Source organism: Pseudomonas sp. fls2-241-R2A-110 (assembly GCF_030209165.1).
GTDB lineage: Bacteria > Pseudomonadota > Gammaproteobacteria > Pseudomonadales > Pseudomonadaceae > Aquipseudomonas.
Map to the genome: position 1 here is coordinate 1 of NZ_JARVSN010000036.1, position 52941 is coordinate 52941.

General features: G+C 57.2%; 68 protein-coding genes, 4 tRNA genes and 1 pseudogene (1 of these 73 only partly in view). 17 read left to right on the top strand and 56 right to left on the bottom strand.

All coding sequences use genetic code 11. The features are described 5' to 3' along the window. Positions 1-398: 398 nt before the first annotated feature. The 3 genes from QRN31_RS26405 to QRN31_RS26420 all read left to right on the top strand — a co-directional run bounded on the left by QRN31_RS26405 (position 399) and on the right by QRN31_RS26420 (position 2669). The gene (locus QRN31_RS26405; protein WP_285435537.1) at positions 399-1073 is read left to right on the top strand and encodes a polysaccharide lyase family 7 protein; all 675 of its coding nucleotides are present in this window, start codon (positions 399-401) and stop codon (positions 1071-1073) included. A 910-nt stretch (positions 1074-1983) separates the two neighbouring features. Further along, entirely contained in the window at positions 1984-2193 is a 210-nt protein-coding gene (locus QRN31_RS26415; protein ID WP_285435539.1) for a hypothetical protein, read from the top strand. 86 nt (positions 2194-2279) lie between these two features. Then, positions 2280-2669 (top strand): hypothetical protein, encoded by a 390-nt coding sequence (locus QRN31_RS26420; protein ID WP_285435541.1) that lies wholly within the window; start codon positions 2280-2282, stop codon positions 2667-2669. Between the two features lie 19 nt (positions 2670-2688). Here the strand turns inward: QRN31_RS26420 and QRN31_RS26425 are convergent, their stop codons facing one another. The 38 genes from QRN31_RS26425 to QRN31_RS26610 all read right to left on the bottom strand — a co-directional run bounded on the left by QRN31_RS26425 (position 2689) and on the right by QRN31_RS26610 (position 30530). Continuing rightward, a complete protein-coding gene (locus QRN31_RS26425; protein ID WP_285435543.1) occupies positions 2689-3114 on the bottom strand; it encodes a cell wall hydrolase in 426 nt (141 codons plus the stop codon). 98 nt (positions 3115-3212) lie between these two features. Further along, positions 3213-5477 (bottom strand): SGNH/GDSL hydrolase family protein, encoded by a 2265-nt coding sequence (locus QRN31_RS26430; RefSeq protein WP_285435544.1) that lies wholly within the window; start codon positions 5475-5477, stop codon positions 3213-3215. A 56-nt stretch (positions 5478-5533) separates the two neighbouring features. Further along, a complete protein-coding gene (locus QRN31_RS26435) occupies positions 5534-8521 on the bottom strand; it encodes a host specificity factor TipJ family phage tail protein (protein ID WP_285435545.1) in 2988 nt (995 codons plus the stop codon). Positions 8522-8550: 29 nt separating this feature from the next. After that, positions 8551-8931 carry a nitrite transporter gene (locus QRN31_RS26440; RefSeq protein ID WP_285435546.1) on the bottom strand — a complete coding sequence of 127 codons (381 nt, stop codon included), beginning with the start codon at positions 8929-8931 and terminating at the stop codon, positions 8551-8553. After that, positions 8931-9413 (bottom strand): DUF1833 family protein, encoded by a 483-nt coding sequence (locus QRN31_RS26445; RefSeq protein WP_285435548.1) that lies wholly within the window; start codon positions 9411-9413, stop codon positions 8931-8933. Before QRN31_RS26445 ends, QRN31_RS26440 begins: the two co-directional genes overlap by 1 nt. Further along, a complete protein-coding gene (locus tag QRN31_RS26450; protein WP_285435549.1) occupies positions 9410-9862 on the bottom strand; it encodes a hypothetical protein in 453 nt (150 codons plus the stop codon). Before QRN31_RS26450 ends, QRN31_RS26445 begins: the two co-directional genes overlap by 4 nt. Continuing rightward, entirely contained in the window at positions 9859-12423 is a 2565-nt protein-coding gene (locus QRN31_RS26455; protein WP_285435550.1) for a phage tail tape measure protein, read from the bottom strand. Before QRN31_RS26455 ends, QRN31_RS26450 begins: the two co-directional genes overlap by 4 nt. A gap of 339 nt (positions 12424-12762) precedes the next feature. Next, a complete protein-coding gene (locus QRN31_RS26460) occupies positions 12763-12975 on the bottom strand; it encodes a phage tail assembly protein T (RefSeq protein ID WP_285435552.1) in 213 nt (70 codons plus the stop codon). Next, positions 12972-13397: a phage tail assembly chaperone family protein, TAC gene (locus tag QRN31_RS26465; RefSeq protein ID WP_285435553.1), complete on the bottom strand. Its 426-nt coding sequence runs from the start codon at positions 13395-13397 to the stop codon at positions 12972-12974. The genes QRN31_RS26460 and QRN31_RS26465 overlap by 4 nt, the downstream gene beginning before the upstream one ends. A 9-nt stretch (positions 13398-13406) precedes the next feature. Beyond that, entirely contained in the window at positions 13407-14174 is a 768-nt protein-coding gene (locus QRN31_RS26470) for a phage tail tube protein (protein WP_350310396.1), read from the bottom strand. 24 nt (positions 14175-14198) lie between these two features. Then, the gene (locus tag QRN31_RS26475; RefSeq protein WP_285435556.1) at positions 14199-14567 is read right to left on the bottom strand and encodes a DUF3168 domain-containing protein; all 369 of its coding nucleotides are present in this window, start codon (positions 14565-14567) and stop codon (positions 14199-14201) included. Continuing rightward, entirely contained in the window at positions 14567-15100 is a 534-nt protein-coding gene (locus tag QRN31_RS26480; protein WP_285435557.1) for an HK97-gp10 family putative phage morphogenesis protein, read from the bottom strand. The genes QRN31_RS26475 and QRN31_RS26480 overlap by 1 nt, the downstream gene beginning before the upstream one ends. Beyond that, a complete protein-coding gene (locus tag QRN31_RS26485) occupies positions 15093-15431 on the bottom strand; it encodes a phage head closure protein (protein WP_285435559.1) in 339 nt (112 codons plus the stop codon). Before QRN31_RS26485 ends, QRN31_RS26480 begins: the two co-directional genes overlap by 8 nt. Then, entirely contained in the window at positions 15431-15907 is a 477-nt protein-coding gene (locus QRN31_RS26490) for a head-tail connector protein (RefSeq protein ID WP_285435561.1), read from the bottom strand. The genes QRN31_RS26485 and QRN31_RS26490 overlap by 1 nt, the downstream gene beginning before the upstream one ends. 2 nt (positions 15908-15909) lie before the next feature. After that, positions 15910-16155, bottom strand: coding sequence for a hypothetical protein (locus tag QRN31_RS26495; RefSeq protein ID WP_285435563.1), 246 nt, complete (start codon positions 16153-16155; stop codon positions 15910-15912). Between the two features lie 49 nt (positions 16156-16204). Then, positions 16205-17464, bottom strand: a complete 1260-nt coding sequence (locus QRN31_RS26500) for a phage major capsid protein (RefSeq protein WP_285435565.1) — start codon at positions 17462-17464, stop codon at positions 16205-16207. Positions 17465-17473: 9 nt separating this feature from the next. Further along, entirely contained in the window at positions 17474-18175 is a 702-nt protein-coding gene (locus tag QRN31_RS26505) for an HK97 family phage prohead protease (protein ID WP_285435567.1), read from the bottom strand. Beyond that, positions 18172-19509, bottom strand: a complete 1338-nt coding sequence (locus tag QRN31_RS26510) for a phage portal protein (protein ID WP_285435569.1) — start codon at positions 19507-19509, stop codon at positions 18172-18174. Before QRN31_RS26510 ends, QRN31_RS26505 begins: the two co-directional genes overlap by 4 nt. Next, the gene (locus QRN31_RS26515; RefSeq protein ID WP_285435571.1) at positions 19502-19666 is read right to left on the bottom strand and encodes a hypothetical protein; all 165 of its coding nucleotides are present in this window, start codon (positions 19664-19666) and stop codon (positions 19502-19504) included. The genes QRN31_RS26510 and QRN31_RS26515 overlap by 8 nt, the downstream gene beginning before the upstream one ends. A 7-nt stretch (positions 19667-19673) precedes the next feature. Next, complete coding sequence (locus QRN31_RS26520; RefSeq protein WP_285435573.1) at positions 19674-21401, bottom strand: terminase large subunit; 1728 nt, start codon at positions 21399-21401, stop codon at positions 19674-19676. After that, complete coding sequence (locus QRN31_RS26525; RefSeq protein WP_285435575.1) at positions 21401-21886, bottom strand: phage terminase small subunit P27 family; 486 nt, start codon at positions 21884-21886, stop codon at positions 21401-21403. Before QRN31_RS26525 ends, QRN31_RS26520 begins: the two co-directional genes overlap by 1 nt. A 176-nt stretch (positions 21887-22062) precedes the next feature. Next, positions 22063-22470, bottom strand: coding sequence for an HNH endonuclease (locus QRN31_RS26530; RefSeq protein ID WP_285435577.1), 408 nt, complete (start codon positions 22468-22470; stop codon positions 22063-22065). Continuing rightward, a complete protein-coding gene (locus QRN31_RS26535; protein WP_285435579.1) occupies positions 22461-22649 on the bottom strand; it encodes a hypothetical protein in 189 nt (62 codons plus the stop codon). The genes QRN31_RS26530 and QRN31_RS26535 overlap by 10 nt, the downstream gene beginning before the upstream one ends. Positions 22650-22720: 71 nt before the next feature. Next, positions 22721-22969 carry an Rz1-like lysis system protein LysC gene (gene lysC / locus QRN31_RS26540; RefSeq protein ID WP_285435795.1) on the bottom strand — a complete coding sequence of 83 codons (249 nt, stop codon included), beginning with the start codon at positions 22967-22969 and terminating at the stop codon, positions 22721-22723. Further along, complete coding sequence (locus tag QRN31_RS26545; RefSeq protein WP_285435581.1) at positions 22869-23258, bottom strand: hypothetical protein; 390 nt, start codon at positions 23256-23258, stop codon at positions 22869-22871. The genes lysC and QRN31_RS26545 overlap by 101 nt, the downstream gene beginning before the upstream one ends. Beyond that, positions 23255-23581 (bottom strand): phage holin, lambda family, encoded by a 327-nt coding sequence (locus QRN31_RS26550; RefSeq protein WP_285435583.1) that lies wholly within the window; start codon positions 23579-23581, stop codon positions 23255-23257. The genes QRN31_RS26545 and QRN31_RS26550 overlap by 4 nt, the downstream gene beginning before the upstream one ends. A gap of 182 nt (positions 23582-23763) precedes the next feature. Next, positions 23764-24447 (bottom strand): hypothetical protein, encoded by a 684-nt coding sequence (locus tag QRN31_RS26555; protein WP_285435585.1) that lies wholly within the window; start codon positions 24445-24447, stop codon positions 23764-23766. A gap of 109 nt (positions 24448-24556) precedes the next feature. After that, a complete protein-coding gene (locus tag QRN31_RS26560; RefSeq protein ID WP_285435587.1) occupies positions 24557-24910 on the bottom strand; it encodes an antiterminator Q family protein in 354 nt (117 codons plus the stop codon). 3 nt (positions 24911-24913) lie between these two features. Further along, positions 24914-25228: a hypothetical protein gene (locus tag QRN31_RS26565; RefSeq protein WP_285435589.1), complete on the bottom strand. Its 315-nt coding sequence runs from the start codon at positions 25226-25228 to the stop codon at positions 24914-24916. Beyond that, on the bottom strand, positions 25225-25455 hold the full coding sequence (locus tag QRN31_RS26570) for a hypothetical protein (protein ID WP_285435590.1): 231 nt from the start codon (positions 25453-25455) through the stop codon (positions 25225-25227). The genes QRN31_RS26565 and QRN31_RS26570 overlap by 4 nt, the downstream gene beginning before the upstream one ends. Before the next feature lie 2 nt (positions 25456-25457). Beyond that, entirely contained in the window at positions 25458-26738 is a 1281-nt protein-coding gene (locus QRN31_RS26575; protein ID WP_285435591.1) for a tyrosine-type recombinase/integrase, read from the bottom strand. Continuing rightward, a complete protein-coding gene (locus QRN31_RS26580) occupies positions 26735-27166 on the bottom strand; it encodes a VRR-NUC domain-containing protein (RefSeq protein ID WP_285435593.1) in 432 nt (143 codons plus the stop codon). The genes QRN31_RS26575 and QRN31_RS26580 overlap by 4 nt, the downstream gene beginning before the upstream one ends. A gap of 124 nt (positions 27167-27290) precedes the next feature. After that, positions 27291-27494, bottom strand: coding sequence for a hypothetical protein (locus tag QRN31_RS26585; RefSeq protein WP_285435595.1), 204 nt, complete (start codon positions 27492-27494; stop codon positions 27291-27293). Then, positions 27487-28281, bottom strand: coding sequence for a replication protein P (locus QRN31_RS26590; protein WP_285435596.1), 795 nt, complete (start codon positions 28279-28281; stop codon positions 27487-27489). Before QRN31_RS26590 ends, QRN31_RS26585 begins: the two co-directional genes overlap by 8 nt. Further along, positions 28278-29027 (bottom strand): DnaT-like ssDNA-binding domain-containing protein, encoded by a 750-nt coding sequence (locus tag QRN31_RS26595; protein ID WP_285435597.1) that lies wholly within the window; start codon positions 29025-29027, stop codon positions 28278-28280. The genes QRN31_RS26590 and QRN31_RS26595 overlap by 4 nt, the downstream gene beginning before the upstream one ends. Beyond that, complete coding sequence (locus QRN31_RS26600) at positions 29027-29731, bottom strand: phage antirepressor KilAC domain-containing protein (RefSeq protein ID WP_285435599.1); 705 nt, start codon at positions 29729-29731, stop codon at positions 29027-29029. The genes QRN31_RS26595 and QRN31_RS26600 overlap by 1 nt, the downstream gene beginning before the upstream one ends. A gap of 70 nt (positions 29732-29801) precedes the next feature. Beyond that, entirely contained in the window at positions 29802-30224 is a 423-nt protein-coding gene (locus QRN31_RS26605) for a phage regulatory CII family protein (RefSeq protein ID WP_285435797.1), read from the bottom strand. Positions 30225-30290: 66 nt separating this feature from the next. Beyond that, positions 30291-30530, bottom strand: coding sequence for a helix-turn-helix domain-containing protein (locus QRN31_RS26610; RefSeq protein WP_285435600.1), 240 nt, complete (start codon positions 30528-30530; stop codon positions 30291-30293). A 38-nt stretch (positions 30531-30568) separates the two neighbouring features. Between QRN31_RS26610 and QRN31_RS26615 the strand changes: the two genes are divergently transcribed. Genes QRN31_RS26615 through QRN31_RS26625 form a run of 3 tightly spaced genes read left to right on the top strand, consistent with a single transcriptional unit; the run spans position 30569 to position 32251 of the window. Continuing rightward, positions 30569-31480 carry a LexA family transcriptional regulator gene (locus QRN31_RS26615; RefSeq protein WP_502942524.1) on the top strand — a complete coding sequence of 304 codons (912 nt, stop codon included), beginning with the start codon at positions 30569-30571 and terminating at the stop codon, positions 31478-31480. A 50-nt stretch (positions 31481-31530) separates the two neighbouring features. Next, positions 31531-31851 (top strand): hypothetical protein, encoded by a 321-nt coding sequence (locus QRN31_RS26620; RefSeq protein WP_285435602.1) that lies wholly within the window; start codon positions 31531-31533, stop codon positions 31849-31851. Further along, a complete protein-coding gene (locus tag QRN31_RS26625) occupies positions 31844-32251 on the top strand; it encodes a hypothetical protein (protein WP_285435603.1) in 408 nt (135 codons plus the stop codon). The genes QRN31_RS26620 and QRN31_RS26625 overlap by 8 nt, the downstream gene beginning before the upstream one ends. 53 nt (positions 32252-32304) lie before the next feature. On the opposite strand, the gene QRN31_RS26630 is transcribed toward QRN31_RS26625, so the two are convergent. Continuing rightward, positions 32305-32616: a DUF1654 domain-containing protein gene (locus tag QRN31_RS26630; protein WP_285435605.1), complete on the bottom strand. Its 312-nt coding sequence runs from the start codon at positions 32614-32616 to the stop codon at positions 32305-32307. A gap of 378 nt (positions 32617-32994) precedes the next feature. Between QRN31_RS26630 and QRN31_RS26635 the strand changes: the two genes are divergently transcribed. The 5 genes from QRN31_RS26635 to QRN31_RS26655 all read left to right on the top strand — a co-directional run bounded on the left by QRN31_RS26635 (position 32995) and on the right by QRN31_RS26655 (position 34994). Next, positions 32995-33228, top strand: a complete 234-nt coding sequence (locus QRN31_RS26635) for a hypothetical protein (protein WP_285435607.1) — start codon at positions 32995-32997, stop codon at positions 33226-33228. Between the two features lie 289 nt (positions 33229-33517). After that, on the top strand, positions 33518-33661 hold the full coding sequence (locus tag QRN31_RS26640; RefSeq protein WP_285435608.1) for a hypothetical protein: 144 nt from the start codon (positions 33518-33520) through the stop codon (positions 33659-33661). Positions 33662-34008: 347 nt separating this feature from the next. Then, on the top strand, positions 34009-34290 hold the full coding sequence (locus QRN31_RS26645) for a hypothetical protein (protein WP_285435609.1): 282 nt from the start codon (positions 34009-34011) through the stop codon (positions 34288-34290). Next, positions 34287-34601 (top strand): hypothetical protein, encoded by a 315-nt coding sequence (locus tag QRN31_RS26650; protein ID WP_285435610.1) that lies wholly within the window; start codon positions 34287-34289, stop codon positions 34599-34601. The genes QRN31_RS26645 and QRN31_RS26650 overlap by 4 nt, the downstream gene beginning before the upstream one ends. A gap of 81 nt (positions 34602-34682) precedes the next feature. After that, positions 34683-34994, top strand: coding sequence for a hypothetical protein (locus tag QRN31_RS26655; RefSeq protein WP_285435611.1), 312 nt, complete (start codon positions 34683-34685; stop codon positions 34992-34994). Here QRN31_RS26655 and QRN31_RS26660 read toward each other — a convergent pair whose 3' ends face one another. Then, positions 34995-35207, bottom strand: a complete 213-nt coding sequence (locus QRN31_RS26660) for a hypothetical protein (RefSeq protein ID WP_285435612.1) — start codon at positions 35205-35207, stop codon at positions 34995-34997. 201 nt (positions 35208-35408) lie between these two features. Continuing rightward, positions 35409-36074 (bottom strand): hypothetical protein, encoded by a 666-nt coding sequence (locus QRN31_RS26665; RefSeq protein WP_285435614.1) that lies wholly within the window; start codon positions 36072-36074, stop codon positions 35409-35411. A 70-nt stretch (positions 36075-36144) separates the two neighbouring features. Between QRN31_RS26665 and QRN31_RS26670 the strand changes: the two genes are divergently transcribed. Next, positions 36145-37950 carry a DNA cytosine methyltransferase gene (locus QRN31_RS26670; RefSeq protein ID WP_285435615.1) on the top strand — a complete coding sequence of 602 codons (1806 nt, stop codon included), beginning with the start codon at positions 36145-36147 and terminating at the stop codon, positions 37948-37950. Positions 37951-38063: 113 nt separating this feature from the next. Here QRN31_RS26670 and QRN31_RS26675 read toward each other — a convergent pair whose 3' ends face one another. Further along, a complete protein-coding gene (locus QRN31_RS26675) occupies positions 38064-38567 on the bottom strand; it encodes a hypothetical protein (RefSeq protein WP_285435616.1) in 504 nt (167 codons plus the stop codon). Between the two features lie 103 nt (positions 38568-38670). Between QRN31_RS26675 and QRN31_RS26680 the strand changes: the two genes are divergently transcribed. After that, positions 38671-39444 (top strand): hypothetical protein, encoded by a 774-nt coding sequence (locus tag QRN31_RS26680; protein ID WP_285435618.1) that lies wholly within the window; start codon positions 38671-38673, stop codon positions 39442-39444. Between the two features lie 5 nt (positions 39445-39449). Here the strand turns inward: QRN31_RS26680 and QRN31_RS26685 are convergent, their stop codons facing one another. Together QRN31_RS26685 and QRN31_RS26690 are read right to left on the bottom strand one after the other, a co-directional pair. Beyond that, positions 39450-39674, bottom strand: coding sequence for a hypothetical protein (locus QRN31_RS26685; protein ID WP_285435619.1), 225 nt, complete (start codon positions 39672-39674; stop codon positions 39450-39452). A gap of 109 nt (positions 39675-39783) precedes the next feature. After that, complete coding sequence (locus QRN31_RS26690) at positions 39784-40362, bottom strand: NYN domain-containing protein (RefSeq protein WP_285435620.1); 579 nt, start codon at positions 40360-40362, stop codon at positions 39784-39786. A gap of 222 nt (positions 40363-40584) precedes the next feature. Between QRN31_RS26690 and QRN31_RS26695 the strand changes: the two genes are divergently transcribed. From QRN31_RS26695 to QRN31_RS26705, 3 genes are read left to right on the top strand one after another with little or no spacing between them, the layout of a single operon-like run. After that, positions 40585-40986 (top strand): hypothetical protein, encoded by a 402-nt coding sequence (locus QRN31_RS26695; RefSeq protein ID WP_285435621.1) that lies wholly within the window; start codon positions 40585-40587, stop codon positions 40984-40986. A 43-nt stretch (positions 40987-41029) separates the two neighbouring features. Next, positions 41030-41263: a hypothetical protein gene (locus QRN31_RS26700; protein ID WP_122838227.1), complete on the top strand. Its 234-nt coding sequence runs from the start codon at positions 41030-41032 to the stop codon at positions 41261-41263. Beyond that, the gene (locus QRN31_RS26705) at positions 41263-42402 is read left to right on the top strand and encodes a tyrosine-type recombinase/integrase (protein ID WP_285435624.1); all 1140 of its coding nucleotides are present in this window, start codon (positions 41263-41265) and stop codon (positions 42400-42402) included. Before QRN31_RS26700 ends, QRN31_RS26705 begins: the two co-directional genes overlap by 1 nt. Before the next feature lie 113 nt (positions 42403-42515). On the opposite strand, the gene QRN31_RS26710 is transcribed toward QRN31_RS26705, so the two are convergent. Continuing rightward, a tRNA-Val gene (locus QRN31_RS26710) sits at positions 42516-42592 on the bottom strand. Between the two features lie 183 nt (positions 42593-42775). On the opposite strand from QRN31_RS26710, the gene QRN31_RS26715 reads away from it, so the two are divergent. Continuing rightward, complete coding sequence (locus tag QRN31_RS26715; protein WP_285435625.1) at positions 42776-44059, top strand: NAD(P)/FAD-dependent oxidoreductase; 1284 nt, start codon at positions 42776-42778, stop codon at positions 44057-44059. A 118-nt stretch (positions 44060-44177) separates the two neighbouring features. Here the strand turns inward: QRN31_RS26715 and QRN31_RS26720 are convergent, their stop codons facing one another. The 11 genes and pseudogenes from QRN31_RS26720 to QRN31_RS26770 all read right to left on the bottom strand — a co-directional run. Then, entirely contained in the window at positions 44178-45149 is a 972-nt protein-coding gene (locus QRN31_RS26720; RefSeq protein WP_285435627.1) for an XdhC family protein, read from the bottom strand. A gap of 1 nt (position 45150) precedes the next feature. After that, entirely contained in the window at positions 45151-46386 is a 1236-nt protein-coding gene (locus QRN31_RS26725) for a c-type cytochrome (protein WP_285435628.1), read from the bottom strand. 2 nt (positions 46387-46388) lie between these two features. Next, positions 46389-46928: a (2Fe-2S)-binding protein gene (locus QRN31_RS26730; protein ID WP_090182319.1), complete on the bottom strand. Its 540-nt coding sequence runs from the start codon at positions 46926-46928 to the stop codon at positions 46389-46391. Then, complete coding sequence (locus QRN31_RS26735) at positions 46921-49752, bottom strand: xanthine dehydrogenase family protein molybdopterin-binding subunit (RefSeq protein WP_285435629.1); 2832 nt, start codon at positions 49750-49752, stop codon at positions 46921-46923. The genes QRN31_RS26730 and QRN31_RS26735 overlap by 8 nt, the downstream gene beginning before the upstream one ends. A 320-nt stretch (positions 49753-50072) precedes the next feature. Then, the gene (locus QRN31_RS26740) at positions 50073-50858 is read right to left on the bottom strand and encodes an IucA/IucC family C-terminal-domain containing protein (RefSeq protein ID WP_285435800.1); all 786 of its coding nucleotides are present in this window, start codon (positions 50856-50858) and stop codon (positions 50073-50075) included. After that, positions 50847-50948 (bottom strand): annotated as a pseudogene (locus QRN31_RS26745) (ABC transporter ATP-binding protein); the annotation flags it as partial. The gene QRN31_RS26740 and the pseudogene QRN31_RS26745, both read right to left, overlap by 12 nt. A 411-nt stretch (positions 50949-51359) precedes the next feature. Continuing rightward, positions 51360-51436 (bottom strand) — tRNA-Asp (locus QRN31_RS26750). A 91-nt stretch (positions 51437-51527) separates the two neighbouring features. Beyond that, a tRNA-Asp gene (locus QRN31_RS26755) sits at positions 51528-51604 on the bottom strand. A 56-nt stretch (positions 51605-51660) separates the two neighbouring features. Continuing rightward, positions 51661-51736: transfer RNA gene (locus QRN31_RS26760), tRNA-Val, on the bottom strand. Between the two features lie 136 nt (positions 51737-51872). Next, complete coding sequence (locus tag QRN31_RS26765; RefSeq protein WP_285435801.1) at positions 51873-52640, bottom strand: SDR family oxidoreductase; 768 nt, start codon at positions 52638-52640, stop codon at positions 51873-51875. Positions 52641-52645: 5 nt separating this feature from the next. Then, positions 52646-52941, bottom strand: the final stretch of a protein-coding gene (locus tag QRN31_RS26770; RefSeq protein WP_090182294.1) for an O-succinylhomoserine sulfhydrylase. The gene runs 916 nt beyond the window's last position; the window shows 296 of its 1212 coding nt (coding positions 917-1212); its start codon lies beyond the right edge, outside the window; its stop codon occupies positions 52646-52648.

Consider the following 52941-nt stretch of genomic DNA (forward strand, 5'->3'; position numbering starts at 1 on the left):
AAAAGTCAGCGTGTAATCGCGCTGACTGCGTTTTGCGCCCGTATCCATTGCACCCTCCTGATCAGAAGCCAGAAGGTGTAAACCTTATTCAGGACGAGACAACCTGACCAACGAAGCCCGCCTACTGCGGGCTTTTTTTCGTCTTGAGAAAAACCAACGGGATCAGCTGTTTACCAACAACAGCCGTTTATTTACCTTTTAATTTACCATTATGCATTGACGCATTATCTATAAATGGTAACTTTACCTCAAGCCAACGCAACTCTGGCCCACGCAAGAAGCAGCTCACTGGAAAGCATCACTTCTGCCCATTCAACGAGTGAGCAGTGGGATGTAGGCCTGCATCAAACGAGAGGCTCAACTGAGCAAGGCAATATCAACGGAATGAGGCACAAACCATGACTGTAGACATCACCAACTTCACCATTGCAACCCCGCTCCCGATCTCCGATACCAATCCGATAGCGCTTGAGATCATCGGCTGGCGCGCACTGATCGAATGCCCGGACATCGTCTCGATGCTGCCCGATGGCTCGCTGCAGATGACCGCGCCAACACTCGGCGCATCCAGCAAGAGCACGAAGCGCACCCGGTGCGAATGGAAGGAACCCGGTTACTGGCTGTTCTCCAGCGCAACGGACCACTGGAACCGTCAGGAGATGCGAGTGACCAAGGTCAACTCGCTGCAGAAGGTTGTGATCGCCCAGATTCACGTGAAGGATTCAGAACGACCACCCGTCAAGGTGTTCTGGAACAAAGGCAAAATCGTCATGGGGTTCCGTTCAAGCTACTTGCAGGACGATCCGGTCAACTCGACAGTGTTGGAGAACGTGCCACTCGGCGCACTTTTCAATATCAGCATTCACGCCAATTCGAGCGGCGCCGTTTCAGTTTCGGCGAGCTGTAACGGCGTCAAATCCACTTCTGCAATCTTGCATCTCGATAACACCTGGGACACGAAAACACTCGCCTTCCACGGCGGTGTGTACAACCAGATTGATTACTCCGAAAGCACCGATCCGGAAGATGGCTCGATCTGCGTCATCAGTGACCTGTCCATCACTCACGCCTGACATCGCCATTGCGGGCGATTGCGATTAACCAACACCAGGCGCCTGACTCGGAATCAGGGCCGCAGCAAACCCAGGCCGTCGCCAATGGCGGACCTGGGAATTTCACAGATTAACTTTTGTAGCGAGGCATAGCGGGAAGCTGACCGAAGGGAACCCCGAAAGAGAAATCAGCGCTGACTAGTCGTCTCTATCGTCACGATCGCGCCGGTGATTGCGGTCATACCCCTGATCATTTTCGCGACGCTCATATCTGCGCCCACGCCCTCGATCATCGTCCTCGTCTCCGTCATACCCACGGTCGTATCCACGACCATGATCATAGCCCCGATCACGACCGTACCTTTCTCCGTCATCCCAGTGAGGACCGCAGCCGCTTAATAGAAGAGAGCCAGAGATGGCCAGGAACATTATTACTGCACGCTTCATTTGAACGTCCTAAATGCGAAGGTCGGCGATATGACCGTGAGTCTGGTCAATGATTCAGTGGTGAGGGACGCGAAACAAAAAGCAGATCCAACGCAGAGTCATGCGCTTGCGCTGTCTGGAGGCGGGCGCCGAATTGGCGTTCTGAGTGGGAGTTTTGCAAATCACAGACAACAAAAAAGGGCCCACCTTTCGGTGAGCCCTTCTAGACCGCCCAGCAGAGCGGATTTTGTTTGGTAGGCGCGATTGGACTCGAACCAACGACCCCCACCATGTCAAGGTGACCCCGAAACCATTGCAAGCTGTTGATCCATAACAATAAATAGGTATTTTTTGAGGGGTTAAAAACCACGACATACCCCTATAAGAATCAATAACTTAGCGTTGTATATTCCTACAGTAGTTCCCCTTCCTTGGCGTTCTGCCAGTCCGTAAACCCCTTACAATTTTTCCTGCTACCCTCTCCTCTTTCACGGAGGAAATCACAATGCCCAATTCAGACCTGCTCCCTTCCCTGCTCTTCAAAATCAACGAGAACCAACTCGCCCTCGAGGCTGCCATCATGGAGCTGACAATTTGGGTCGAGCAGCGAGGATCCGCCGAGGTTGCCGATAACGTGCGCAGCGCCCTGGAGACAATCGACCGTAACGAGGAATTCATCAAGATGACACTCGCGGTGCTCATGACGCCGGAGTGACAGGGGTAACAGTTCGTCGCTTCCCCCTCGCCCAACCGCATCGCCTCGATTACTGTATATACAAACAGTATTAATAAGGCGTTACCGTGCCCCCCCTCGAAATCGAAGACACAAGCGACTGGCTTGGCTGCCCAACTGAGCTTGAGACCTGTCGCTCCTTCCTGCGCATTACCGAGAACGAGGTGCAGGAACTGAACCTGCAACTGCGCAAAGCCCGAGAGGATATCTTCGGCTTGGTGCAAATGCATGCGGATATCACCAAGGAATGCGGTGCGCTGCGTGCCGAACTGGCCAAGGCCAAGGCTGACCTCGCAGATTCAAACCGCAGAGCCACCGATATCGAGACGAAAAGCAATTGGGAGCTGATGGCCAACAGCAGGCACATCAGCGAACTGACCCTCAGGATTCGCGAACTAACTGGCGAGAAGCCGTTCGAGAGCCCCTTCCCCCTTCAGCGAGACACCTCCGACACTTGAGCCCCGCTCTCTTTCGGAGTTACGGCACATCCTTGAAGAAAACGTGACCACCAAGCCTCAACGTTTCTTTTGCTTTCGCCGCCCAGCCCGGGGCCTTCTTCATGGCGATGGCGTAGTAGTGCGTGGCGCCGCCGGTGGGATCTGGAACCTTGTCGCCGACGACCTGGTCAGCGGCAATCCGTGCTTGGGCGAGCTCGCGAAACGGGATCGCCCTCGCGCCACTCAAGTAGGCGTAGTTCGGATCGTTCTTGTTCCAGCAGCTGAACTGATAGGGCGCCTGGCAGACACCGGCATAGCCCTCCCCCCACCACGATCTGTCCTTGCCGTCGTTCACGCGGTTGCGAATCGTCCAGGCCACGGCGATCTGCCCTGCCAGGCTTTCACCGCGCGCCTCGCCCCACAGCGTGTGCGCAAGGATGTCGCGGTCTTTATCGGTTACGGACATAACTTTTCTCCAGGCAAAAAAATACCCGCGCTCGGCGGGCTTTTGTTTGTGTTGGTCACACCTGCCCTTCCATGGGCAGGCAAATTGGCGTGCTTGTTTTAGTAGGTGCTTATTGCTTCGACACTGAGGTTGTTTTGATATCCCGATGAGTTGCGCGCCAAGGTGCAGGTCGCGCGCACCGACCAATTTCCCGGCGGCAGCACAAGATTTACGGGCAAGATGACCCCGGTAACCGTAAGGACCACGTCAACCACTACGGTTTTCCCGCCAACGACCTTCTGGCAAGCCTCAGCGTTAGCGATCGCTGAACTATTCGCGGCTACTACGACCACGCACGAAGCGTTGCCCGGCACACCATCAATCCGAACCGCCACAAACTGCCCGGCGGCTGCGTCAAAGGCTGTCGTAGTGTTGATGCCCTTGATCCGTACTGTTTTTACTTTTGTGTTATCCGTGGCTCGCTTAAATACGTGAAGTAGAGCCGAGAACGCCACGCCCCAAATAAGAATTCCGCCCTTTTTGGAGTGGTGGTTGATGGCGTTGCCGCCGTCTGAATTGGGGTTGGTTAGCCAGTCGTCGACGCCATAAATGTCGTCATCCGTCATTTGCGGGGTGCCGACGACATAGCGATTACCGAAGCGCGCTTGCAGGTCGAAAACAGCAGAGTCCGTTCCCGTTGAGCCCGTAATGTTAATGCCGTGACTGCCAGCCGAAAGGCCAAGATAGTTCCACACCGCCGTTTGGTAGATGCTGTTTACATACAGCATATGCTTGGCGCCTTCGCAACGAACCTCAAGGCGAACCGCAGTACCATTTGCCACTGTAAAGCCAAGTGCGCGAGTCAGAATGTTTGTGCCGTTATAGTCGAGGCGTAGGCTGTTTCCCGCAACAATCGAAAGTGTGTAACAAAAGTTTGATCCCTCAGAGCGATAAAATATGCCAGGTACAGCGGTCGCGTAGTTCGAGCAAACGAACGTCGCACCGACGTGGATATCCTCGGACGTCACGTTTCGGGTGATTTTTCCGAAGCCCGACAGCACCGAACCTGGAGTGGTAAAAACGTAAGACGACGACCCTAAGCCCCAATTGGCCGGGTAGTTGCCCCACCCGCTTTCACCACTGTACTTTTTATTGCAGATATCGATCCCTTCACGCATGAGCCAAAGGCGACGGTTTACGTCCAGCAACGTGCAATTGTTTTCGCGCGCCTTGCCGCGTGCTGTGTCCGCGTTGCGTTGCAGCGGAAGTTGCAAAGGAGCACCGACTGGGTGCTTTTTTGATGGCAGCGCAGTCGGCACGATGGCGATGGATGGCGGGTTCGTCCAGAATTTCGTGTAGTCGATTACTGCCTGCATTTGGCTCGCGAACACATAACTATCGCCAAAAGTATCGTTTGCGCCAAGGCCGATGATGAGTAAGTGAGGCGCTGCGTTGCGGGCGTGGTCAATCCACGACAGGCCGACAGTGGAGCCTACCGGCCAAGAATTGTCAGCGAAGCCGCCCGGCGCCCTGTAGAAACCGACGTTTGGATCTACGCCGGGAGGTCCGCCTTTATAGTTCGGGTCTGCAAGGCCGCCCATAGCCACGCCGGCAATGCTGTAATTGACGATGTTGATCGTCAGCCCAGGATTCTGATTGATCAGAGATCGGCGCAAAATGCCAATCGATGAGTCTTCATAGAAAAGCTGCGAGTTACCCTCAAGGATAGAGTCGCCAGTAACAGCGATGGTCACAGACCCCGCCGCAATGCCGGCCAACAGGTAGTCAATGTTCCCGATGTCGTCAAACATGGACATGGCAACATAGTCGCCCTGCTGCTTTGTCAGCAGATTAAGCGATTGCTCAAGGGTTTGACCTCCTCGCCCGATCTTCGTCGTGCCAACGGTGCTTGCTAGTTCTTGGCGAAGGGCCGCGTCACCGATGGCCAGCAGCTTTGGCGCATCCGCCGCCCAGGTCGTGGTGGTGAAAGGAAGACTTGCATCCTTGCCACGGTAGAGCTCGCCCGCATAGCGAACGACCTGCGTCGGCCGGGTAATGCTGATCCCTGCGACGTAATCGACGGCGGTTTCATACCCGCTACTGATAAGAAATTGTTGAAACTCAACTTCTCGCTCAGCTTGATCGGCGGCGAACTCAACCTCTCGCTCAACTTGATCGGCGGCGAACTCAGTGCGTCGCTGCACCTGCGCGGCATCATGCTCTGCCGTCATGCCCGCCCACGTCTTGATTGCCTTACCTAGCCTTCCGAGCCAAGTAAGATTGGAACTGTTTACGAGCTTGTCGAGGATTTGGGCATTGTCACGAAGGTCGCGTGGGTCAGTCGAGCCGTTTGGTTCAACAGGATTCCCGGTGTTATAGGCCATGGTTTTCCCCGAGGCAAAAAAAAGCCCACTCAATGGTGGGCCCGGAAAGGTTTTTGCTAAGCCGCGATCGGCGGCTCGTTGTCATCATCTGCATAGAACACTGGCGAGTATTCGGCAGCAGTAACCGCGCAGGTTCCATCCTGATTCGGGGTTATTTCGGTGATCATTGCGGGGTACCCGACTTGTTCGCTTGGCCCAAACAGGAAGCGTGCAGGCTCAATACTGAGGTCAGTGACTATGTCGAAGTCGATTGCGGTGGATGGCACAAGCACCTGGTGGAACCCCGCCGCCATCGGTTCGAACAGACTGGTTACCGTTCCGTCGTGCCGGCGGATCACCGCACGTGGTGCAGCCATAGACCAATCCATCTCCTCGCTCAGCGTGAGCAGGTACTGGTCGCCAACCGATTCAACCTCCGTGATCAAAGCGCTGCTCGTGGTGTTCGGGATGTCATCGGCCAGTGTGATGCGGTCGATGTCATCGAACACGAGAGCGTCCATCTCTGTGTCCACGCTGTAGCCCCAGCGAGAGAACTGATACTTGCGCAATTGACGCATACCAATGCGCCAGGCCCTGGTTCGGTCAGACACCCCGTCGAGCTGAATTTTGTCCACCTTCAATTCCAGACTTCCATCCAGCCTGCACGGAACTGTTTCCTTGCGGTTCGTGTACTGGTCGATGTACTCCACGTCGACTCCGTCGAAGTCATCCGGGCTTGGCGCTGTGAAGCTGGCGGTCAATTCGCTGGTCATTTCGTGTGGTGTGATCACACCGCGCGCAGGCTGTATGCCTTCACGCTTCACACTGAGAAGACCGCCACCGCTCGACAGATGAGACATGCCGGCCGTGAAGATCCCCTGAAGCGCTTCGCGGACAGGAATGGCCTTTTCATGCGACATGTCATACAGCTCGCCCCGTGGACTCCAGTAATCCCGGTCAGTCGCCGTGATTGCGTCCATATCAATAAGTGATTCATCGATGCCAAGCACTTGGCACACGTGCAGGGCTGCACCTTTTATCGATCGGGCCGGGGCATTGTCATAAATCCGCGTTGGCACGCAGCTAATCTGGCGCTCCGATTGGGCGCTGAGACGATCTCCGCCGCGCATGTCAAAGGCGATTACGGTGATTCCGGCATACGAAGATGGAGCCGGAAGCCTGGACCTGAGTCCATACCACTGAATGGCATCACGCACCTGCCCGCCCTCGACAATCTCAACCCGACGCATCCGAAACTCTGGCCGCAACGGGTAAGGAAACACCACCTTATGGGTGAATCCGATCTGGTCTGCGGTCGTGTCGGTGTAGGTGTTGGTGATTGAGTTCCAGGCCCCTGCAAGTGCAGCATCTCGCCACTGCACTTCGACTGACCTTGTGAGCGTCCGAATTTTCCCGGTCTTGTTGTAGTAGCAAAGCCCCTGACTAAAAAATATGTCGTACTCCGATTCTGTGGCCAACTCATTTTCCGGGCAGCCCATAAATGAACCGATCCAATTAATGGTGCCGCCGCTACCGGTCAACATGAAGTCGAGAAGCGTCCGTTCGGTAAAACCACCCCAAGCAGTATCAACAAGACCGGCGTCCGTAAGACGCTGAAGTGTTGCGGTCAAGCCGCTGATCGACGCAATCTTGAATCGGAGCCCGCGATAGCCAATTGCGATCCTTTGTTGCCCCTGCGGCACTCCAGTAAACGGCGTTCCGTTGTCGAATTTGAGGGTGACGAATGCGGCCTGTTCAGCGGTGCCACCCGAAGACGCAGTGCCCACGGTGTACGTCGGCCCCGACCCGAAAATCTGCACGGGTGCGCTGGACTGGGTAATAGGGCCGCCCTTGTATGGGCTCAACGGTTCAACCAGCCTGACCCGACCCGAGTTGTCCTGAGCCACAAGACCTGAGCCCGTCAGTTGCGCAGTGATCGATGCGATCAAACCACTCATGTTCGTGTAGTTGGTGCTGAGGGAAACCGTTCGCGCAATACCATTGAAGGTGATTGTCCACACAACAGCAGAGCCCGTGAAGTCATAGGTACTTGGCGCTGCACTGGCCAAGACCGCTGACGGAGTACCACCCACGCCCGCGACAGGCGGAACATATGGCGAGTAGCTGGCGATTGTAAGGTCAAGCTCATCATCACTTTTAAGCGTGACTTTCATCCCCACAAATGGGTACAGATCGACGAATTGCCCGGATATCTTGCTGTACCCCGCCGCGCTGGTAACCGTGTATGTATCGGGCGTCACCAGCCTGACTACGGTTCCAGACGCCCACACCTCTGGAAATTTCGGAGCGTTGCCCAACAGCGAAATAGAGCTCCCGCTCAAAAGCAAAGAGTCGGCGATGACAGCCGCATCTGCTGGCGCTGTGCTGGAAAGATCAAGCCCCGCTGTGCCGGCATTGGTGCCGCCAACCTCGGTGACTGGGTACCAGTTTTGCGTTCTGATATCGGCTCCCAACGACTCACCGGGCTCATAAATCGAATAGTTCACATCCGACCCGAATGCAGCAACAGGCGTGTCACCAATTTTGATAGAGCTGGGAGGGATCGACAGGTGCCCCCTGCTAACCGACAAGCACAAGCTGGATCTCATGATGCGCTTGTTCACAAAGCGCGATACAGGAGGAACCAATAAGTCTGGGTAGACCTTGGCCATGCCCAAAAGCTCACGTATCGGAGAGTTCAGCTTTGCATGATTGCCAGTGGCCGTGGCAGCATCCAAATCATCGCCCTGCTGTTGCTTGCTGGCCTTCGCTGCTTTAGGCATGGTCAGCACCATGACAATTGAAATTGCCGCCAGCGCGACAGCCGCCCAGGCCGCTACTACTGCCGCACCGGCGCGCGCTTCGGGGAAAATTCTGACCTCGATATCTGGTGTGATGATCGTTTGGTGCCATTGCTCAGGAAGCACCACGGAGCCCGCAACCTCGATGCAGATCGGATGGGCTCTATCTAAGTTAAAACCACGGACATTTTCGGAAAGCCAAGCTGACAACAGCATCGGCTCGATCACGTCGTGAGCTTCCAGCGGCACAGCATCACCTTCCATGGCACCAATCCGGGATGGGTATATTTCGATCACTTGTAATACTCCACCCGCACATAGCGGCGTTTGAGCCTGTGCAGTGGCAGGCTGATTGTGTTTTGCTTTTCGGTGATCTCCATCGCCTCAAGTGAAGCGCCGCACCTGACCACCACGCCGACATGGCGCATCGCGCTACCCTGATAGAGGGCAATCAACGCCCCCTCCTCTGGATCGCAGGGTGTCAATGTGGGAAACCACTCGCCCGCAATCTCCACCATCGATCCGTCTCCGGCACGAATGTCGGCCCACTCAGGCCAATCAGGCAACCCAAGGTCGCGACGTACTTCCAGTACCAGGCCGTAGCAGTCAACGTTCGGCCACACTCTCCCGCCCTCTAGGTACCGGCCCGCGAGGTATTTGTCGTGGTCAATCATTATTGGTACCGCATGCCAGGGGCGAATTCGCCGGTGTAGTTGAAGCGGAGCCAGAGCGTTTCCAGCAGGTTGAAATAACCTGCGACAATCTGCGCCTCTGTGGCCGTGATAGAACCATTTTTCACTTTGTAACGAAGGATCTTCGACGGGTAGGCCATGTCGGTACTGATGTACTCCCTGTACACCAGGTTGATCTCCCGTACAGACTTCAGCGCAGCACGCAGGAACCCGGAGACACTGCCGTCGATATTGCACAGCGCAAACTTCAGGTCCTGCTTTCCGTCGCTACCACGCTTGGGCAGCGCGATGGATATGCCGCAAGCTTGGAAAGTAGCGAGGCCACCAGTCTCAAGCCCAGCCTCCAGATCGTCATATCCATTGGTTAGGAAGTGGTGCGCTACACCATCGGTAACCTCCAGGGTTCCATGCAGAATTTCCGGCCCACCACTGGAATAGAGCCGGTTCAGTACGAAGCTGGTCATTGTGGCCAGTCCTTGTTGATAGCCAAATCGAGGATACTCATGCCGAGGATGTATTCCGGGGCGTAGACCGCCCAGCCACCGGTGAGGATAGGTCGTTCCCATAACTGCAGAGTCGCCTGGTAACGCCACAAACTAACGCCCTCAAGCGTCGGACCTTCGTAGATATCAAGGAAGTGGGCTTTGTACGACTGGAAGCCCTGTGGGGTTTTCAATTCACACTCAAACCACTGACTGCCAGATATCAGAACCTCTTCAAACCACGATTCAAAAAGCTGCGCCTGCGCATCGTTAAACAGCCAGGTAACAAGGCTTTCGGTTGGAACTGATGAGTACTTGCGACGGTATCTCGTCCGCCCGGTTTGCATCTGCGTACTGGCCACCGGACTCGTCGGCTTGAATCCATATCCATCTCGGAGAGCGCAGGGCAAACCCTTCGGAAACTGAATCATCTAGCAGCTCTCCCCATGCCAAACATTTGCTGGATGGCTTTTGCGCCCTTGCCGTCGCCTCGGATATCAGACACGAACTGATCAATCACCCATCTCCCATCCACTTGGCGAGAACGACTTTGACCGGCCTTGCTGGCATCTTCGATGAGATTGAAAACAGGTGGACCTGAGGAATTACTGCCTGCACTCACGCGATCCAGGGTTGAGTCCAGCTTTGCACTGGTTTCGGCAGTGGTGACTCGCTCACCTTTCTTCAGTAACCAGGTGCCAGTCTCCGGCACCGACTCGATACCATCGTGAGCCATACCGGCAAGCGCCGCAGTGCCGACAGCGCCAGCGAGTGGCCCGGTGATAGCCAAAGCAGTGGCCATCGCGGCAGGTGCTGCAAGCGGTCCAACGATTGGAATAGCGGCGGTCGACGCGAATGCGGCCAGCCCTGCTTGGAGAGACATGGCCGTCGCGTTGGCAGCCAGTGCCGTCGCAGCGCCGGACTGTGTGGTTTTGCCCACGATCAGTTGAACAGCCTGATAGACCAGCCACTGCGCGGCCATTTCCGTCAAGGCGCCGACAATTGACTTCGCCATCGATGCGGCAACATTCGCAACGGAATCGCCGAAGCTTTGATTCTCTAGGACCATCGCTTGCAGGTTGTCCGAAATCGCGCGGCTGGTCCCCTCAAGGACGCTGGATGTAGCGTCAGCCGTTTGCTGCTGGTAATCAATTGCCGTGTCGCGGTAGTTCTCCCAGGCAGCGCTGACACCATCAAGCCAGTTGTTCTGTGCTTCGTCCTGCTGGTTGTAATAGTCCTCCTGAAGAATCATCCGCTCAGCAAGCGCTTCCCCGAGCATCTCGGTTTCTTTGTCGTACAACTCTTTGGTGATGTCTCCACCGTTGAGCTGCTTCTGCAAGTCAGCGGCCTGCTTGTTGTAATCCTGTTGAATCGCGAGATCAGCCTGCAGCCGCTCCTTCAACTTGTCGCCAGATCCGGCGCCGGCAAGCTCTAACTCGAAACTCTGCTTTACCGTTTGATTACTGTCCTTGAGCGTGTCGCCGAAGGTTGTCAGCTTCGCTGTATCTTCGTTGGCCAGCTTTATTTTTTGTAAGGCATCCAGCTCGGCAGCCAGACCTTCAAGTCGCTTTTGCTGGATCGCGTTGATCCCGACCAGTTTGCCCGATGAAATCTCAAAACGAATTTTGTCGATCTCAGTCGCTTTTTTCTGCGCGTCTGTACTGGTGTTGATCAGTGCAATCTGGCGCTCGAGGTCAGTCTCAGAACTTTTGAATGTGTCGCTTATCTTTTTGGCTGCGGTCGCGGCGTCCTGTGCGGCTTTCTTCGCGCGCTCAACGGCCTTGGGATCCACACCGCTGCCTTTGCCTGGCGTCACACTGAGAGTGGTCGATGCGATTTCCGCAGCGGCTTTTTTGGCGTTAGCTACGTATTCCTTGAATTTGTCACCAGCAAGCGGCTCTTCAAGGCTTTGCTTTATTCCCGCTGCGGCCTGAGCTGCAATACCGAACTGGATTTGCGCGTCATTCGCAAGCTCGGCGGCGGTGGCTTTGAACTCTTTTGACGTATCGCCAAAAGAGATCATGCCCAGCGCGCTGTTGGCCTGGGCCGCCAAGTTGTTCGTGTGTCCAACAGCGGTGGCGAACATACCCACCAGCGTATTGGCCACAATGTCGAAAACGCGGACGATGCCATCTCCAGCGTTCACAACGAAAGCCGCTGTTGTGACCAGCTTTTCGCCCAGGTTGCCAACAACACCACTCAACCCACCAGCATCTTTTGCTGACTGGTTGACGTCCTTTGAAAACTGGGCCAGCACAGGAAGGAATTCAGCAGCCAGCATCGTTTGTGCTGAGGTGATGTACTGCCCCAACCCTTGAAGCTCGATACCGAACTGTTTGGCAGCAGCGATCGTCGTCTCGTCCATGACGATGCCGGCGTCCAATGCGGCCTGACCAAGTGCATCAAATGCTTTACCGCCGTTGCGCAGCAGTGGTACCAGCGCGGTTGAGTCGTTTGCGATGGCCTCCATGTAGAAGGTCATTTCCTGCTGATTTACGTTTGCCTTCTCAAGGCTGGTGACATACAGCGCCAACGCGTCTTTGCTGTTCAGCTTTTTGAAGCTTTCGGCAGTGAGTCCAACCTTAGGGGCGATGTTTTCAAAAAAGTCTTTTAGTGCCCCCCCGCCAGTGTTCGCAAAGTCTCCCATCTTGTCGTTGGTGTCTTTGAAGATGTCCGACAGTTTGTCCTGCTCAACTCCTACGGTTTTCGCAGCGGCGGCATATTTTTGGAATTCAGTGGTCCCGAGACCAGCAAGCGCGGCCTGGTTAGATATCTCTTTCGCGACGTTCGCCGAGTGAACAACCAGCGCCGTCAGGACGGCAGGGATGCTGCCTATCGCGACACCGACGCCCTTCGCCAAACTGTCAAAAGACTTGGCGATCTCTGCGTTGCGCTTCTTCGTCTCTTGACTGGCTTTGTCGAGCGGCCCCGTGAAAGCACCGATTTTGGCGACTAGGTCCAGCGTCAGTGTTCCCAGTGATCTGCTGGCCATATGTTTTCTCCGGACGAAAAAAAACCCGCGTTAGCGGGCTCGATTTGTGCACTTATATCAGCCGTGATCCCACCAAGCTGTAAATCTCGCAGCTAGGTAGAAGACAATGCCGTCAGCCATGGTTAAAGCCCCCCACATGGGGTTATCTGATCCAACCATCATTACAACGCCGATGCAGGCTACGAGGCCGCCTACCAGCATTCTCCCCTTATGCTTCTTGCCAGTTTGTTCCGTAACTGTAGGCTTCATAGTTCCCTCCATAAAAAAGGAACTCTAACACTTGGCCCTGTTCGATTTAAATGCCGGAAGCCAAACCGCTAAAGTACGAACTATTGGTATTTAAGCCCACGCTTTAATTGCCTCGGCTAGGCTCAGCGCTCGGTTTCCTTCATGAGGAATGAAATCCGTCAGCTTGAACCCACCGTCCTTGCTGATCTTGTTGGCGTACATCGCCGAAAGAACAGCCAAACTTCGCTCAATGCGCAGCCCCATATTCAGCGAGCCGCGCTCCTTGCGGTATTTGGCCCACCGATGAAACTCGAGCGTGCTCACCCTTTCGCGGGCTTCCGCGATCGTGCAGCCGAGCGAGAGGGCGAGTTCGTGTTCGAGCTCGTCGAGGGCGGTGAGCTCTTCATCTTTCCCGCGTTGTTCACCTCATACATTGCAGCGAGCAACGCGACGGTCAACCGGCCATCCAGCGCACCGCGCTCCGGGTCGGCGGCGCCGGTGATGTCGTCCACGGTAAACACCGGGACACCGTTCTCATCACACACGCTTGCGGCCAGACGCCCAGCGAGACTGTCCTGCTTGCCATTCAACGAATTCACGTCGCTGATCGCAGCCTGATATCCCAACGGACGAATAAACACCGTAGCCTTGATTTCGTCGACGCCTTGGGTCCAGGTGATTTCCTTCTCCACCGGCCGGCCCGTAAAGGCACCAACCGATTTCAAACTTTCGAGAGTCAGTTTCATTTCAAACCCTTAGGCAGTTTTACGGATCCACGCCGAGCCACCGGACCGTTGGATGGTGGCGGCAGTGGTGACCACAGCGTTTGCGGCGAAGTCGAACGGGAAGTCGGAGACGTAGCCGTCGAAGATGAACCAGGTGCGGGTGCTCGGTAGAACGAAATCGTCGCTGTCGCCAAGGACGGCCGCCGCTGTCGCGCCAGTGCCTGCACCTCCAGTCAGAGCAATGGTCGGGGGCGACGTGTAGCCGGCACCTGGGTTGGTGATATTGAAGCCGGTCACTGCGCCGCCACTGACGATCGCTGTAGCGGTCGCGCCAGTACCGCCGCCGCCAGTGATAGCGACAGTTGGAGCGGTCGTGTAGCCGGTACCTGCATTGGTCAGGCTGATTGCAGACAAGGCGCCAGCAGTGCCAACAGTCGGATCGATGTCCATGCCATCAGACCAGCCCACTGCCCAGCGAATGCTTTCGATGCTGTCGTCTTCGGACAGTTGATGCAGGCGCACGTGGGATGCATTGCGCGGATCCGCGTTGAGCGTCAGCGAAGCCTGGCCGGGAGTGCGGAGTCCACGCATGTAAGTCCGCACCTTTTGACTGAGGCACGTGGTTTCAATCTGATCAGCGGGATTGCCGCCCGGACTGAAAGCCGTTGCGCACTCGATCTCGAGAATCTCGAAAATCAAAGGGTTCGCAACTGTCGGCACGAGTGCGTAAATCTGGGTTCCTTGGGAAAGAATCGACATGGCGTTCTCCAAATGTCGGGCATAAAAAAACCCGCGCATGGCGGGCTTGGGTTTGGGGTTTGGCTATCTGGGTACAAGCCAGTCGATGTCGAAGCTCGACCGATAAAGGTTTGTTTCTGCGTCCTGGCTCTCTCCACCCCAGCGGACGACGTTGGCCTTCAATTCAATGGCATGGGCAATCGCATCAGTTACCGACCTGGCAGAGGTTCCGCTTACGGCGTACACGTCAACCTGCAGCGTGAAACCGTCCAAGTCAGGGCGCCCGGCCAGATAGTTCTCCGGGCTGCCGGTGATCAACTGCCATACGGCATATGGTTTGATCACGCCTTCTGGAGCCTCACCGAAGGGGTAGAGACGGTGAGGTGTGTCTCCGAGCAGGGCCCGGACGCCGGCGTCGGCAGCGCACACAGCAAATATAGGTGCTGCTGGCATTAGCTACTCCCGGAAGCCTTTGCCGCGCTCTTGATGGCACGATCAATGGCTTTCTCGTATTCGGTTATGAAAGTGTCGGTGGCCTCAGAAATGCTCTGCGCTAATGCCGGCCGCATGAACGGGCGAGCCGCGACACGGGCGGTTCCGAACTCAACGAAGCGCCAATAGAAAGTGTCCCCGCCGGGGTTGTCTTGGCTTCCCCCTACTGCGTAGGTTCCACGCCTGCCACCTTTACGGGTGTGCATGTTGTTGTACTGTTTGGCGCCGCCAAGCACCCCAACTCGGAAGCCTAAATCACCACTGCTTTTGAACAGCTTGCCGTTCCAGCGGACGGTTATGTTCTTTGATATGTCTTCGGACGTCTCGGGATCATTGATTCGGCGAGCGCTTTCCTTGACCTTCTCAGAAATCAAGGCAGCAGCTTTCCTCAGTGCCGCCCGTCCACCTTTCCGCTTCAAGTCGTAGCTGATCGCTTCAATCTTCGACACAAGTGAGTCAATTCCTTGCAGCTTGAACTCCACACTTTCAGCCATCGTTCAACCCCTTCGACACCAGTATGGTGAGGTACTCAAGGCCTGAGTAAGAATCGGGAAGCGGCGGCCCTTTGATGTTGTAGACGTCGCCCCGGTGAAGGATGCGCATCGTCGGCAACACGCCGGCACGGTAGCGGATCACCATGCGCCCTGACGCCTCGGACTGCCCCGCCTGCGCTGCGATTAAATCGCGAGCGCTCAGCGGCTCAACCGAGGCTGGTATTTTCTCCCAGACCGAAATCCAGCCCTGGAGCATCTCGCCTGTTGCCGGATCCTGAACCAGCCCTGGTAACTGGAACGTAATGCGCTGCCGCAATTTCCCGGCCCGCATCAGACACCCATCCCGACGCGATACGGCGCCAATAGAGCTTTTGACGCCAGAGGCAACTCAGTCGCGATCGTGCCGGTGACAACCTCTTCACGGTTGGCAAATAGATGGCCTAATTTCAAGAGGCAGGCCGATTGGATACTGGCGTTGAGCACGATTCCACGAACAACCCGGGTCGCCGCATCAAGTGATTCTTTGAAAGCGAAATTCGCGTCCGCCATCGACTCGCACCGTAAGAGGTGATCATCTATCAACGCGGCAGCGACTATGTCAGCGTCATATCTGAGACGGGCTGTGCTTCGTGATGCGGGCACTTGCAAGCGAGCAGCATCAAGGGAAGCCTGATCAACAAAGAACGAGCGCTGGAGATAGGCCATCGCCGCGTCTTCGGCCCCATCCAGTTGCGACTGGACGAGATCCTGATCCTCCGGCTCAGCCAAAAGGTGCTTCATCGCCAATTCGATGTTGATCACGCTCATGATTATTTAGCCTTGTTTTTCAGCTCGGGTTTCGGCTTTTGGCTGGCCTCTGGAGCAGCTTTGTTATCCGCTTCCTTGGCCTGTTTGTTTACGGGTTCGGCCGCCTGCTTCACGTCGTAATCCTCAATCAAACCGTTCCGGTGAAGCTCCTTGGCGCGGAACTCATCGACGGTAATGTCACGGCCCTTCTTCACGTACTCATGTCCGTTAAGAAAGCCCTTTTTGGTTGTTACTTCGATATCTGGCATTAGCACACACGCCCGGTCACCCGGGCGCGCTCCTTGGATGATTGAGGAATTAAGGCGTTGGGTCTTCGAACTCGCCGTGCACGAAGGATTCCGGACGGTACACCGCCAGCGCCAGGCGCTCTTCGGCACGGATGGTGACCATGTTGGTGCGGAAGTTATCGCCGTCTTCAGTCGAAACCTCGACAGCGGCGTCTTCGCGGTCGAACACCTGGGCGGCGATGTTCATTGCGCCCACCAGGAACTCGCCTTCAGGTACCGCGTTGCTGTCCACCACTGGCAACTTCCAGAGACGCTGAACGCCGCCTTCTTGGACGTTGACCCAGATGTAGGAGCCGGTGCTGTCCTTGGTCAGCTCGATATCGGCCCAGTCGACTGGGTTTAGCGCGATGGCCGAAGCGCGGTATTCAGCGACCCGCACTTGCAGGATCGCGCGGCGCAGGGTGTCGATCTTGGTGTCGCCGGCCTTGCGCAGCGCTTCGTTGAAAGTGGTGGCTTGCGGGATCAGGCCCAACAGGTTCTGGCCGGTGCCGTCACCAGCGAGGATCTGCTCTTCTTCTTTGTACTTCAGGCCGTAGATGGCGCGGCCGTTGATGTAGCTCTGCAGCAACGGGATGTCCGACAGGACCTGTTTCGAGGCTTTGAACCAGTGAGCGATGGTTTTGACAGTGGTGGTGACCATGCCAAACGACAGATCGGACTGGGCCTTCAGCGCGCCCTCGCCTGCCTGAGGTGCTGCCATGTTCTGGAAGCCGGTCTCTTGCACGAACTCGACCGCGTTGGAACCGGTACGACCAGGCATGATCAGGTCGCGAATGGTGAACTGACGCTCAGGATCCGTGATGATCCCGGCAACGCGAGTCGGCTGAATGCCTACACCGACGCCGCCAGTTCCAGTGGTGGCACTGGTGATATTGGTGACAGCTTTCAGGTTCAGGCGCGCAATGCCGCGCCCCTTCGTGGTCAGTGCCTGGTAGTCATCCGATTCGGACAGCTGTTCGCCGACGGACTTTTGCTCGCTCGGATCGTTCGCGGCGAAGCGACGAGCGAGCTTCTGCTCGATGTCTTGGAAGCGATCCTGAAGGGCCAGACCGTCCTTCACCAGACCATCCAGAATGGTTTTGGTCTCAGTCAGGATGGTGCCGTGCTCCTTGATTTCCTTGTTCGCTTTTTCAGCGAACAGTTTGATCTCCTGGTCGCGCTGATCGAGAAGATCGTTTACCGCTTTCAGCTGGATCTTGTCGTCGGCATGCTCCTTGCGGTGCATCTGACGGTCTTCGGCGCGAGCCTGGTTGCTCATGGCGTTATGCATGGTGAATCCTCAAAACGAAGGGAGGGACAGTGCTGGGCGCGACTTAAGCGCCTCGAACACTTCAATTGCTGCCAGGTCGCCCGCGGACTCGCTCCGGAGCAGATGCTGCAGTCCGCGATTGGCAATCACCGCGGACTGTGTTTTCGAGAAGCCTGCCTCGCGCAGGAGCAGCTCAAATTCGGGAAGTGAAGGCAGGCCACCGTGGGCCAGCTTCGACTTGATCGTGTCGGTTCGGGCCTCGTCGTTGGCCGGCACTGTCACGATGGAGATTTCGACCAGGTCGAGTTTTGTCAGGGTCCGGATCCGGGTCTTCTCGTCGAAGCTGGATTCACGCACGTAGTAACCGATCGACAGCCCGGTGATGGATCGAGACTTCATGCCTCGCATGGCGATGCGCGCATACGGCGCGTCAGCCAGCCAGAGTTCGCCATCCCCGAACAGGCCTTTGGCGTCCTCTTTCAAGGTGTCCATCGACCAAGAGCCGATGGGCTCGGCGGTTCGGTGCTGCCACAGAACTGGCAGCGACCGAGCCTTTGCCTTCAGATCGGCGATGGACTCGAGAAACGCGCCTGGGGCAACCACTTCGTTGTAGCTGTCGATCACGCCGAATACGGAACCGTACCCAGAAAAAAGGCCGTCATCGCTGACAGCCTTCACGTCGTAGTCGAATGAGCGGTACTTCACCGCCACCGATTGGTCTTTTCGGTTCATTCAGAATTACCTTTTGGCTTGTCGTTGAGCCAATCAATCAACGCTGAACGCGCCTGCTGGGCATCGCCGGCATCGCCGCCGAGCTTGTCGATCGGCAGCATGTTTGACTGAACTGTGAGCTGTGCGGCGTTGCCGCCTTTGGGTGCAAGGTTCTCTTTGATCCGGCACTCGTCGCGGGTGTAGATACCGTTCTGGGTCATCGAGCTGTAAAAGGCTGCGCGAGCAGCGCTATCGGCACGTAGCAAGCCTTCCGGGTTGAACTTGGCGTAGAACCGGCGGCGCTCGTCGGGACGCAACAGTCGCCGATTGATACTCTGCTCGATGCGCTTCATCCAAGGCAGCAGCGTGAAGCTCAGAAACCCGAGCATCTGCTGCTCCATGCCCGTGCCCCAGCTGGTGCTGTTCGACGTGTGACCGACCATCCAAGGCGGAACACGAAACCACCGGCAGATCTCTTCAACGTTGAAGGCTCGGGTTTGCAGCATTTGGGCATCTTCAGGTGTCATGGACACCTGCTGATATTTCATTCCGGCTTCCAGCACCATCGTCTTACCGGTATTCACCGCACCAGCGAACTTGGCGGCCATATCCTCGCGGATGTCCTCCCGCTGGGCCTTGTTGAGGATCTGGTCGGTGGATAGAACACCACCGAGTTTCATCCCATTGGCGAACATTTTGCTGGCCGACTCATCGGCCGCCATCGCAGCGCCGAATACATTGCGGCCCATGGCAAGTGGGCTCAACCCGCACATGGGATCAGTCCCGAACCCCCGCGTATGCATCATCTGCTCGTCGAGCAGCGTATGAGGTTTCCCCTCGCTGTCGATGAATCGGTATTCAATCGCGCCGCTGGATGTGCGCCGAGGCGGCGATACCGACTGCGGAAGAATGAACTCCAGCGAAGAAAGATCGCGGCCGACCAAATGAGGCTCATTGAAACTATTTCCGCTGAGCAGGAGGCTGGCTACCACGCACTCCCAGAACTCGACAGGGGTTTGGTCTGCGTTCGGTTGCTGGCTGATCACTCGGTGTACAGGGTGAGAGGTGGCCACTTCTGGCACACCGTTCTTGTCTTCGTAGAGAGCGATCGGGAGCGTGGCCAAAGTCTCAGCAATCAGTCGCACGCAGGCCCATACCGTCGACAGCTGAAGCGCTGTCTGCTGGCTCACAGTTTTTCCCGAAGCGGAATCTGTGCCGTAGAAGCCATTCCAGAAGGCCGCATCACCGAGGCCGATCCGGCGACCAACCCAGCCAGCCAACGACGATTTGACCAACCCCGGCTCTGCCGATTTGAACAGCGCCTGCCGCAACACTGACTTGAGAGGTTTATTCACCGGTCAGCCCCTTGCGAATGAATCCAGCGGCGGTCAAAAAAGACGCGCCGCCAGCGATCAGGGACCATCCGAGACCGGCCAGGACAAACACGCCGGCGACAAACAGGCACAGCGCTGCCACGGTCACCACGATGAAGAGGATCAGGCCTGTATCCATGGGAGAGTTATCCAACAATAATTGGTTTCGAAAAGAAGTCGCTGATGTTACCGCTGTTGTCGTTGACCAGAATTAGCGCCCTGCCGATAGCCATGATCAGGGCGACAGCACCGTCGATCTTGTTGTCGTCACCCTGCTTGATGGGCCGCACGACATCGTCGTTGCCTGGCATGTTTTTACCGATCACGTTGGCGATACACCAGGTCATGATCGGGTGCCCGTCGTGATGGAAACGGCCGGCGGTGATAGCCGCCTCGAGCTCCTTCATGGGATCGGACATGTTGGTGTAGTTCTGCGTGATGGTGATCGGGCTGAAGCCTTCGTCATCGAGATCGTGACTGAGGCCGGTTGCGCCGTGTGGGTCAATCGGGCACTCGCGGACCGGCGCCTGATGATTGGCTTCCTTGGTGTCTTCGAAGATTTCGCGATAATCGATTTCGGCGCCATCGGTGATCTCCAGATGCTTGGAATTAATCCAGGCCTGGAAGCGTTCAGACATGCGCTTGTTGTCACTGTCGTACGCGGTGTCGTAGGGCACCCAGAACTTCGGGGCCACGCTGTAATAGTGCGTCTTCCCATCAATCACACGCCAAAACAGGCGCGACCTTGAGTTCATGTCCAGCTTGCGAGCCAAGTCGAAGCCGGCAATCCACTCCTGCCCCTCGAACTGCTCGAGCGTAAGCGTGGTGTCCTCGCAGGATTTCCAGTCTTCCATGTTGAAGAAGCCGGACTTCGCACTCACCCAAAGGTTGAGGTGCTTCGTTTTGAAGGTGTTCGCGAACCGAGCCGAGCGAATCGCCCTGGCTTGCTGGCTCTCCAGATACTCCTGAAACACCGAAACCCCGTGGTTCGGGTTGGCCTTGGCCAGCATCTTCGGATCAGTCCAGTCATCGCCTTCGTCCAATGTCCAGATCCAGCCGAACAACTCTTCATCTGGAACGGTGCCAGCCAGCATCTCCACGACCTGACGGCGCTTGTCGTAGCAAGGACCTTCGATATCGGCGCCGGCAGTGGTGATGATGAACATCAGCGGCTGCCGTCGAGCGCCCATACCGGTGAGCATGGTGTCGTACTGGGCTGAAGTGGGATGTTCGTGATACTCGTCGACGATTGCGCAGCTTGGCGATGCACCATCCCCAGGGTTACCAATCAGCGGCTCAAAGCGGCTGAAGTCGGACGGGATGTTCATGTTCGAAGCGTTGACCTCTATGCCCGCAGCCTGAATCAGCATCGGAGACTTGCTGACCATGAGCTTGGCAGGCCGGAAAACCTCCCATGCCTGTTTCTCAGTGGTTGCCCCGGCATACACTTCGGCACCGAACTCGCCGTCGGCCACGAACATGCTGATGCCTACGCCGCCCGCGACAACAGATTTGCCGTTCTTTCGTGGCACTTCCCAGTAGCTTTCACGGAACCGCCGGTGACCGCCTTTCTTTTTGACCCAGCCAAACGTGACGGCCAGGCCAAACAATTGCCAAGGCTCGAGGCTGATCAGCTGACGTTTGAATGCCCACTCGCCCTTTGTATGGGGCAGCAGTTGAATCAGCTTGAGCTTCTTCTCGGCCTTGATCGGGTCAAACTTGAAACGGAACCCGCGCTTGCGGCTCGCAGCCAGATCGTCGAAGTGACGCTGCACCGCTTGGTGGATATAGCGGCATGCCGGGACCTTCCCGCGGAGCAAGGACCGACCCCACGCCATTGCCTTGTCGACATTGGGATGGGCGGATTTGGTCATCAGGATCTCAACAGGTTGGCGAATTCGTTGGTTTCTTTCTCCTTGTTGCCGCCTATGAGGCGGCTGCGACTGGCTGGATCAAGGCCGAGCATCGACCCGAATGTAACCATTTGCCGCATTGTTTCGTTGGCGGCCGTCAGCGCCGGGTTCTTCATCGGGCCGCCAGTAGCACCGGTAACGACAATTCCGTGCACCTGGATTGATTCCTGCGCCATGCGCCAGTTGTCGTAGGCGCTGCAGAAAGCTTCGACGTTATGTAGGTCGGTGATCGCGACGACGTTCTCGCGCAGCAGCTCCGGAACAATCATGTTCCACATGGTGGCGGCCCGAGGGCTGAACCACTCGGGCGGGTCTATCTGGGTGAACTTGGAAAACTGGGGCTCGGCGGTGTTCAGCGCACGCTTGCCAGGGTTTCCAGCCAATGCTTTCTTGGCCGTTGGCTTGGGTTTGCGACCACGGCCGGCGACCGTGGCGGTGCCTCCCATCGCGCAACTCCTGAATTTTTAATTTCGCGGGTGTAAGAAAACGATTGAGGGCGCGGTCTAGAAGCCAAAAACCCTGGACTTTCGACCCTCCCCCACTCCATGAACGCGAATTCCTCTCATTTCGGTCTTTTTCGACCATTTTTGGTGAAAATGCGGGCGATTCGTTCTCATTTCGATCATTTGCCCGGATGATCCGCGCTTTGCTGCACCGCGTTGCCCCATCCGCCGTCTTCGGCCGCTGTCTTGCGGCTGTGGCATGGTCGACACAGGCCTTGCCAGTTGGATCGGACCCAGAACGCATCCTTGTCACCTTTGTGCGGGATGATGTGGTCGAGATCAGTGGCAACCACCACCAAGCCCTGACGCTCGCACTCAGCACACAGCGGGTGCTTGGCCAGGTAGGACTTGCGGGCCTGCTGCCACTTGTAGCTGTACCCACGCTGGCTGCTGGTATCGCGCTGCTTCTCTCGCTGTTTAACCTCGAACTGCTTGCCCACATCCGCATGGGCCTCACAGTAGCGAGGGTTGCGGGTGAGTACGTTGCAGCCCTGGGCGTTGCACGGCTTCTGTGGCCTCAGCGGCATGGGCTGCCATCCATGTAGGTCGATGGCAAAGCATCGGGGTCTTCTTCACTCTCGTCTGCCAGCGCCTGAATCAAGAGCAGCTGCTGCTCGGCCATCCTGTTGAGGATCGCTGTCTGCTGCTTCTGCTCGGTCAACACCTGGGTCAGCAGGCTTTCCAAGTAGCTGAGCGGCTCGCTCATATGCAATGTCCTTCCACTTCTTGATCCATTCGCGCCGGGCGGCGCATCCGCTGCAGGACATCACCGGCCTCCTATTTGCTCTGACTGCGCTTGATCTGGGCGTCCACCTGATCGGCGCAGGTATCGAGCAGCTTGACGGCCTGATCCTTGAGGTCCCACACGTCGCCGTTGTCGCGTAGGTCAGCCTCTTCGGCATCAATGCGCTCACACGGGATCAGCTCAGGGGGCTCGACTCTTACTGCTGTTGTCTTTGTTACCAGCGGCGGCGGGCTTCCCGCGCAGGCCGTCAGGCAAAGGCTGAGCAGCCCAATCGCGAACAGGCTTGCTGTTTCGTTTGAGATCATCGAAGTCTTTCCTCGCCTTCTTGGCTTTCTGCTCGCTGGCATTGATTCGCTTCGCCAGGTCGGCGGTGTAGTCGGCGTTGCGCTGGGCCTCGGCGCGAAGTGTGGTAATCGTCGCCTGGCTTTCTTTGTTGGCGTCGACCGCGTCTTGCTTACCCTTGGCCTCGATTGTCACCTGACCTTCAAGGGCAATGACCTGGTTGTGCTGGATGATCAGCAACAGGCAGGCAACGAGCGCGATGATTGCTGCAGCGGCGAAGGCCTTCATAGCGAATCCACCTTGCGGCCTAAGAAGCGGGTCACCATCTCGCGAATGGCCGTGACGCCGAGGAAGCCAATGGTCCCGCCGGCGGCCACAGACAGGCTCGATGGCCAGGCCATCCACTCAATGACGCTACTGGCTGACAAGCTCAATCCACCGCAGATCAACGCCTCGAAGAATATCCGGCGCTTGCTGGTTTCTTTAGCGTCATACAGGACACGCAGAAAGGAGATGAGGATCGCCATAATTGCGCCCTGCCAAAGTGGATTGCTCAGGGCCACCCAGATAGCGGCCCACGTGTCCGGGTTCTTTTCGGGCATGAGCGTCATCCGGTGTCCTCCCTCTCGGGGAGCAAAATAGGTACAGCTCCAGCAGCACTCCCAGCTCGGAGCAATGGGTGTGGTGGAGCCGTAAACGAAAAAGCCCCGGCAAATGCCAAGGCCCAAATGGAATGATAGAAAGCAAAAAGCCCGACGCTTGGGCCGGGCTTAATCATGAAAAAAAAAAGCTGTCAGAGCTTAGCTAAGGCGAGAATAAAACCAGCTAGAGCCATTATTGCCGCAGCAACCGGAACCTCCCAGCGATTGAGAAGATTCACATGAGTATCGAAAAGTTGCCACCGATTGCGGACATCCATAAAACGCCACCACCGGACCCTGAATCGCTCTACAAAAGTGCTGCTCTCATAATTGCTTTCAACACGACAGAAAATTAGGTATTTCGTAATCAGTTGCTCATAAAACTCTGAAGTTAGAGCATCTGTATTTCTACCGACCCAAAGAAGTATGTCGGCCTTTTCGATGATCGACTGATTTGATATTGGGGGCCTGAGGAAAACCTGTATCAGCGCCTGTCCAAATGTGTAATGGACCGTCAGCACACCTCCCGCCTCCCGGCCATGCTCAATATGGATAGAGGTGCCATTGTTGAAAATAGTCCGCCTATCCGTGAGTCGATCATCCTCACTGAGAACAACGTAATCATATCCTCGATAGATCGGAGCATCTTTATCGCAAAGCTTGGCGCCACTTTCTTTATCGAGCACCGAAAACCGATCAGCGATTTCGGAGAACCCCTGGAACACGGCAACCGCTCTTTCCTTATGGAAAACCCAATTCCGATCGCACCGTCCTCTTTCTAGCGCGAAACGGCTTCGCTTGGATTTTTCCTTTTTCCAGATCGAGCTTACCGTCATGAATACTTCCTTGCTGAATGCACAAAGCAAAAAGCCCAACTCTAGGGTCGGGCTTTGCTCGCGGAAAAACCGCAAAGTAACTGAAATCTATAGTCCGGCCCCGGTCCTGTCAAGCAGCCTGACGACGAATATCTAAAGCCCCGTCGATCCAGGCAATACCCGCTTTCCAGAGCTGCCGCGTCTTCTCTTCGCCGAAGCCTAGCTTCTTGCCGACATCGACCAGCGCCTTGTCGCGAGAGGTGTAGTACTTCATCAAGACGTTGCCACATTCGGTGTAACGCAGAAGCAGGCGCCCCATCAGCCCGTCAATCATCAGCGCATCGTCATCAGTGATCATTGGTGTGTGTAGGGTGTTCTCGCGGGAGGCGCAGCAGGACACTCCCGATCCCAGAACGACCCATCGCCCCCAATGCTCCAGCAGGTCTTCTGAAGTACGCTCTGTGAAACTCTTGGTTCTGGCCATTGATCAATCCCCTGTGAAGTTCGATCCGCCGGCACCGCGGCGGTTGTTCTGTTCGTATTGTTCGTGGGCACCGCCCTGCCCCTGCTTTGCCCTTGCCAGCTCGGTGGTCATGTTGCGCAGCTTCAAACTGAGCTGCTGCACCAGGTCGGGCAGTGGCATCGCCTCACCGGTAGTCGCGCAGACCCAGCCCGAAGCGTTGCACTGGACGCAATCCAGCTGATGGAACACCCCGCTGATGACCGTGGCGCCGCGGCAGATCCCGCACACCATGAGTGGCTTCGCGTCGCGACGGAATGCCGGGCCATGCGACTTCTTCATGCGGCACCTACAAGCCAGTCGGCGGCGGCATCGAGGCTGAACGGAACCTGATTGCTGTCGATATCGAAGCTGCGTCCACCGAGCATCACGACGTGCAAGCGGCGGAATTCGTCGAAATTAAGCATGCAGACCATGAACACTTTGGACCGGTCGAAAGCTGGCTTTTCGGCCTTGCTCAAGGCAGTCGCCATGGAGAGGGCGAAGGCGCCATGCTCGGAAATATGCATTTTTAAACCTCGCCTATGGTTGATTCTTGAATGGCCTCGCAGGCCTTATTTTCCGTGGCTTGCGGGGCATTACCGGAATCTCCCGTTCTAAAGCCGGTCAATCCGTGAATGAGGTCAAAGCCACGCTGATCTAGATGCGCGTGCCACTTCTCCAACGCATCGCGTTTGCGGCTCATCATGTCCGACTGGATGTACACCTTCACGTTGTGGCCCATGGCGTGGTTGATCAGCAGTTCACCGATCAGGTGGTCGATGCCGATGTCGGCCCAACCGGTGCGGGCCACCTTGCGCAGGTCGTGACTGGTCCACTCGCCCTGCCCCAACCGAGTGAACACGGCACTGGCCTGGTCTTCGCTGAGTGGCTTGCCATTGCGCGCCGGGAACACGTACTGGCCGTCATACCCATTGGCGTACTGCCATTCGCGGTAACGGATCAGGATCGCGCACATCTGCTCGGTCAGTGGCAAGTGATGCTCGACGCCGGTCTTGGTGTGATCGCCGGGGATGAACCACTCACGCTCGGCCAGGCTGATGTGCGGCCATTGAGTCAACCGGCTTTCACCGATGCGCGTACCGTGGCAGAGCATCAACAGGGCCAGCATTGCGTCACGCGGGGCAGAGACGAAGACCTCGGCCAACTGCACCAGCAGCTCAGGCAGTTGCACGCCGCGCAGTCTGGACGGCTTGATCCCGACCTTGGCCTTGGAGAAGTCGCTGAACTTGATGCTGGCCATTGGGTTGGATGCAATCAGGCCTAACTTAAACGCCTGACGGAAGGCCAGGGCCAGCAACTGGAACACCAGGCGCACGTAGTCGATGGACAGCGCCTCCTGCAATGGCCACATCAACTGGCTGTCGAGGATGGCCTTGTCGACGGCGGTCAGCGGCAGATCGCCCAGGCGCGGGATCAGATGGCACTTGATCGCCGAGGCACCGGTCTTCTTGCGCTTGCTCGACAGGTTGCGGTCCCGGGCCATGCGCTCCGCGTACCAGGCCAGCAGTTCGCCGACGGTTGCCCACTTCGACAGACTGGAGCCCTCGCCGGCGGCGACACGCAGTCGGGTGGCTGGCAATGCCGCCACGACCTGCTTGGTGTTGAGGTCGGGATAGCCGCCGATCAGGTTCCACTCGCCCTTGGTCACCAGGTACCACGATGCCCGGGCGCGGTCCTTGTTGAAGCGCAGGTAGAGCCCGCGGTTGTCGGTGTCTCGCAAATCGCGGACGGTGCCAGCGGCCTGACGCTTGATCTCGGCATCGGACATCTTCACGGCGGCGCTGGTCATGCAGCCACCACGGTTGGAGCCATGCGCAGGTAGGCGCGGATCTGCTCCATTGCGTCGAAGTGCCCACGGCAGACCACGGCGAGATAACCCTGCTCGTTCAGTTTGCGGATGCGCTCGTGTTGGCTGGCCGAGATGGCGGCATCGTTCGGTGGTGTGGCCTTGAACTCGATGTACAGACCGAAGTAGCCACCGCGCGCCATGGTCAGCACCAGGTCAGGGATGCCTGCCACCACGCCTTGCTGCTTGAGCTTCGCGGCCACCGACTTGAGGCGATGCCCACCGTTCGGGACGTGATAAATCAGGTCGGCGACTTCGGGCATACGGATGCGCAGCTCGCTCATGAGCGCGGCCTGCTCCTGCCCTTCTCGGTCGACTGACTTGGCGCGCACCGGCTTCTGCTTGAACAGCTTCATCGCGGCCGGCTTCATTTGCGCTCACCACTTGCGATTTGAGATCGGCGGCGAAGGTAGCGGACTGTGCGCCAAACGCCTCCGGCCAGGATCAGCATGAAGCAAAGCCAAAAGTGAATCAGAATGTCGTTCGGGTAGACGCTCATACCTTCTCTCCGGTGATTAGATCAATAACTTCGAAAGTGTCAGGCCACATCAGGCCGCCGAAGCGCTTTGCTACGGCAATGTGCTCGAACAGGGCAGCGGCACGATCAGGCTTGTCGGTGAGGTCAAACTTGTGCGCACAGCAGTGCACTGCGAAGCGGTAATCGACAGGGTTAGTCGGTGCAAGGCGGGAATCAGCCATATGGCCGCGCCTCAAGTGCGGTTTTGCGCTTCCCGAACCGCTCCAATAGCTGCTGTCGAGCCTCCTGCCCATTCGCCGGAATCGACTGGCGCGCCATCGTCGCCAGGGACCGCGCATCGCCATATTCCTGAGCCAGTTGCGACTCAGGCTTCTGTGAATCGTGACCAATACCGACGGCGATATCCTCCATGGGCTGGCCGTTCATCAACATGCGGATGGTGATGTCGTAGGCCCTGTCGAAAACCTTGCTGGCTTTCTCCGAGACCAGGTCTGCGAGGTTATGCATCTCGCACTGGAGCGCTGCATGACGCACAGCGGGGTGCGACCACTCTCGCGAGGTGATTCGTGCAGGATGCAAATTCAAAAGCGCTTCGCGGAAAGCCTTGTCGTGAGAAGGAATTCCCAGCATTTCCGGTGTTGGCTGGCACAGCGCGACGAACTTACCCACGCTCGGCATGAAATCGGTGCCCAGAGCCCGGCATCGCTCAATGCCAAAACGGATCTGCTCGATCTGATTAATGCCCGCGACGATGAACGCTTTGGTCCAGCTACGCTTTGCAGCGCCCAGCGCGACGTCATTGGGCCAGGCCTGTTTCCAAGCCGGAAAGATCGCCTGCAGCTCTTTGAAAAGCGCATTGACGACATCGACTGTGCCGGGAGGGAGAGTCTTAGGGATGGTTGGTAGTGCTGGCGGTTGATATGAACCAATTGCGCTCCGGATATCGTCTTTTGCGCCCACAGCGTCCAGCAGTTTCGCGGCGCTCATTGGCGCCTTCGGCTTGCTCATAGGGCACCGCCCATATCATCGCCCCAACCACGATCATCGAAGTCTGGGCCGGATGCTGAGCGCTGGGGAAACTGCTTCACGTTCGAAGCTGCTGCCCGGGCTTTGTCGTTGTTGACCCACTTGACCAGCATTCCCACCCATTCAGCCTGGGTGTTGACCTGGTGCTGAGGCTCGTAGTGAGCAGTGAAAGCAACGCGAACTTCCTCGGTGAACAGGTCTAACGACAACCCACGGTGCAAAGCATAGGTTTTCAGCAGCGTGTCATCCGGCACCCAGTCGAGGGTCATTTCACTGGGCATTCGAGGATCGACAGCCGCCTGCGCAGAGAGTGATTCTTTATTCTTCTCTACATCTTCTTTAGGTAACGCACCGCTAACGTTCGAAGCGTTACTTTTACCGATACTCGCCTTGTGGTTTGCCACACGCTTTGCCGTCAGAAGCCTGTTTTTAGCGGTCTTCCCGTTGTGACGGTCGAAATGCGGAAGACTGATCACACCATTGAGTTCGATCATCCAAGCGACCGACTTCATGTGCTCGCAGAAACCGATAACGCCGACCAGACGATCCAGTAACTTTTTACTAACGCTCGGAGCGTTACCATTTTCGGTTTGCTGGTCGAACCAACCCCAGACGCGCATCAGCTTGCCAACGACCGCGTCAGGGTCGATATCCGCCAGGTCGGCAATTTGGCAAACCTCAGGTTTATCCAGGGTGGTGAGTTCAAACTTGATCCAGTCGCCGGCCATTACGCGGCCTCCTGCAGTAGTTCAGCGAGACGTGTAAGGCCTTTCGGGGTAACCATCGGATCGAATGCGGCGCGCTCAATCCCGGTTTCTGGGTCAGGCTTCAATGCTGTGACCTTGTGAGTCATGTGCCCTGTGGTGATGCGCGGCTGATAGGCAACCCAACGCTTTCCCCCGTGGCGCCAGAAGATCCAGCGGTGCTGCTCCAGCCAGGCGAATAAGCGCGCCGGAGCCACACCGAGCTGCTTGGCGGCATCGGTGATGCAGATCGCGCCACCAGCAGCAGCGAGCCTGTTGATGGCGGCGACCTTCGGGGCCTGAACAGAAATGAGACGCTGCAGTTCACCGTTTTTGTCTGCCAGATCGGCAGCAAGTCGGAGGGTTTCGGGAAGGGATTGTGGAATCGTGACAACCTGTCGTGACACGTTTTCCAGTTCGCTCAAACGTGTCACGACACGATGACGAAGCGGGATGCTGTAGCCGGTCAACAGGGTTTCAGTCAGGACGCGGTCGAGGTGGAATTCAGAGGTGTAACCCCGTCCATCCTTGACCTCTTGGATATGGCGCAGATCTGCGCCATCGTCTGCCAGTGCCTTGCGCATCACCCGGATGTCACGGATGACGTCCTTGTGCTGCTTGCCGGTGAGATCGGCGATCTCCCGGCTCGACATGGTGACCGTATTGCTTGGAGCGACGATCGTGTTCATAATAGCCCCGCTGTGTTTTACAAGTTGTTGAAAGAACCGCCCTGCCAGGCGGTTTTTTTATGCCTGGGATTCAGGCGGCTTTCAGCGATTCGCGCAGAATCTGCAGCGCATCGATTGCTTCAAGGATCGCTTTCTCGCCCTGGGCTTTTTCGTGCTGGCTGATGTGGTTGTCCGCAGCGGCATCGAAGATCAAGCGGCCCACGTCCCCGCACTCGGCGGACAGGTGACCAAGCGCGACCATCAGGGGCTTGGCGGCTGGCTTCTCGCGTGACACAAGGTCGAAACCAAACTGATCAGCCAGCGCCAGCAGCGGGCGCATGTCGCCGGTGTGCAACAGCACGCCGAAAAGATGCTCGATGGTCAGATGATGAGCTGCGTTGTCAGGGTTCGAGCGCTGGAGCAGGCTCACGTGCGCCATGCACATTTTCCCAGCCAGTTCTTCCGCCCCGCTTTCCTTGATGGTGGTGTGGCAAGCCCTCAAGAAATCTTCCATTCGTAAAACCTCAATTTTGTTTCCGTGGATGCCCGACGGTGTCTGGGCGATCATTTGGTTAGCGGCTTAAGCAACTGATTTTTTGGGGTGCGCTTCAGCGAGGAGCCAATCGGCTTCGAACGGCTTGCCTCTCGCAGCTGCTAATTCGGCAATTTTGTTTGCGTATTGGGTTTCGCCCGTGTACTCGGTGCGCGGCAGTGAACCCGCCACCAGCCACTTGTAAATAGCTCTCGGAGTTTTCCCGCAGGCCAAGGCCACGGCAGGGACACCGCCAGCATCATCGATCGATTTCTTGAGCGGCCGCATGAGGCCTCCGAGTTAAATATGAACTTACGGTACATATTATGTCGGAACTGAAAGTACATGCAAGGGCATGCGATGCTGAACCTATGGTTCACATAGAAGATATTCGAGCTGCATTTGTCGTCCGGCTGAAAAAAGCCTTAGCCGCCCATGGCATTGATCAATGGGGGGCCGGCGCTCGCCTCGCCGAAATAGCTAAAGTTACGCCCAAGGCATCGAGCAAATGGTTGAATGGTGAGTCCCTCCCCGGGCCTGCCAAGATGAGTGCCGTAGCTGATGCGCTAGGCGTGAAGATCGAATGGCTTCAGCATGGCGCGGGTGATGAACCCAGTTTTTCAAAACTTGCCGAGATTGAAAAAAGCGCCACTGACTTCCACGCGCTTTCGGCTGCAGAAGTAGTTCGGAGCATGCTCGCCACTCAAGGAAAACGCCTGTCCGAAGATGCGCGGAGGCGGCTGCTTGCTGCTGCGGAAGCCGACGACAGTGGTGGCGTACTCGAGGTTGACTACTACCGACCAGGCGCCATAGGCGACGAAGTATGGATTGCCCATTACGACGTCCGGGCCGCGATGGGCGGCGGGCAGATACCTCACGATTACCCCGAGATGTTTCAGGACGTGCGCGTCAGCCCCCAGCACCTGCGCGAAATGGGTGTTGAGTTCAAAGAACATTTCCACCTGAAGATGGTGACGGGCTGGGGCCAGTCAATGGCGCCCACGATCAAACACCGCGACCCGCTCTTGGTCGACGTGAGCGTTCGCGAGTTCTCTGGGGATGGGATCTACATGTTCTCTTGGGAAGGGCACCTGTACATCAAGCGCCTCCAATGGATCGGTGATGATCAGATCAACATGATTTCGGATAACTCTAGACATCCACCCCAAACGATCAGGGCGGACGAAACCTTCATCCAGGCTCGGGTGTTGCTGGTTTGGAATGCTCAGCTTGTTTAGCGCCGTGACCTATTCGTGACCAAAATTTAGAGCTGCTATATGGGGGAACCATGGACGAAAAAAGTACCGAAGTAGATCTGTCTCCAGAGGTGAGAGTGTTCTTGGATCAGCCTGCCACACGGCTTGAGCTCGTTCAGATGGTCCAACCTCTTCGCAGTGTGGTCATTCCTCTTTTCCAAGCAGCAATGACCTCCCTGGGCATATTGATCGAGTCATCAGATGATAGTGATCATAAAGAAAAGGCCAAAAAATCGTTTGAACGACTCAACGAAATTTTTCTTGAGCTTGATAGATTCGACGATCGCATAGCTAACATATTTGAGGGGAAGCCAACCTGGAAGCCGCGCCCTGAGGAAACTGATAATGAATGACAACATCAGCTATCTTAAGGCAGAGTACGAGCATCAGGCCCAAGTGATTTTGGAAGCTGATCAAGAAGCGAAAAAAGGGGGAGGTAATCCTCCTGGAGGTGGGGATTTGGAATCTCGTGTAGCCGCACTTGAAAAATCATCTTTAGAAATACGGGAAAAGCTCGTGCGCGTCGAAATGCGGCTCGACAGCATCGAATCCAATATGGCTACAAAGGTAGATTTGGCAAACATCGCATCGAAAGACGACTTGAACGGCTTAATTCGTGCCAGCAGCAAAGATATCCAAGATCTTGCCGTTTCTTTCCATAAAACTATGAACGAGCAGACTTGGAAATTTGTGGGTGTCGCCACAGCCCTTGCAGCGATTGCATTCACCGCTGCAAAATTTATCCATTCGTAAATCCCCACAGTTTTTAGAAGCCCGGTCCAAGCGCCGGGCTTTTTTATGCCTAATCAGAAAGGCGCCGGTTCCTCGACGGGCTCCATCACCACAGCCGCCCCAACCTGATCGGGACTTGCCTCCCACTTCAGCGTCACCGATTCATCGTCGTTGAACGTCATGTCTATGCCATCCGTCTCGTTCAGTAGCCCCATCACCTCCTCCCACTCGCGGTCACCATCCGTGTCCAGGCGATGGATCGTCACCCAGCGCTGAATCTGCGCTACGGGGTGGTTGATCATCGATGAGACGCGCAGCCCGAGCCTTTCAATCCCGCTCATTTCTTGTCTTTGTGCCGGTTTTGACGGCCTGCTCGCGTTGGACATTCCACCCTCCAATTGCTGTATATGCATCCAGTATTAGCGAACTATAGCGAAGCAATCCCCTGCGGTAAATCCTTAAAGCATCGCGCCAGAAACTTTGGTCGATTGTGTACTCTCATCAAAAATATGTACTTTTGGTACTTGACCTAATATGAACTGTTGGTTCATATTTGATCCATCGCAGCGACACACAGCCACTGCGGCACCACCGCTCTTTAACAGCCTGAAGACGAACCCTGATTGCGATCAGGGAACAACAACGCAACACGGCCTGCTTCCGTGTCCGGTAACTCGGCACGCAAGGTTCGCCGCTGATGGAAAGCATCACTTCTGCACCTTGGCGACAGGGTGCAGCGGGATGACAACCAAGAGGAAACAGATATGGCAGCTCCAAAGCGCCCAACTGCTGCACAACTGCAAAAACAGGTGGACAACTGGAACGCAAAACACCCAGTCGGGACCATGGTCAGCTTCGAAAATATCGTTGGCCGCGGTGAAACACATAGCGGAGCGACACGAGATGAGGCTTCGGTCGTTGGCGGGCACAGCGCCGTGATCTTTCTGGAAGACAAAAGTGGCTTTGTTGATCTGGGCCACTGCACGGTCGTGGCTTGACTCATCACTTCTGCCCATTCACTGAGTGGGCAGCGGGATGGCGAAAGCCTACGGAAATGGGCGAACTACACGTATGAACCCCATATAAAAGTAATGGTGACGTGGATGTCCGGTGCAAGCCCGGGCCCGAGCACCTGGTACTCCCCAGCACCAGGCCGCATCGGTAGTCACTGTCTGGATGAACCACGGGCCTCTGCTTGCAGGCATGGCAAGGGCGACAGTGACTACCGATGCGGACGAAACCCCGGCTTATACCGGCCACCTGCATTCAACCTCGAACGGAGAAACCATGCTCAAGATCATCCTGATCGGTGCCGCGCTGAGCTTTGAGAGGCCAGAACCTCCAATCCCTGCAAGCGTGTCAGGTGATCCATTGCGCTGTGTGCGTGAGCACTGGCGAACGATCATCGGGGTCGCAGCGTTCTGGCGCTGACCTCCCCGCCAAGAATCCCGCGTGGCGCAGTAAGCCTGAAGGCTGCGCCGAACACCCTGGCAGGCAGCGGACATCTGGGCCGTCGGTGTCACCGCGCACCGGCCGAGCAATCGGTAGGCCACCCCAAGCTCAAGATCATCGCTGATGATTCAAACCCAGGCCGTCGCCAGTAGCGGGCCTGGGGCGCTCACATAAGGTGGACTTTGTGACGCAAACAAAAGCCCGGTTCCGATCGGGCTTTTTTACGCCTGCCTTTATCCGTCAGCACTCTCCCTTGCGCCCAACGGCAACCAGTAGACCGGCCGAGTGCTGACGAATATCCGCAACTCCACACAGAGGGATCAGCCATGCACCCATCAATGCAACAACGCAACGCCGGACTTTCCGCCCTCCGTGTGCGGGCAAGCATCGCCACCGCCGCGCTCTACGCCATGATAGGCAAGGACCAGCCTGTGCAAAAGATCCGCTACCAGGTCCAAACCAAGGGCAACGCTTACCACATCGTTGAGCTCTCCACTGGTTTGACCAAGGGCTTTCGCTGGACGTGGAAAGAAGCGGTCAACTATGCCCAGGTACTGGAAGCGCGCGCCGACGGCATAAAGGTTTCGCTGACAGGTGAACGGAAATGATCGGCGTGCCAATGCCCAACCCGCGAGACTCGATCATCGCGAACCTCAACCAGCAGCTGGATCAGTACTTCGGCCAAGGCCGGGCGGTGGAAGAAGTCGCCGCCGGCGTCAGCGGTGAAAAGGCGGCCATGTTCGGCACCTCCCACAGCAACAAGCTGCGGATCGGTCGCAACAAGCAGGCGCCTCGATTGAAGGAACTGGCCGACGCCGGCAAGACCGTCATCGAAGCAGCGAAAGAGATGGGCATGGAAACCAAGCGCGCCAGGCTGATCGCCCGTGAGAACGACATCAAGTTCCCGGGCCCGCCGTGAGACGAATCAGCAACCAGGTGCGCCAGCGCCGACGACAGACATGGCTGGATCTACCGGCCCACGGAATTGAAGAGGCAGGCCATGGCCAAGTGCAACGCGGAACGGTCAGCGAAAGCCGCGGCGAAGAAGAAGAGCCGTGGCGAAGAGGAAATCAGGCTGCACTGTCTGCCCGGTACACGCCAAGCCCTTGCTGAGCTGATGGCCTGGAGCGGCATCGAGGAACAGGGCGAGGCAATCACGCTGATGATTCACCACCTGCATGGTCTTGGCCCGGGCGGTGCCCTGCCGCTGCTTGAGCCTCCCCGACACGAATACGTGATACCCGAAAACGTGTCGCGGAAACTGAAGATCGCCTATCAGCGAGAGTCTATGCGGCTGACGCACGAAACTTGATCATATTTTGAAGCCTGCTGTGAGCTGGATATTTTCAAGAGCCTCCATCGCCGCCGATTTTTCTTTAGGTCCGCCCGGCCCATTACTTCCCATGATTGAGCCGGCAGCGGCTTTGAAAACCGAGCCAGGAGGAAAGCCAGCCCTCAAGCTATTTTCCTTGATCAGTGCGATGACAAGATGCTCAAGAGCGGCCAAGCGTGCTGATTCATCCATAACAACACCTCCATAGAAGCCGGCCACATGCCGGTAACCCGTAATACCCCACTTCAACGAATCACGCCAGCCGGCGAGGCAATCAGCTATCTGAGCACTTATGAGTTCCCTACCTGATCACATGCTGGCTGACCGGTATCAGTCGTACTGAGACTGAGGGAGAAGATCGCCTTTCCCTAGTGTGTTGATCAACTTTCTCACTCATTCGGGCCGGGAATATTTTGCAAGAAGATCATCCGCTTTTTTGCAGACTTTAGATTGCGTTTCACTAATCAAATGAAGGCGGGTTTGCCCTTTCAAAAAATAGTCTTCCCACAAATCAGCAGGCTTTTCGCGCAGTATGGAGATCCTAGTAGAGAATGAAGTTATTTCAGACCCGCCGCTTCTGACTTGATCAATGAAATCCCAATAAGAACTTTGGAGTTCGGCGTGCTCTTCAAAACTTAAATGGTGCTGAAGAATAACGTAAGCGCCGTAAAGTGCTGCATCAGAATTAGTCCAAGCTTTTCTAGCAGCCTCCGTTTTATCCCAGAACCAACCGTCGACTTCTCTGTTATCCCATACACCTTCGAGCAGGTCGAAACCTAGTGAAACATACCAATAACCTTCGCCTGTGCTTTGACATGCCTGGTGAAAATCTCGAATAGCTCTGTACTTTTCAGCAAAAAGAAATTGCTTCCTCCAAGCACTCAAAGCAATCAATGCCGCAGCTGCGGCAATAGCGGTGGCAGCAGCCCCAAACATATCAAAAAGATCGTGGACATTATCGACCACAAAAAAACCTGCCTTATCTGGAATCATCCCCCAAATTACCCCTGTAAAAAACAACGAGAAACAACCAATCCAGATTACCCAATCTTTTTTCAAAAATTTCTCCCGTCAATTTTCACTTACCGAAGATTATGCCGAAGCTGAAGGCTTCCGGCGAGGATCCCCTATGTCCGCACAACAGAAGAAACCCCAGTTCATCCATGGCCAACCAAGCATGGGCCTGCCGTTCGAAAAAGAGCTGGTGGTAGATCTGTTTGCCGGCGGTGGTGGCGCCAGCACCGGGATTGCCCGGGCGTACCGGGAGCCGGATGTCGCGGTAAACCACAACCCGATCGCCTTGGCAGTGCACCGAGCCAACCATCCACAAACGGCGCATTACGTTGCCGACGTGTTCGAAGTCGACCCTGTGCTTGCCACCGGCGGGCAGCCGGTCGGCATCCTCTGGGCCTCGCCAGACTGTCGCCACCACAGCAAGGCCAAGGGCGGTGCGCCGCGCGACCGTGGTGTGCGCGGTCTGGCCTGGGTGGTTGTGCGTTGGGCCCACGCAACACGGCCACGATTGATGTTCCTAGAGAACGTTGAAGAGTTCTGCGACTGGGGGCCGATCGATGAAGAAGGCCAGCCAATCAAGGCCGAGCGCGGCCGCACCTTCAAGTCGTTCATTGCAGCGCTCGGCACTGGGCTCCCTGCAGATCACCCTGACATGCCCGAGATTCTGGAGTCGATAGGCGAGTTCGTTCCGGTGGAAGCTCTCGTGCGGGGCTTGGGCTACAACGTCGAATGGCGTGAACGCATCGCTGCCAACGCCAACGCACCCACCATCCGCAAGCGGCTGTATTTGGTAGCCCGCAGCGACGGCAAGCCTATCGTCTGGCCAGCGCCGAAGCGGCACAAAAATCCTACCGCCAAGCAACTGCCTTGGCGCACCGCCGCAGAGTGCATCGACTGGAACAACCTGGGCCGCACCATCTTCCGCGCCAAGCCGATGGCTGTGAACACCATGCGCCGCGTAGCCAAGGGCTGCTGGCGACATGTGCTGACCAGCGCGAAGCCGTTCATTGTCCCAATGCGCGGCACCTCGGAATCACACACCAGCACTCACGGCGCGGACGAAGCACTCTCCACCATCAGCGCTGGCGGCACTCATCACGCACTGGTTCAACCGATAGTGGCGCCATTCCTCACCGAGTGCACCAACGGATCATCGCAACGCAACTTCGATGTGCAGGAGCCGCTGCGCACGCAGGTCGCCCAGGTCAAAGGTGGTCACTTCGCCTTGGTCGCCGCACACATGACGGCTTTCGGCCAGAATGCCGCGGGCAGCTCGCCAGCCGAGCCAACACAGACAGTGCTGGCCGGGGCCACGCGTCACGGCATCGTTGCCGCGTTTTTCGAGCAGGCGAACGGAGGCTACTACAAAGGCGATGGCCGTTCGGCCTACGACCCCATCTCAACCATCTGCCAGTCGGGCGCCAACCAGCGACTGGTGAGCGCCTACTTGGTGAAGTACTACGGCAACGAGAAGGACGGCATTTCGCTCACTGAGCCGATGCACACCCTGCCCACGAAGGACCGTGTCGCACTTGTCGAGGTTGTGCAGGTGCCGGACACGCTGACACCAGAACAGACGGACGGCGCCCGGCGCTGCGCCGCCTTCATGCGCGAGCACCTGCCCGAGCAGTTCAAGGAGCCGGCCGAGATGGTCATGGTCGGAGGCTATGTGCTGGTAGATATCACCTTGCGCATGCTGCAACCGCCCGAGCTGAAGGCCGCGCAAGGTTTCGACAAGGACTACATTATCGACCGAGGGCTGTTCGTTGACCCGGTCACCGGCGCCGAAGAATGGCGCGACATCAACAAGACAGATCAGGTCCGGCTGATCGGCAACAGCGTCTGTCCGGATGAAGCCGAGGCGCTCGTCGCAGCCAACGCCGCCGACATCATCGAGCTTTATCAGCGTCTCGCCGCTTAACTTCAGAAAAATTATCGGCAATACCTGACATTAGGGTATGGCATTATCAGAGCAGTAAAATATTATTGTTCGAAAGCTTAAGCTGATCAACCAGAACTCCCAAAATCAACTACTCAATCCAGTATCGTATTACCATAATCATACACAGTTAAAAGACTATCAATTTTATCTTGAGATCCATCCTGCAACTTAAAACTTGAGTACCACTCCTCAACTGACGAGCAAATATCCCTGCAAAAAGTATCGACATTCAGCTGAAGCACTCCGTTAATTCGATTGCAATGATCGCTAGTGGTGGTGAAATGCATACTAGTGACTACCGACTTCACGCTCTGCTTAGACAAATCCGCCTCACCTTGGTGAAGCATTGCGCATCTGAGTGCGTAACACGCATCGCCGTCCATAAAGACTATTTTTTCCCTTTTAGTACCAACTAAACGAGTGTATTTACCCACAACATTACTATCGAACCAGCCAGCATATTTTCTTCCATTTGTTTTATCGTTCTCAGATGCCAGACGCGCGCATATATCGGGCATAGTTAACGACATAAAAAGCGCCCCATACCAATTACCAGTCTCGAGCGATTTTAAAATAGCATCCGTGAAACGCTGCATCATTTATCCTTTGTTTGATTTGAACTAGAAACCCAAATATATCCCATTTTTTTAAAGCACGCCTCCCCCATCAAAGTCAGCCGCTATAGCGGCAAGGATCCCTATGGCCTTAAAGCCCTCCCGTATCGTCTGTCAGTTCAGTTGCGGCGCTGCGTCCGCAGTGGCCACCAAGCTGGCTCTGGCAGACTACGGCGCCACTCACGATGTGCAGATCGTCAATGCCTTCCTCGCCAATGAACACCCCGACAACCGCCGCTTTGCTCTGGACTGTGAAGCGTGGTTCGGGCGACCGGTGACTGTGCTGCGGGATGAGAAATACGGAGCCGACGCCCAGGAGGTGTTCAGGCGCGAGCGGTACATGAAGAATCAATATGGCGCGCCATGTACCAAGCTGCTCAAGCGCCGTTTGCTCGACAACTGGAAGCAGCAGGGTGATGTGATGGTGCTCGGCTTTACCGCCGAGGAGGCTGATCGCCTGGCGGACTTCCGCGAGCGCAACCTAGACCGGCCGGTGATCGCTCCGCTGATTGATCGCGGCCTGGGCAAGGAAGATTGCAAAGCCATGGTCGAGCGCGCAGGTATCGAACTTCCCCTGATGTACCGAATGGGCTACGACAATGCCAACTGCATCGGCTGCGTGAAAGGCGGCGAGGGTTATTTCCGCGCAATTCGGCAAGACTTCCCGGATCAGTTCGAGGGTCTGTGCCTGATCCAGGACGACTTGGGCGAAGGCTCCTACCTTTTCCGCAACCGAACTACTAACGTGCGCTTTTCCCTGCGCGACCTCGGCGATGGACCAGTGCGGCGCAACGAGAAAGTTCCAAGCTGCTCTTTCTTTTGCGAGATGGCCGAGGCCGACATAATCGCCAGCATCTGAAGCGCCTATGCAGTCTGGTTGAACCTGAATGCAGAGACTGTCTCCTCAAGGACTTCCGCGCCCTTTTCCGCTCGACCCTCCCCTTTAACAGCGTAAAGCTTTCCGGCTTCAAGCCCGCTCACAGCTCTACGCACAGCTTCATCAAGGTCTACCTCCATGGCACCTAGTTCAGCAACAAGAGCTGCTAGCGCTTGATAGTAGGGGTTGTCTATCAACAACGGCTTTTCCATCTCTGCTCTCCTTGAGGTGCAGGCCTCGGTATTCTAAGGCGCTTCATAATAGCGATCGACCTGTTCGCCGGCCTGTTCGGATAAAAGGCCGGCGAAGAGTCTGGAAGTTTTAATCTTTCCTGACTTTATCAATAATTGAATCAAATTCGATAATTTGCACAAATGGAGCTAGCTCATTACTGATGGAATTGGAATTACCAATGATTGTGACATGCACTCCTTCATTTTCCACTAGATGCTGAATCACTTCGTGGAAGTCACCATCACCGGCCACCAGATAGAGACGCTTCCAACCGACTTTGCTGAATGATCTCATCATATGAAACGCAAGGCCTACATCAACCGCCTTCTGCGCTTTGGTTACGTATTGCTCACCCGTATTTGGATGAACTATGGCCCCGCCGCCCATATGAGACGGCCACTCGTGAAGCTTGGTCTGCAGCCAATACAGCTTTACGCGCATCCCCGCACCGCGTGGTGGAGCTGAACGTAGAAATTTGTGAAATCCATCTTGAGCTGTGCTTGGAGGATCGTTATCGCAATTGAAGTAGTAAGCATCCCCAAGCGGCTCTCTTACTTCATCTTCGATGAACGTCCGGAATTTGAGGTAATCCATTTTGGCGCCAGCGGCGACACTGCCCCAAGCCTTGATGGCATAACCACCGTCAACAAACAAAGCTGCACCCATGCGTAGCGCTCCCTATGCGGTCAATTCGCGCCGGACACGCTATCAAAGCGACATCACGGATGTCCATGTTTCTCACGCTCGTCTCAGAGAATATCCGACAGTAGAGCGCTCCAGTCGAGCTCTGCCCTAGTCGTGCACGAATGCATCTGTACTCCACCCCGTAATAACCCCTCCCCCCTATTCAGAAGCCTGCCGGTGTACGGCGGGCGGAGCTATGCACGTATGAACAAACAAGCCGCGAAAGATGTTCTCGACGAAATGACCAAGGAGGACCTGGTGGCATGGGTCAAAAGCCATCACTTCTCGCGCCCAAAACGAAGCGATGTCCTGCATCTGCGCTGGGAGCGGCAGTCGGCCCAGGTGCTTGAGGAAATGCAGAAGGAAAACCGCGCACTCGATGGAGTGGACTTCAAAGAGCGCGACCGACTGGCCGTGCGATTCAATGAGTCAAACGACTCTGCTGAGAGGATGCGGCTTCTTGATCTGATGACCCCTTACAACAAGGCAATGTCGGACCACATCAAGCGATCCCAGGCCATCGAAAGAAAAAGCAAAAGAGTCGATGCCCTCTATGAGCAGATCGACGTAGAGCGCCAAAAAGAACACGGGCGTCGATCAGCGTAACTCCATCACCACCTTCTGCCGCCACGCGGCGCGGAGCATCATCATGGCAAAAGTCATTGCCCACATTACGGCCAGGCTGCCGCGCCTCATGGAGGCAGGCGAGTACAGGAAGCTGCGCTACGCCGGCGGCAAGCCGAGTCTGCAACAGTTGAAAAAATGGATTGAGGAAGGCGAAGTGATTGGAGAGGTAAAAGGCGGGATGTACTTCGTGGATCTGCAGGCGGCTGTGATTGGATCGAATGATCCGTTGCTCGCCAAGATGATGGAGGTTGGCTGATGGCTCCCCCGCGCGCCAGGACAGTGAAGAACCGGGACCTGCCAGCGAACCTGTACCCGAACGGGAAATACTGGCAGTACAAAAACCCGATCACCGGCAAGAAGACCAGCATCAACAAGCCGATGGCGGAGGCCATCAAGCTGGCCAAGGCCGCCAACGCCAAGCTGTTGCCACTGCTGGCTGACGACGGGGCGTTGCTGGCCATGCTCACCGGTGACGCTGCGCCGAAGTTCAGCGGCTGCCTGGAGCGTTTCGAGAAGGAATGGCTGACCACCAAGACCTACGCCGCAAGCACCTTGAAGGAAATCAAATTCAAGTTGGCCCGGTACCGCGAGGACTTGGGCGATTTGATGATGGGACAACTGGATGTGTTGACGGTGGCTGAGTACCTCGATGGTTTCGAGAACAACGCCTACACGAAGCACCGCGGGCTGCTGGTGCAGGTGTTCGCGTTCGCCGTGGCCAAGGGCCTGTGCGATCGCAACTCCGCCGAGCTGACCCTGGTCAAGAAGGAAGCAGAGAAGAAGCGCCAGCGGCACACCGTCGAGGGGCTGAACAAGATTTTGGAATACGACGGGACGCCGATCTGGCTGAAGCGAGCCATCCGACTGGGGTTGCTGAGTCTTCAGCGGCGAGAAGATATCGTGATGTGGCCAAAATCGGCCGTGGACCTCGAGCAGAACACCATCAAGGTGTCGCCCGGGAAGACGCAGAACTATGGGAAGCCCGTGCACTTGGAGATTGTCATGGGCCATGCGCTGCGGGAGGTGGTCTTGGAGTGCATGAGATCGCCGGTCGTCTGCCCTTACCTGATCCACTACTCGCCAAAGGCGCGCAAGCGTACCCAGCTCGACGCCAAACTGCACTGGAATGCGGTGACGGCGGACTACCTGACCAAGTCATTCGCCCAAGCGCGGGACGATTCGAAGGCCTACGAAGAGGTGCCGGCCGGCGAGCGCCCCACGTTCCACGAGATCCGCGCACTCGGCGCCTGGCTGTACGAGCAGCAGGGTTTCGAGCAGGAATACATCCAAGGCTTGATGGGCCACGCAGATGTGAAGATGACCGAGCACTACCAAGCGGGGCACGGCGATGACGCGGTGGTTTACATGAAGGTCAAAGCCGACCTGAAGGTGTAACGCGGTGGTCGTTTGCCCAAAATATTCCCAAAGTTTGCCCAAACACCAGACAACAAAAAAGGGCCCACCTTTCGGTGAGCCCTTCTAGACCGCCCAGCAGAGCGGATTTTGTTTGGTAGGCGCGATTGGACTCGAACCAACGACCCCCACCATGTCAAGGTGGTGCTCTAACCAACTGAGCTACGTGCCTGCTGTGAGGCGGCATTCTACGGAATTCCGGAGGGGTGTCAACACCTTTTTTCGAGCTAACCCTATGAATATGCAAAATATTTAATTTCGCGGCGACAAAGAAGATTTTCCGGTGGCTGGCGGTCGATTTTTAACTCGGGTAGGATCGATGCACTCGTAAAATATATTAAACAGAGGCACCAGGATGGCGAACACCCCCTACCCAGAGTCCTATTACGCCGCATCGGCCAATGCGGCTCCGCCGCGTCCGGCCTTGCAGGGTGATGTAGAGACTGATGTCTGTGTGATCGGTGCCGGCTACACCGGCCTGTCCTCTGCCCTGTTTCTGCTGGAGAACGGTTTTAAAGTGACCGTGCTGGAAGCCGCCAAGGTGGGTTTTGGCGCCTCGGGTCGCAACGGTGGGCAGATCGTTAACAGCTACAGCCGTGACATTGATGTGATCGAACGCAGTGTCGGGCCCAGGCAGGCTCAGTTGCTGGGGCAGATGGCGTTCGAGGGCGGGCGGATCATTCGTGAGCGGGTCGCCAAATATAATATCCAGTGCGACCTGAAGGACGGTGGTGTGTTTGCCGCTATCACGGCCAAGCAGATGGGCCATCTGGAATCGCAGAAACGCTTATGGGAACGTTTTGGTCATACGCAGCTTGAGTTGCTGGATCAAAAGCGTATTCGTGAAGTGGTGGCCTGCGATCAATACGTCGGCGGCATGCTCGACATGAGCGGCGGGCACATTCATCCGCTGAACCTGGCCCTGGGCGAAGCGGCGGCGGTCGAGTCGCTGGGCGGCACTATTTATGAGCAGTCGCCGGCGGTTCGCATCGAGCGCGGCGCGAACCCGGTGGTGCATACGCCCGAGGGCAAGGTCAGGGCCAAGTTCATCATCGTGGCCGGTAACGCATACCTCGGGAATCTGGTGCCCGAACTGGCGGCCAAGTCGATGCCGTGCGGAACGCAGGTGATCACCACCGAGCCGTTGGGGGATGCATTGGCCAAGAGCCTGCTGCCTCAGGATTACTGCGTCGAAGACTGCAATTACCTGCTCGATTACTACCGCCTGACCGGCGACAAGCGTCTGGTCTTCGGCGGAGGTGTCGTCTACGGCGCGCGAGACCCGGCGAACATCGAAGCAATCATTCGACCAAAGATGCTCAAGGCTTTTCCGCAGCTCAAGGATGTGAAGATTGATTACGCCTGGACCGGAAATTTCCTGCTGACCCTGTCGCGTCTTCCTCAGGTCGGGCGCTTGGGTGACAACATCTACTATTCCCAGGGCTGCAGCGGCCATGGCGTGACGTACACGCACCTGGCGGGCAAGGTGCTGGCCGAGGCATTGCGCGGTCAGGCTGAGCGTTTTGATGCGTTTGCGGATCTGCCGCACTACCCGTTTCCGGGCGGGCAATTGCTGCGCACACCGTTTGCCGCACTGGGCGCGTGGTATTACGGGCTGCGTGACAAATTCGGGTACTGACAGACACCAAAAACCCCGTGGGAGCGGGCTTGCTCGCGAAGGCGGCGTGTCAGTCGACATCAAATTTGACTGACATACCGCCTTCGCGAGCAAGCCCGCTCCCACAGGGGGAATGGCGTTAGAGTCGATCCCGCGCGATACCGCTACGGATTCGCAGGATGTCGGCGAGTACGGCCAAGGCAATTTCAGCCGGAGTCTTGCTGCCAAGGTTCAACCCGATAGGCGCATGAATCCTCGCCAGATCGGCATCTCCCAAACCACCAATCCTGCGCAGCCGCTCGAAGCGCTTTTGCGAGGTTTGCATCGAGCCCATCACGCCGATGTAAAACGCCTCGGTGCGCACGGCTTCCATCATCGCCAAATCGTCGATGCGTGGATCGTGCGTCAACGCCACCACCGCCGTGTCGCTATGGCAGCCGCCGTCAGCAATGAACACTGATGGCAACTGACGACGAATCTCGACGTTTTCCAGCACCACACCTTCCAGCACTTCATCGCGCGGATCACAGAGAATCACCTCGAAACCCAAGCCCACCGCAAACTCCGCACATGCCTGAGCGACGCTGGAATACCCCGCCAACAGCAACCGCTGCGCCGCGCCAATCCGCACGCGAACCCGGTCGATCTCGCGCTCGATGCGCACGCCCTGCTCGCGGTCATCCAACAGACTGCGCGCCCCGCTGGCCAGATCGACTTCACGGATCAGCCGGCGCTGGCCCAACAGCGCCGACTCCAGTTGTCGTAGATGCGCCTGCACCTCGCAATCAGGCTCAAGCCTCTCCACCAGCACATCGAGGACACCGCCGCAGGGCAGACTCACGCGAGAACGCGGGTCGTCGCCTTCGCCGTAACGGACCACGCTGACGGCTTCATCAAACGCCCCCTCGGCGACGCGTTCGAGGAAGTCTTCCTCGACGCAGCCGCCGGACAGCGAGCCGATCCACAGGCCCTCCGTATTCACCGCCAGCATCGAGCCCGGCGCGCGCGGCGCAGAGCCGTAAGTGGCGAGCACCGTGCACAGCCAGATGCGCTGGCCGGCCATCGACCATTCCAGCGCCCGTCGTACCACCTGCAGATCGAGATGCTGCATGTCAGTGCGCCTTGTGCTCGAGCGGCGGTGCATCGGCCCGCAGCTTCTGCACGTCATTCACCGCCAGATCAGCCGACTGACCACCCAACCCCTGACGCAGGTAGTTCAGCAGGTCAGTAAGTTGCTCGTGGCTGAGTTTGCTGGCAAATCCCGGCATCGGCTGCATGCGCTCGAACCCGGCGAACTTCTGCTCACCGATCCCGTCGTCGATGACCCGCACCAGGTTGCGCGGGTCTTCCAGGCGCAACGTGGTGTTGCCGCGCATGGCCACCGCGATGTGCGGCTTGCCCTCGCCGTCCGGTGCATGGCAACCGGCGCAGACGTTCAAGTATTCCTGACGACCGCGTTGGGCGCTGGCGCTCAGCTTGTCTAGCGGTACGTCAGTCAGCGCTTTCGCCGCTGGCGGCTGATCGCCCAACAGGAACGTCGCCATCGCTGCCAGGTCCGGGTCGTTGAGGCCTTGGGTGCTATTGTGGAACACCGGGAACATCTCATTGAACATCGTGCCTTGGGCGCTCATGCCGTGCTTGAGGAACGAACTCAGGTCCTGATGATTCCAGCCGCGAGCGGCCAGGTCATTGGCCAACAGACTTGGCGCCAGGTAACCGTTGAGCAGGCCGCCGGTCATGCGTTTGTCCTGCTGCATCGCGCCCGGCAAGCCGCGCGGCGTGTGGCACTCGCCGCAGTGGCCGAGCACGTCGACCAGGTATTGGCCACGTTTGAAGGCTTCGCTATTGCCTTCGGTGGACGCCAGTTTCACGTCCTTGCCGTAGAGCATGTTCCAGCCCGTCAGGCCCAGACGTACGTTGAACGGAAAGCTCAGGCTCGTGACCGGTGCTGCGCGTTCAATCGGCTCGACGGTTTTCAGGTACGCGTGAATCGCGTCGGAGTCTTCTCGCGGCATCAGGTGATACGAGGTGTAGGGCATCGCCGGGTACAGGTTCGCGCCGTCACGCCGCTTGCCTTCGGTGAGTGCGGCGAAGAATTCGTCATCGTTGTAGAGGCCGATGCCGTGCTCTTTGCTCGGGGTGATGTTGGTGCCATAGATCGTCCCGAACGGCGAAACGATCGGCAGACCGCCCGCATACGGCGCGCCACCCGGTGCGGTGTGGCAAGCCATGCAGTCGGCGGCGCGGGCGAGGTATTCGCCGCGTTTCACCTGATCATCCGCGTGCGCCAGCAACACTGGGGCCATCAGGCCAACCGCCAACGCCAGGCGGGAAAGTAGAGGCTTCATGCTTAACCCTCCTTGACCAGGCCGAGATCGGTCAGCACGTTGCGCGTCGCGCTGTAGTAACGCACGTAGCCGGTGCAGCGGCAGACGTGGTGACCGAGGCTGTCCTCGATGACTTGCTCCAGCTGGCTTTTGACGATCGGCTGACGCTGCAGTTTCTCCACCAGCACGGTCGCGGCGTTGACGAAACCCGGCGCGCAGTAGCTGCACTGGAAGGCGAACTCATCGACGAAACGCTGCTGGATCGGATTCAGTTCAGTGACCTTGCCCTGCTCGTCACGCTTTGCATGGCCTTCGATGGTGCGCACTTTTTTGCCTTCGAAATAATGCGCACCGGTGATGCAGGTGCGCACTTCTTCGCTGGTGCCGTCCGGGTTGTCGACGATCACCACACAGGCGTGGCAGATGCCCTGGCCGCAGCCCAGGCGGGAGCCGGTGAGGTTTTTGTATTCGTGCAGGTAATCGATCATCGGCAGGTCATCAGGGATGTCCACCGGGCCGACGGATTGACCGTTGAGGGTCAGTTGAAGCGGACGGTTAGCCATTGAGGGCCTCCTTGATGCGTGCGGAAGTGATAGGCAGGTCGCGGACCCGTTTGCCGATGGCGTGGGCCACGGCGTTACCGATGGCACCGACCACCGGGATCATCACCACTTCGGCAATGCCCTTGGAGGGATCGCTGGGCGACAGTGGCGGCAGTATCTCGGCCGTCTGCTTCCAGACCGCGACGTGGCGCGCCATCGGCAAGCGGTAACGGTTGAAGTTCCAGTCACCCTCCCCCGGCCCGCCTTCGTACAGCGGCATCTCTTCGAGCAACGCATGGCCGATGCCCATGGCGATGCCGCCTTCGATCTGACCTTTCACCAACTCTTCCACCAGCACCCGACCGCACTCGACCCACGAGTGATGGTTGAGCACCTGGACTTCGGCCGAGCCTTTGTTCACTTTCAATTCCACCAGCGTCGCCACCGGGCTGTAGTAAGTCACGGCCGCGTTGTTCAGCTGGGTATCCGGGTAATGGACATTCTGGCGGTCGAGCAGATGGAAACCGGCGCTGCTCATCTGCGACTTTTTCACGCTAGGTGCGCCGTCGCCGTACTTGACCGCCAGGCCATCCAGCGGCAGACGCTCGCGCACGCCGTCGATGCTGAATTCGGCCTCGGCCCAGCTCCAGCGGTTGAAACCATGGACCGTCGCGCCGGTCACCAAGCCTTTTTCATGGGCATGTCTGGCCAACTGTTCAAAGCTCAGCGGCTGCATGCCGTTGGCGGTGAGTTTGCCGTCGACCCAATGCGCGTCTTCGCGACGTACCACATACGGGTTGGCTTGACCGCCATAAGGCCCCTGCCCCCAGATCTGCAGCGCCGCCGGCCACAAACCGTGGTTGAACAACACGCGCGCAGCTTCACGGGTGGCATGGCTGAAGTAGTACGCGGAGTTGGTCGCCGACGAAGCGGAAGCCAACTTGCCGACCCAACGCGGATTGCGCAGGAATCCGTCTTGTTCCGCCTGGCTCATGATGTACGGGTTGCCGCTGGTGATCAGCTGCAACTCTTTCCATTCGGTCTCGCCGGTCTTCACTTCGTGCGCCGGGCTGCCAAGGAAATCCGCCACCACCATTGCTTGCGACGTGGACATGCCGGTGCCGATTTCAATGCCGATGTGACGCAGGTGGATGCGGCCTTCAGCGCTGAACTCGATGCTGGCCATCGGTGCTTCGGATCCGGTGCCGAAGTCTTTCTGGCAAATGGCAAAACCGACGCCGTACCAGTTGTCCGGGTCCTGGGCTTCGCGCTGTTTCTTGATCGCGTCGCGGTTTTTCCAGACTTCGTGAACGGCGGCCTTGTCGAGAATCTCGTGCAGGCGCAAGGCACCCGCCGGCACCGCGCCCTGGGTGTTTTTCATGCCCGAGACCATGGCGTTTTTCTTGCGCAGATCGATGGCGTCGATGCCGAGGCGATCGGCTATTTCATCGACCATCATCTCGGTGGACGCCATGCTTTGCAGGGTGCCATAACCGCGCATCGACCCGGCTTCAACGGCGCGAGAGTGATAAGCCGTGACCTGCAGATCGTTCTGCGGCATGTAGTAGATCGACTGCGCTGCCGTGGCGCCAACCGCCGCCACCGATGGGCTGTAGTTGATGCGTCCACCGCCGTCGACGCTCATCTCGGCGCGGAAAATCTTGAAGCTGTGATCGGTCTTGTCCACGGCCAATTGGTAGCGGATGTCGAATGGGTGACGCTTGATGCCGCTCTGGAATTGTTCGTAGCGATCGTTGGCCAGGCGCACGGGAACACCGGCGCCGTACAACGCCGCCAATGCCGCGTAATAGACGAAAATGTTGTGGTCTTTGGAGCCGTAACCCACGGTGTAGCCGGGGTGCATGTTCAGGTTGGCCAGGCCGAAGCGCGACGGCGCGATCATCTTCGCGGTTTCCGTCGCGGCTTCCAGTGGGCACTGAGTCGCCACTACGAAATGCAGGGTCTTGGTCGCCGGGTCGTACCAGCCGTTGCCGTTGTCCGGCTCCATTGCAGCGGGTTCGATCGACGGGGTTTTGTAGCGCTCGTCGAACACCAGCCAGTTGTCTGGCGGAGTGTCTATCTGCTGCTTCATGCGGTCGGCATAGAACAAGCCGCGCTCGGTCAGGTTGCCGTGCAGGTTCGGCTGGGAATTCCACACCGGGCGACGGTTTTTCAGCATCGGGAACAGGATCGAATCCTTGAGGCTGGCGAATTCGTCTTCGTCCGCCGAGGTCGCACCGCCCACACGCACATAGCGGAAGCTGCCGTAGGGATCGCCTTCGTAGAACGGCACCTGAGCACCGTAACGAATCGCTTTGTCATTGAATTTGAGTTTGGCCTTGGCCTGGCGGAAGCGCTCGAAGTCGTTCCAGATCAGGATCGCCACGGGATGTCCGATGAACATCGGCACCTTGCCTTCCGGCAGCAGCGGATCAGGCGCGTGCTCTTCCGGGAAGACAATGCCGTCCTTGTCCAGGTCCGCGGCGGTGACGATGCGGTCGGGTTGCAACTCGGCACCGAGCCACGTCAGGTCGTACCCGGCATAAATGCGGTCGGCCTTGGTGGTTTTCAGCAGCATGGCGTGGCCTTGCTGCTCGGGCCAGCCCGGCATGTCCTTGGCGCGAATGTCGCGGGCAAAGACTTTGCTGCCGCAGACCTTGGACAAGGCATCGTTACGCGAGCGCGCCTTGCCGTTGTTGCCGAGCCATTGCTCGGACGGCACGGTCACGCTGTTTTCCATCAAGGCTGCCAACGCCTGGGAGCTGAGCGGCGCGAGCGTAACGCTCACACCCGCCACCAGCCCGCCCTGCAGGAACGAGCGCCGGGATATATCACGGTTGGACATGGATCATCCTCTGGGCGGTTATGGGTCCGCCCTTCTGGTTATGTACAGGAAATCTCGAGTCTTGCAGAAGCCCTTTCTGACGATGCAAAGGGCAGAATAGACAGTGCAAAGCTGACCGAAAGGTTAAGTTTATAGGCTTATGCGCTCCTGGCAAATATCCAGTCACAAAAAACTGACTAACGAATCAAAATATTGCGGCGTTGCGCTGCAATAAATCGAAACCACGGTCGGAAAAATGGCCGATGGTGAACGACGGGATCATTCGCTACTCAGCGATTAACTCCGGGCGGAGGTTTGTTGGCGAAGGTTAATCAGGTAACTCATCGGCATTTTTTCCCCGAACGCAGCAATGGGCAGATCGAGCAGTATTCAGCGGGCTCGGTGGCCAGGTAGTAGAAACAGCAGGTTCGGCGAAAGCGGATGCTTCGTTGCCCCTCATCCACCAGCGTCGGCGGTCGACAAAAATGGCTCAGCGGGTTGTAATCGAGACCGAACAGCGCCGGTTCGGCTTGGGTCATCAGCCAGTTGAAATCCCCTTCACAGCGTTCGCGCACCTTGGGGTCGTCGATTGTCACCATGTGTTTTTCATACAGTGAATAGACGCGAACGGCCGTGTTTTCCCAGAGGATGCGCCGGGAAACGCCAGTGACCCGGTTGAAGGTTTGCCACAGCGGTTTGAGCAGATCGGCGAACAGCGCTTGAACGATGGATTCGCGCCAGGCTTCGCGTTCGCCCGCTTCATACGTCAGTGGAAGGGAATGGCTAATCGGCATCGAAGACGTCCATAACCCGTCATCGTGGCCGTATTCGACCACCGCGTTGTCCAGCGACATCAACAATCCTTTGTCATACACCGACATCGCGTACAAACAGGCGCCGGTCGCCAGAAACGACAAGCGCTTGCCCAGCAACGAGGCGGTAATCGCCCGAGTCGGCGAGCCGATCACCGGGCCCAAGGCGTCCAGCAGTTGCACGCACACCTCTTCCTGCAACAAGTCCCGGGCCAGCAAAGAACGCGGTGAGTCACGCTCGGCGCTGTCCTTGAGCCGCAACTCACCGGACAACGTCGCCCACTCTGAAGCCGTGAAGTAACCGGCCAGGTTCATGGCGATCCATGCCCGCTGGCGTTGCCCGCCGGACAACGCGTCCACCGATCGATCCGCCAGGGCCAACAGACTGGTTTGCGCCCGCGCTCGCACCCCATCGGCATCGCTGCATCACTCATCCAAAGAAACCCTGCGCGAAGAAATATTTTAAATGCGACTAATTCTAATTAGTGTTTATGCGCCAGATAAAGCGCTTTGTTCGCTTTGCACCCAGTGAACACTTGAATAAAGGAGTAACGGACGGGAGATTTTGGCGTGCAGGCACCGGTTAATCAGGGCTGCGGGTCATTGAGGGGAATTATCACGAAACGTCAGAAATCTTTGCAGATCTGCACTGGGATGACTGATGCGAATTCCTGAGGGCCAGGGGAAAGGAGAGAGAAGCCAAATCGCAGACACAAAAAACCCCGGTCTTTCGACCAGGGTCTTTGCTATCGACTCAAAGATAGCCAGCGGCTTTCTTTGTAGCTTCAAGGCGTTCAGTGGGCCTTGAAGCAGATATGGCGCAGCGGACGGGACTCGAACCCGCGACCCCCGGCGTGACAGGCCGGTATTCTAACCGACTGAACTACCGCTGCGTATCGCTTTGGACTTGCGTCCAAGTAACTCGTCTGACTGGAAGCTTCGAAGCTTTCAATCTCGAACCAGGCGAACCTGACTCGGAAAATATGGCGCAGCGGACGGGACTCGAACCCGCGACCCCCGGCGTGACAGGCCGGTATTCTAACCGACTGAACTACCGCTGCGCGTCGGTGGAGGCTTTTAAAAGCTTCCATCTTGCTTTCGCAAGACTCTCAAGAAGTGGTGGGTGATGACGGGATCGAACCGCCGACCCTCTGCTTGTAAGGCAGATGCTCTCCCAGCTGAGCTAATCACCCTTTGCTTCGTTGAGGCCGCGAAATTTACGCAGGTAGCGAACCTAAGTCAATAGCAGGATTGAAGTTTTTCTGAAAAAGACAAAATCGTGTCACTCACGGCACATCCAGCATGAGCGCAAGACGGATCGATACAGGACTACTCGCTGTAAATCATCTTCTTGGTCATGCCGCCATCGACCACAAACTCCTGGCCCGTGACGAAACCGGCGTTCTTGGATAGCAACCAGGCCACCATCGCCGCGACGTCTTCGACCGTCCCTACCCTGCCCGCCGGATGCTGCGCATGATCGGCATCGGTCAGCGGTTCGGCACGTCGTACCGCCGGATCCCGGGTATCGATCCAGCCCGGGCTCACCGCATTGACGCGAATTTCCGGCCCGAGACTGATGGCCAATGCGTGAGTCAGGGCCAATAGACCGCCCTTGCTCGCCGCATAGGCCTCTGTGTCCGGCTCCGACTGTGCGGCGCGGGTCGAGGCCAGGTTGACGATCGCACCGCTGTGAGCGCGCAGATACGGCGCACAGTGCTTGGCCAACAGCATCGGCCCACTGAGATTGACCGCCAACACACGGTTCCAGTATGCCAGATCAAGACTTTCCAGGGTGATGTTGTGCGGATCAGCCACCGCCGCGTTACACACCAGCGCATCCAGACGCCCAAACTGCCCCAGCACCTCGGCGACACCCAATGCCACTTGCCCCTCGTTCGAAACGTCCATGGCGATGAACCAAGCGTTTTCGCCCAGCACTTTCGCCACCTTCGAACCGCGCTTTCGATCCAGATCAGTCAGCACCACCTGCCAGCCTTCGCAGATCAGCCAGGCTGCGATCCCCAGACCAATGCCGCGCGCGGCCCCGGTGACCAGCGCAACGCGGCCATGGGTGCCAGTGCCCGGCGTGGACATCTCGATCACAAGGCAGCCAACCCGCGCGCCAGATCGGCTTGCAGGTCAGCCACGTCTTCCAGACCGACCGCGATGCGGATCAGGCTGTCACGAATACCCGCTGCTTCACGCTCTTGCGGCGCCAGACGGCCGTGGGAGGTGGTGCTCGGGTGCGTGATGGTGGTTTTAGTGTCACCCAGGTTGGCGGTGATCGAAATCAGGCGCGTCGCATCGATAAAGCGCCAGGCGCCGTCTTTGCCGCCCTTCACTTCGAAACTCACCACGGCACCGAAACCCTTCTGCTGACGCAAGGCCAGTTCGT

What these genes read in the sequence shown, in the direction of transcription:
- QRN31_RS26405 (WP_285435537.1), top strand. Translation starts at nt 399, where the DNA reads ATGACTGTAGACATCACCAACTTCACCATTGCAACCCCGCTCCCGATC.
- QRN31_RS26415 (WP_285435539.1), top strand. Translation starts at nt 1,984, where the DNA reads ATGCCCAATTCAGACCTGCTCCCTTCCCTGCTCTTCAAAATCAACGAG.
- QRN31_RS26425 (WP_285435543.1), bottom strand. Translation starts at nt 3,114, where the DNA reads ATGTCCGTAACCGATAAAGACCGCGACATCCTTGCGCACACGCTGTGG.
- QRN31_RS26430 (WP_285435544.1), bottom strand. Translation starts at nt 5,477, where the DNA reads ATGGCCTATAACACCGGGAATCCTGTTGAACCAAACGGCTCGACTGAC.
- QRN31_RS26435 (WP_285435545.1), bottom strand. Translation starts at nt 8,521, where the DNA reads ATGGAAGGTGATGCTGTGCCGCTGGAAGCTCACGACGTGATCGAGCCG.
- QRN31_RS26440 (WP_285435546.1), bottom strand. Translation starts at nt 8,931, where the DNA reads ATGATTGACCACGACAAATACCTCGCGGGCCGGTACCTAGAGGGCGGG.
- QRN31_RS26445 (WP_285435548.1), bottom strand. Translation starts at nt 9,413, where the DNA reads ATGACCAGCTTCGTACTGAACCGGCTCTATTCCAGTGGTGGGCCGGAA.
- QRN31_RS26450 (WP_285435549.1), bottom strand. Translation starts at nt 9,862, where the DNA reads ATGATTCAGTTTCCGAAGGGTTTGCCCTGCGCTCTCCGAGATGGATAT.
- QRN31_RS26455 (WP_285435550.1), bottom strand. Translation starts at nt 12,423, where the DNA reads ATGGCCAGCAGATCACTGGGAACACTGACGCTGGACCTAGTCGCCAAA.
- QRN31_RS26465 (WP_285435553.1), bottom strand. Translation starts at nt 13,397, where the DNA reads ATGAAACTGACTCTCGAAAGTTTGAAATCGGTTGGTGCCTTTACGGGC.
- QRN31_RS26470 (WP_350310396.1), bottom strand. Translation starts at nt 14,174, where the DNA reads ATGCGCGGGTTTTTTTATGCCCGACATTTGGAGAACGCCATGTCGATT.
- QRN31_RS26475 (WP_285435556.1), bottom strand. Translation starts at nt 14,567, where the DNA reads ATGCCAGCAGCACCTATATTTGCTGTGTGCGCTGCCGACGCCGGCGTC.
- QRN31_RS26480 (WP_285435557.1), bottom strand. Translation starts at nt 15,100, where the DNA reads ATGGCTGAAAGTGTGGAGTTCAAGCTGCAAGGAATTGACTCACTTGTG.
- QRN31_RS26485 (WP_285435559.1), bottom strand. Translation starts at nt 15,431, where the DNA reads ATGCGGGCCGGGAAATTGCGGCAGCGCATTACGTTCCAGTTACCAGGG.
- QRN31_RS26490 (WP_285435561.1), bottom strand. Translation starts at nt 15,907, where the DNA reads ATGAGCGTGATCAACATCGAATTGGCGATGAAGCACCTTTTGGCTGAG.
- QRN31_RS26495 (WP_285435563.1), bottom strand. Translation starts at nt 16,155, where the DNA reads ATGCCAGATATCGAAGTAACAACCAAAAAGGGCTTTCTTAACGGACAT.
- QRN31_RS26500 (WP_285435565.1), bottom strand. Translation starts at nt 17,464, where the DNA reads ATGCATAACGCCATGAGCAACCAGGCTCGCGCCGAAGACCGTCAGATG.
- QRN31_RS26505 (WP_285435567.1), bottom strand. Translation starts at nt 18,175, where the DNA reads ATGAACCGAAAAGACCAATCGGTGGCGGTGAAGTACCGCTCATTCGAC.
- QRN31_RS26515 (WP_285435571.1), bottom strand. Translation starts at nt 19,666, where the DNA reads ATGGATACAGGCCTGATCCTCTTCATCGTGGTGACCGTGGCAGCGCTG.
- QRN31_RS26520 (WP_285435573.1), bottom strand. Translation starts at nt 21,401, where the DNA reads ATGACCAAATCCGCCCATCCCAATGTCGACAAGGCAATGGCGTGGGGT.
- QRN31_RS26525 (WP_285435575.1), bottom strand. Translation starts at nt 21,886, where the DNA reads ATGGGAGGCACCGCCACGGTCGCCGGCCGTGGTCGCAAACCCAAGCCA.
- QRN31_RS26530 (WP_285435577.1), bottom strand. Translation starts at nt 22,470, where the DNA reads ATGCCGCTGAGGCCACAGAAGCCGTGCAACGCCCAGGGCTGCAACGTA.
- QRN31_RS26535 (WP_285435579.1), bottom strand. Translation starts at nt 22,649, where the DNA reads ATGAGCGAGCCGCTCAGCTACTTGGAAAGCCTGCTGACCCAGGTGTTG.
- QRN31_RS26545 (WP_285435581.1), bottom strand. Translation starts at nt 23,258, where the DNA reads ATGAAGGCCTTCGCCGCTGCAGCAATCATCGCGCTCGTTGCCTGCCTG.
- QRN31_RS26550 (WP_285435583.1), bottom strand. Translation starts at nt 23,581, where the DNA reads ATGACGCTCATGCCCGAAAAGAACCCGGACACGTGGGCCGCTATCTGG.
- QRN31_RS26555 (WP_285435585.1), bottom strand. Translation starts at nt 24,447, where the DNA reads ATGACGGTAAGCTCGATCTGGAAAAAGGAAAAATCCAAGCGAAGCCGT.
- QRN31_RS26560 (WP_285435587.1), bottom strand. Translation starts at nt 24,910, where the DNA reads ATGGCCAGAACCAAGAGTTTCACAGAGCGTACTTCAGAAGACCTGCTG.
- QRN31_RS26565 (WP_285435589.1), bottom strand. Translation starts at nt 25,228, where the DNA reads ATGAAGAAGTCGCATGGCCCGGCATTCCGTCGCGACGCGAAGCCACTC.
- QRN31_RS26570 (WP_285435590.1), bottom strand. Translation starts at nt 25,455, where the DNA reads ATGCATATTTCCGAGCATGGCGCCTTCGCCCTCTCCATGGCGACTGCC.
- QRN31_RS26575 (WP_285435591.1), bottom strand. Translation starts at nt 26,738, where the DNA reads ATGACCAGCGCCGCCGTGAAGATGTCCGATGCCGAGATCAAGCGTCAG.
- QRN31_RS26580 (WP_285435593.1), bottom strand. Translation starts at nt 27,166, where the DNA reads ATGAAGCCGGCCGCGATGAAGCTGTTCAAGCAGAAGCCGGTGCGCGCC.
- QRN31_RS26585 (WP_285435595.1), bottom strand. Translation starts at nt 27,494, where the DNA reads ATGGCTGATTCCCGCCTTGCACCGACTAACCCTGTCGATTACCGCTTC.
- QRN31_RS26590 (WP_285435596.1), bottom strand. Translation starts at nt 28,281, where the DNA reads ATGAGCAAGCCGAAGGCGCCAATGAGCGCCGCGAAACTGCTGGACGCT.
- QRN31_RS26595 (WP_285435597.1), bottom strand. Translation starts at nt 29,027, where the DNA reads ATGGCCGGCGACTGGATCAAGTTTGAACTCACCACCCTGGATAAACCT.
- QRN31_RS26600 (WP_285435599.1), bottom strand. Translation starts at nt 29,731, where the DNA reads ATGAACACGATCGTCGCTCCAAGCAATACGGTCACCATGTCGAGCCGG.
- QRN31_RS26605 (WP_285435797.1), bottom strand. Translation starts at nt 30,224, where the DNA reads ATGGAAGATTTCTTGAGGGCTTGCCACACCACCATCAAGGAAAGCGGG.
- QRN31_RS26610 (WP_285435600.1), bottom strand. Translation starts at nt 30,530, where the DNA reads ATGCGGCCGCTCAAGAAATCGATCGATGATGCTGGCGGTGTCCCTGCC.
- QRN31_RS26615 (WP_502942524.1), top strand. Translation starts at nt 30,569, where the DNA reads ATGTCGGAACTGAAAGTACATGCAAGGGCATGCGATGCTGAACCTATG.
- QRN31_RS26620 (WP_285435602.1), top strand. Translation starts at nt 31,531, where the DNA reads ATGGACGAAAAAAGTACCGAAGTAGATCTGTCTCCAGAGGTGAGAGTG.
- QRN31_RS26625 (WP_285435603.1), top strand. Translation starts at nt 31,844, where the DNA reads ATGAATGACAACATCAGCTATCTTAAGGCAGAGTACGAGCATCAGGCC.
- QRN31_RS26630 (WP_285435605.1), bottom strand. Translation starts at nt 32,616, where the DNA reads ATGTCCAACGCGAGCAGGCCGTCAAAACCGGCACAAAGACAAGAAATG.
- QRN31_RS26635 (WP_285435607.1), top strand. Translation starts at nt 32,995, where the DNA reads ATGGCAGCTCCAAAGCGCCCAACTGCTGCACAACTGCAAAAACAGGTG.
- QRN31_RS26640 (WP_285435608.1), top strand. Translation starts at nt 33,518, where the DNA reads ATGCTCAAGATCATCCTGATCGGTGCCGCGCTGAGCTTTGAGAGGCCA.
- QRN31_RS26645 (WP_285435609.1), top strand. Translation starts at nt 34,009, where the DNA reads ATGCACCCATCAATGCAACAACGCAACGCCGGACTTTCCGCCCTCCGT.
- QRN31_RS26650 (WP_285435610.1), top strand. Translation starts at nt 34,287, where the DNA reads ATGATCGGCGTGCCAATGCCCAACCCGCGAGACTCGATCATCGCGAAC.
- QRN31_RS26655 (WP_285435611.1), top strand. Translation starts at nt 34,683, where the DNA reads ATGGCCAAGTGCAACGCGGAACGGTCAGCGAAAGCCGCGGCGAAGAAG.
- QRN31_RS26660 (WP_285435612.1), bottom strand. Translation starts at nt 35,207, where the DNA reads ATGGATGAATCAGCACGCTTGGCCGCTCTTGAGCATCTTGTCATCGCA.
- QRN31_RS26670 (WP_285435615.1), top strand. Translation starts at nt 36,145, where the DNA reads ATGTCCGCACAACAGAAGAAACCCCAGTTCATCCATGGCCAACCAAGC.
- QRN31_RS26675 (WP_285435616.1), bottom strand. Translation starts at nt 38,567, where the DNA reads ATGCAGCGTTTCACGGATGCTATTTTAAAATCGCTCGAGACTGGTAAT.
- QRN31_RS26680 (WP_285435618.1), top strand. Translation starts at nt 38,671, where the DNA reads ATGGCCTTAAAGCCCTCCCGTATCGTCTGTCAGTTCAGTTGCGGCGCT.
- QRN31_RS26685 (WP_285435619.1), bottom strand. Translation starts at nt 39,674, where the DNA reads ATGGAAAAGCCGTTGTTGATAGACAACCCCTACTATCAAGCGCTAGCA.
- QRN31_RS26690 (WP_285435620.1), bottom strand. Translation starts at nt 40,362, where the DNA reads ATGGGTGCAGCTTTGTTTGTTGACGGTGGTTATGCCATCAAGGCTTGG.
- QRN31_RS26695 (WP_285435621.1), top strand. Translation starts at nt 40,585, where the DNA reads ATGAACAAACAAGCCGCGAAAGATGTTCTCGACGAAATGACCAAGGAG.
- QRN31_RS26700 (WP_122838227.1), top strand. Translation starts at nt 41,030, where the DNA reads ATGGCAAAAGTCATTGCCCACATTACGGCCAGGCTGCCGCGCCTCATG.
- QRN31_RS26705 (WP_285435624.1), top strand. Translation starts at nt 41,263, where the DNA reads ATGGCTCCCCCGCGCGCCAGGACAGTGAAGAACCGGGACCTGCCAGCG.
- QRN31_RS26715 (WP_285435625.1), top strand. Translation starts at nt 42,776, where the DNA reads ATGGCGAACACCCCCTACCCAGAGTCCTATTACGCCGCATCGGCCAAT.
- QRN31_RS26720 (WP_285435627.1), bottom strand. Translation starts at nt 45,149, where the DNA reads ATGCAGCATCTCGATCTGCAGGTGGTACGACGGGCGCTGGAATGGTCG.
- QRN31_RS26725 (WP_285435628.1), bottom strand. Translation starts at nt 46,386, where the DNA reads ATGAAGCCTCTACTTTCCCGCCTGGCGTTGGCGGTTGGCCTGATGGCC.
- QRN31_RS26730 (WP_090182319.1), bottom strand. Translation starts at nt 46,928, where the DNA reads ATGGCTAACCGTCCGCTTCAACTGACCCTCAACGGTCAATCCGTCGGC.
- QRN31_RS26735 (WP_285435629.1), bottom strand. Translation starts at nt 49,752, where the DNA reads ATGTCCAACCGTGATATATCCCGGCGCTCGTTCCTGCAGGGCGGGCTG.
- QRN31_RS26740 (WP_285435800.1), bottom strand. Translation starts at nt 50,858, where the DNA reads ATGAACCTGGCCGGTTACTTCACGGCTTCAGAGTGGGCGACGTTGTCC.
- QRN31_RS26765 (WP_285435801.1), bottom strand. Translation starts at nt 52,640, where the DNA reads ATGTCCACGCCGGGCACTGGCACCCATGGCCGCGTTGCGCTGGTCACC.